The 56718-nt window shown below is 68.9% G+C and carries 53 protein-coding genes, 1 tRNA gene and 2 pseudogenes (1 of these 56 only partly in view); 33 read left to right on the top strand and 23 right to left on the bottom strand.

What is annotated here, in order from left to right:
* On the bottom strand, nt 1-158 hold the 5' portion of the coding sequence (locus A5694_RS12870; protein ID WP_064922217.1) for a TIGR03617 family F420-dependent LLM class oxidoreductase. The gene continues 841 nt to the left of window position 1, outside the view; only the first 158 of its 999 coding nucleotides appear in the window; it begins with the start codon at nt 156-158; the stop codon falls past the left edge of the window.
* A 4-nt stretch (nt 159-162) separates the two neighbouring features.
* Nucleotides 163-1149: an alpha/beta fold hydrolase gene (locus tag A5694_RS12865; RefSeq protein WP_064922216.1), complete on the bottom strand. Its 987-nt coding sequence runs from the start codon at nt 1147-1149 to the stop codon at nt 163-165.
* Between the two features lie 105 nt (nt 1150-1254).
* On the opposite strand from A5694_RS12865, the gene A5694_RS12860 reads away from it, so the two are divergent.
* Nucleotides 1255-2229: an NADPH:quinone oxidoreductase family protein gene (locus A5694_RS12860; protein WP_064922215.1), complete on the top strand. Its 975-nt coding sequence runs from the start codon at nt 1255-1257 to the stop codon at nt 2227-2229.
* Nucleotides 2230-2327: 98 nt separating this feature from the next.
* Nucleotides 2328-3149 carry a nuclear transport factor 2 family protein gene (locus A5694_RS12855; RefSeq protein WP_064922214.1) on the top strand — a complete coding sequence of 274 codons (822 nt, stop codon included), beginning with the start codon at nt 2328-2330 and terminating at the stop codon, nt 3147-3149.
* A gap of 11 nt (nt 3150-3160) precedes the next feature.
* Here A5694_RS12855 and A5694_RS12850 read toward each other — a convergent pair whose 3' ends face one another.
* From A5694_RS12850 to A5694_RS12840, 3 genes are all read right to left on the bottom strand, one after another.
* A complete protein-coding gene (locus tag A5694_RS12850; protein ID WP_064922285.1) occupies nt 3161-3916 on the bottom strand; it encodes a DUF1295 domain-containing protein in 756 nt (251 codons plus the stop codon).
* 84 nt (nt 3917-4000) lie between these two features.
* Entirely contained in the window at nt 4001-4504 is a 504-nt protein-coding gene (locus A5694_RS12845; RefSeq protein WP_064922213.1) for an STM3941 family protein, read from the bottom strand.
* 33 nt (nt 4505-4537) lie between these two features.
* A complete protein-coding gene (locus A5694_RS12840) occupies nt 4538-4921 on the bottom strand; it encodes a MerR family transcriptional regulator (protein WP_064922212.1) in 384 nt (127 codons plus the stop codon).
* Between the two features lie 77 nt (nt 4922-4998).
* On the opposite strand from A5694_RS12840, the gene A5694_RS12835 reads away from it, so the two are divergent.
* The 3 genes from A5694_RS12835 (at nt 4999) to A5694_RS12825 (ending at nt 7834) form a co-directional block, all read left to right on the top strand.
* Nucleotides 4999-5934, top strand: coding sequence for an alpha/beta hydrolase (locus A5694_RS12835; RefSeq protein ID WP_064922211.1), 936 nt, complete (start codon nt 4999-5001; stop codon nt 5932-5934).
* A 119-nt stretch (nt 5935-6053) separates the two neighbouring features.
* Nucleotides 6054-7418: a TIGR00366 family protein gene (locus A5694_RS12830; protein ID WP_234787921.1), complete on the top strand. Its 1365-nt coding sequence runs from the start codon at nt 6054-6056 to the stop codon at nt 7416-7418.
* Nucleotides 7419-7630: 212 nt separating this feature from the next.
* Complete coding sequence (locus A5694_RS12825; RefSeq protein WP_064922209.1) at nt 7631-7834, top strand: cold-shock protein; 204 nt, start codon at nt 7631-7633, stop codon at nt 7832-7834.
* Between the two features lie 234 nt (nt 7835-8068).
* Here the strand turns inward: A5694_RS12825 and A5694_RS12820 are convergent, their stop codons facing one another.
* Nucleotides 8069-9346 carry an APC family permease gene (locus tag A5694_RS12820; protein WP_064922284.1) on the bottom strand — a complete coding sequence of 426 codons (1278 nt, stop codon included), beginning with the start codon at nt 9344-9346 and terminating at the stop codon, nt 8069-8071.
* A gap of 99 nt (nt 9347-9445) precedes the next feature.
* Nucleotides 9446-9519, bottom strand: a tRNA-Met gene (locus A5694_RS12815).
* A 414-nt stretch (nt 9520-9933) separates the two neighbouring features.
* On the opposite strand from A5694_RS12815, the gene A5694_RS12810 reads away from it, so the two are divergent.
* The 16 genes from A5694_RS12810 to A5694_RS12735 are packed head-to-tail and all read left to right on the top strand — an operon-like array spanning nt 9934 to nt 24065.
* Nucleotides 9934-10167, top strand: coding sequence for a hypothetical protein (locus A5694_RS12810; protein WP_419179741.1), 234 nt, complete (start codon nt 9934-9936; stop codon nt 10165-10167).
* Nucleotides 10167-11054 (top strand): MlaE family ABC transporter permease, encoded by an 888-nt coding sequence (locus A5694_RS12805; protein ID WP_082952647.1) that lies wholly within the window; start codon nt 10167-10169, stop codon nt 11052-11054. Before A5694_RS12810 ends, A5694_RS12805 begins: the two co-directional genes overlap by 1 nt.
* Nucleotides 11054-11917 (top strand): ABC transporter permease, encoded by an 864-nt coding sequence (locus A5694_RS12800; protein ID WP_064922208.1) that lies wholly within the window; start codon nt 11054-11056, stop codon nt 11915-11917. Before A5694_RS12805 ends, A5694_RS12800 begins: the two co-directional genes overlap by 1 nt.
* Nucleotides 11918-11920: 3 nt before the next feature.
* Entirely contained in the window at nt 11921-13357 is a 1437-nt protein-coding gene (locus A5694_RS12795; RefSeq protein ID WP_064922207.1) for an MlaD family protein, read from the top strand.
* Nucleotides 13354-14403, top strand: a complete 1050-nt coding sequence (locus tag A5694_RS12790) for an MlaD family protein (protein ID WP_064922206.1) — start codon at nt 13354-13356, stop codon at nt 14401-14403. Before A5694_RS12795 ends, A5694_RS12790 begins: the two co-directional genes overlap by 4 nt.
* Nucleotides 14400-15434 (top strand): MCE family protein, encoded by a 1035-nt coding sequence (locus A5694_RS12785; RefSeq protein ID WP_064922281.1) that lies wholly within the window; start codon nt 14400-14402, stop codon nt 15432-15434. Before A5694_RS12790 ends, A5694_RS12785 begins: the two co-directional genes overlap by 4 nt.
* On the top strand, nt 15431-16567 hold the full coding sequence (locus A5694_RS12780) for an MCE family protein (protein WP_064922205.1): 1137 nt from the start codon (nt 15431-15433) through the stop codon (nt 16565-16567). The genes A5694_RS12785 and A5694_RS12780 overlap by 4 nt, the downstream gene beginning before the upstream one ends.
* Nucleotides 16564-17679, top strand: a complete 1116-nt coding sequence (locus tag A5694_RS12775) for an MlaD family protein (RefSeq protein ID WP_064922204.1) — start codon at nt 16564-16566, stop codon at nt 17677-17679. Before A5694_RS12780 ends, A5694_RS12775 begins: the two co-directional genes overlap by 4 nt.
* Entirely contained in the window at nt 17676-18947 is a 1272-nt protein-coding gene (locus A5694_RS12770) for an MlaD family protein (RefSeq protein ID WP_064922203.1), read from the top strand. The genes A5694_RS12775 and A5694_RS12770 overlap by 4 nt, the downstream gene beginning before the upstream one ends.
* Before the next feature lie 17 nt (nt 18948-18964).
* A complete protein-coding gene (locus A5694_RS12765) occupies nt 18965-19561 on the top strand; it encodes a hypothetical protein (protein WP_064922202.1) in 597 nt (198 codons plus the stop codon).
* Between the two features lie 19 nt (nt 19562-19580).
* Entirely contained in the window at nt 19581-20159 is a 579-nt protein-coding gene (locus A5694_RS12760) for a hypothetical protein (protein WP_064922201.1), read from the top strand.
* A complete protein-coding gene (locus A5694_RS12755) occupies nt 20156-20956 on the top strand; it encodes a mannan-binding protein (protein WP_064922200.1) in 801 nt (266 codons plus the stop codon). The genes A5694_RS12760 and A5694_RS12755 overlap by 4 nt, the downstream gene beginning before the upstream one ends.
* Before the next feature lie 28 nt (nt 20957-20984).
* Complete coding sequence (locus tag A5694_RS12750) at nt 20985-21164, top strand: hypothetical protein (protein WP_064922199.1); 180 nt, start codon at nt 20985-20987, stop codon at nt 21162-21164.
* 23 nt (nt 21165-21187) lie between these two features.
* On the top strand, nt 21188-22069 hold the full coding sequence (locus A5694_RS12745; protein ID WP_064922198.1) for an oxygenase MpaB family protein: 882 nt from the start codon (nt 21188-21190) through the stop codon (nt 22067-22069).
* A 2-nt stretch (nt 22070-22071) separates the two neighbouring features.
* On the top strand, nt 22072-22848 hold the full coding sequence (locus A5694_RS12740; protein ID WP_234786354.1) for an oxygenase MpaB family protein: 777 nt from the start codon (nt 22072-22074) through the stop codon (nt 22846-22848).
* The gene (locus A5694_RS12735; RefSeq protein ID WP_165604296.1) at nt 22845-24065 is read left to right on the top strand and encodes a TetR/AcrR family transcriptional regulator; all 1221 of its coding nucleotides are present in this window, start codon (nt 22845-22847) and stop codon (nt 24063-24065) included. The genes A5694_RS12740 and A5694_RS12735 overlap by 4 nt, the downstream gene beginning before the upstream one ends.
* Nucleotides 24066-24079: 14 nt before the next feature.
* Here A5694_RS12735 and A5694_RS12730 read toward each other — a convergent pair whose 3' ends face one another.
* Together A5694_RS12730 and A5694_RS12725 are read right to left on the bottom strand one after the other, a co-directional pair.
* Nucleotides 24080-27040, bottom strand: coding sequence for a UPF0182 family protein (locus tag A5694_RS12730; protein WP_064922197.1), 2961 nt, complete (start codon nt 27038-27040; stop codon nt 24080-24082).
* Between the two features lie 56 nt (nt 27041-27096).
* A complete protein-coding gene (locus A5694_RS12725) occupies nt 27097-28116 on the bottom strand; it encodes a YlbL family protein (RefSeq protein ID WP_064922196.1) in 1020 nt (339 codons plus the stop codon).
* A 99-nt stretch (nt 28117-28215) separates the two neighbouring features.
* Between A5694_RS12725 and A5694_RS12720 the strand changes: the two genes are divergently transcribed.
* Nucleotides 28216-29583: a zinc-dependent metalloprotease gene (locus A5694_RS12720; RefSeq protein ID WP_064922195.1), complete on the top strand. Its 1368-nt coding sequence runs from the start codon at nt 28216-28218 to the stop codon at nt 29581-29583.
* Nucleotides 29584-29603: 20 nt separating this feature from the next.
* On the opposite strand, the gene A5694_RS12715 is transcribed toward A5694_RS12720, so the two are convergent.
* Complete coding sequence (locus A5694_RS12715; RefSeq protein ID WP_064922194.1) at nt 29604-30491, bottom strand: lysophospholipid acyltransferase family protein; 888 nt, start codon at nt 30489-30491, stop codon at nt 29604-29606.
* 46 nt (nt 30492-30537) lie between these two features.
* On the opposite strand from A5694_RS12715, the gene A5694_RS12710 reads away from it, so the two are divergent.
* The 3 genes from A5694_RS12710 to A5694_RS12700 are packed head-to-tail and all read left to right on the top strand — an operon-like array spanning nt 30538 to nt 33440.
* Nucleotides 30538-31113: a TetR/AcrR family transcriptional regulator gene (locus tag A5694_RS12710; RefSeq protein WP_064922193.1), complete on the top strand. Its 576-nt coding sequence runs from the start codon at nt 30538-30540 to the stop codon at nt 31111-31113.
* A gap of 40 nt (nt 31114-31153) precedes the next feature.
* Entirely contained in the window at nt 31154-32023 is an 870-nt protein-coding gene (locus A5694_RS12705; protein WP_064922192.1) for a TOMM precursor leader peptide-binding protein, read from the top strand.
* A gap of 55 nt (nt 32024-32078) precedes the next feature.
* Entirely contained in the window at nt 32079-33440 is a 1362-nt protein-coding gene (locus A5694_RS12700) for a macrolide-binding ATPase MABP-1 (protein ID WP_064922191.1), read from the top strand.
* A 13-nt stretch (nt 33441-33453) separates the two neighbouring features.
* On the opposite strand, the gene A5694_RS12695 is transcribed toward A5694_RS12700, so the two are convergent.
* Nucleotides 33454-33720, bottom strand: a complete 267-nt coding sequence (locus A5694_RS12695; RefSeq protein WP_064922278.1) for a WhiB family transcriptional regulator — start codon at nt 33718-33720, stop codon at nt 33454-33456.
* 251 nt (nt 33721-33971) lie between these two features.
* Nucleotides 33972-36068 (bottom strand): ATP-dependent DNA helicase UvrD2, encoded by a 2097-nt coding sequence (locus tag A5694_RS12690; RefSeq protein WP_064922190.1) that lies wholly within the window; start codon nt 36066-36068, stop codon nt 33972-33974.
* 66 nt (nt 36069-36134) lie between these two features.
* Between A5694_RS12690 and A5694_RS12685 the strand changes: the two genes are divergently transcribed.
* Nucleotides 36135-36395 carry a mycoredoxin gene (locus A5694_RS12685; RefSeq protein WP_064922189.1) on the top strand — a complete coding sequence of 87 codons (261 nt, stop codon included), beginning with the start codon at nt 36135-36137 and terminating at the stop codon, nt 36393-36395.
* Between the two features lie 14 nt (nt 36396-36409).
* Here the strand turns inward: A5694_RS12685 and nudC are convergent, their stop codons facing one another.
* Genes nudC through A5694_RS12665 form a run of 4 tightly spaced genes read right to left on the bottom strand, consistent with a single transcriptional unit; the run spans nt 36410 to nt 44849 of the window.
* On the bottom strand, nt 36410-37324 hold the full coding sequence (gene nudC / locus A5694_RS12680) for an NAD(+) diphosphatase (protein ID WP_234786355.1): 915 nt from the start codon (nt 37322-37324) through the stop codon (nt 36410-36412).
* 52 nt (nt 37325-37376) lie between these two features.
* On the bottom strand, nt 37377-38453 hold the full coding sequence (locus tag A5694_RS12675; RefSeq protein ID WP_064922187.1) for a potassium channel family protein: 1077 nt from the start codon (nt 38451-38453) through the stop codon (nt 37377-37379).
* A gap of 55 nt (nt 38454-38508) precedes the next feature.
* Nucleotides 38509-41742, bottom strand: a complete 3234-nt coding sequence (locus A5694_RS12670) for an ATP-dependent DNA helicase (protein WP_064922276.1) — start codon at nt 41740-41742, stop codon at nt 38509-38511.
* A complete protein-coding gene (locus tag A5694_RS12665; protein ID WP_064922277.1) occupies nt 41739-44849 on the bottom strand; it encodes an ATP-dependent helicase in 3111 nt (1036 codons plus the stop codon). The genes A5694_RS12670 and A5694_RS12665 overlap by 4 nt, the downstream gene beginning before the upstream one ends.
* Nucleotides 44850-44907: 58 nt before the next feature.
* Between A5694_RS12665 and A5694_RS12660 the strand changes: the two genes are divergently transcribed.
* Together A5694_RS12660 and A5694_RS12655 are read left to right on the top strand one after the other, a co-directional pair.
* Complete coding sequence (locus A5694_RS12660; RefSeq protein ID WP_064922186.1) at nt 44908-45702, top strand: alpha/beta fold hydrolase; 795 nt, start codon at nt 44908-44910, stop codon at nt 45700-45702.
* A complete protein-coding gene (locus tag A5694_RS12655; protein WP_064922185.1) occupies nt 45702-45998 on the top strand; it encodes an MGMT family protein in 297 nt (98 codons plus the stop codon). The genes A5694_RS12660 and A5694_RS12655 overlap by 1 nt, the downstream gene beginning before the upstream one ends.
* Before the next feature lie 2 nt (nt 45999-46000).
* Here the strand turns inward: A5694_RS12655 and A5694_RS12650 are convergent, their stop codons facing one another.
* The 3 genes from A5694_RS12650 to A5694_RS12640 all read right to left on the bottom strand — a co-directional run bounded on the left by A5694_RS12650 (nt 46001) and on the right by A5694_RS12640 (nt 49242).
* On the bottom strand, nt 46001-46855 hold the full coding sequence (locus A5694_RS12650; RefSeq protein ID WP_064922184.1) for a TIGR02569 family protein: 855 nt from the start codon (nt 46853-46855) through the stop codon (nt 46001-46003).
* Nucleotides 46856-46906: 51 nt separating this feature from the next.
* The gene (gene moeZ / locus A5694_RS12645) at nt 46907-48085 is read right to left on the bottom strand and encodes an adenylyltransferase/sulfurtransferase MoeZ (protein ID WP_064922183.1); all 1179 of its coding nucleotides are present in this window, start codon (nt 48083-48085) and stop codon (nt 46907-46909) included.
* A gap of 122 nt (nt 48086-48207) precedes the next feature.
* On the bottom strand, nt 48208-49242 hold the full coding sequence (locus A5694_RS12640) for a DUF3152 domain-containing protein (RefSeq protein WP_082952644.1): 1035 nt from the start codon (nt 49240-49242) through the stop codon (nt 48208-48210).
* A gap of 202 nt (nt 49243-49444) precedes the next feature.
* Here A5694_RS12640 and A5694_RS12635 point away from each other — a divergent pair, with 202 nt between their 5' ends.
* Entirely contained in the window at nt 49445-50131 is a 687-nt protein-coding gene (locus A5694_RS12635; protein WP_064922181.1) for a TetR/AcrR family transcriptional regulator, read from the top strand.
* Here A5694_RS12635 and A5694_RS12630 read toward each other — a convergent pair.
* Together A5694_RS12630 and A5694_RS12625 are read right to left on the bottom strand one after the other, a co-directional pair.
* Entirely contained in the window at nt 50128-50388 is a 261-nt protein-coding gene (locus tag A5694_RS12630) for a DUF3107 domain-containing protein (protein WP_064922180.1), read from the bottom strand. The two genes, A5694_RS12635 and A5694_RS12630, sit on opposite strands and share 4 nt — an antisense overlap.
* 101 nt (nt 50389-50489) lie before the next feature.
* Nucleotides 50490-51185 carry a ferritin-like fold-containing protein gene (locus A5694_RS12625; protein ID WP_064922275.1) on the bottom strand — a complete coding sequence of 232 codons (696 nt, stop codon included), beginning with the start codon at nt 51183-51185 and terminating at the stop codon, nt 50490-50492.
* Nucleotides 51186-51426: 241 nt separating this feature from the next.
* On the opposite strand from A5694_RS12625, the gene A5694_RS12620 reads away from it, so the two are divergent.
* Together A5694_RS12620 and A5694_RS12615 are read left to right on the top strand one after the other, a co-directional pair.
* Nucleotides 51427-52944 (top strand): DEAD/DEAH box helicase, encoded by a 1518-nt coding sequence (locus A5694_RS12620; RefSeq protein WP_064922179.1) that lies wholly within the window; start codon nt 51427-51429, stop codon nt 52942-52944.
* A gap of 14 nt (nt 52945-52958) precedes the next feature.
* Nucleotides 52959-54194 (top strand): Rv3212 family protein, encoded by a 1236-nt coding sequence (locus A5694_RS12615; protein WP_064922178.1) that lies wholly within the window; start codon nt 52959-52961, stop codon nt 54192-54194.
* 81 nt (nt 54195-54275) lie between these two features.
* On the opposite strand, the gene A5694_RS12610 is transcribed toward A5694_RS12615, so the two are convergent.
* Nucleotides 54276-55076: a ParA family protein gene (locus A5694_RS12610; RefSeq protein WP_064922177.1), complete on the bottom strand. Its 801-nt coding sequence runs from the start codon at nt 55074-55076 to the stop codon at nt 54276-54278.
* Between the two features lie 131 nt (nt 55077-55207).
* Between A5694_RS12610 and A5694_RS12605 the strand changes: the two genes are divergently transcribed.
* Together A5694_RS12605 and A5694_RS12600 are read left to right on the top strand one after the other, a co-directional pair.
* A complete protein-coding gene (locus tag A5694_RS12605) occupies nt 55208-55804 on the top strand; it encodes an acid phosphatase (protein WP_064922176.1) in 597 nt (198 codons plus the stop codon).
* 46 nt (nt 55805-55850) lie between these two features.
* A pseudogene (locus tag A5694_RS12600) lies at nt 55851-56561 on the top strand (chorismate-binding protein); the annotation flags it as partial.
* On the opposite strand, the pseudogene A5694_RS25265 reads toward A5694_RS12600, so the two are convergent.
* Nucleotides 56549-56718 (bottom strand): annotated as a pseudogene (locus tag A5694_RS25265) (chorismate-binding protein); the annotation flags it as partial. The pseudogenes A5694_RS12600 and A5694_RS25265 sit on opposite strands and share 13 nt — an antisense overlap.

The following is a 56718-nucleotide window of genomic DNA, read 5'->3' as shown; positions in this document are numbered from 1 at the left end:
ATCAGATCCAGCCCGCCGACGCCGGCCGCCAGCGTCAGCGGCGCAAACACGTCGTGCGGGCCCTCGAAGGTGAACACTCCGTGCACGCCGGAGTCGCGCAGTTCGCGCGCCTGGTCGGCGACACCGGTCAACCCGCTCAGCGCGGTGAGGACTTTCACGGCGCTACGAGATGATTTCGCGAGCGGCCGTCAGGCCGTCGGCGGATCCGGTGGCCAGTTCCACGAGGTCGCGCAGCTCCCGGTTCACCGCGCCGGGGTGCTCAAGGATCGAGCAGTGTCCTCCACTCATTTCGACGAACCTCACGAGATTGGGTGCGGCCTTGGCGATCCGGCGCGAGGCGACGATCGGCAGCAGCCGGTCGCGGGTGCTGCCGATGACCAGGGTCGGTACCGTCAAGCCGTCGAGGCTGATGTGCGACGGGCCGAGCGAATCGACAAGCACGCGCACCCAGTGACCGCGACTGGCCGGCGGGGTCTTGGCGAACAGATCGCAGATCAACGGTGCCACCGAGGAATCGGCCTCACCGCCGACCGCGAGCATGTGCACGAACCGTCGTACCGCCACGTTCGCCGGCCCGACGATCGGAACCGTGCCGAACGTCAGCAGAATCCGGCGCGCCGCCTGCACCCGCGCCTGGTGCAGCGGCGGCGGCACCTGGAACAGGTCGACGTGCGCAAGCAGGTCACCGGTGGTGGTGTTGATCAGCGCAACCGCGTCAGCCCGCTGCTCGACCCGGTGCCGGTACCGATCCGACCAGGCGCTGATCGCGATGCCGCCCATCGAGTGTCCGGCGATCACGGCGCGCTCCCCCGGTTCCAGGGTGGCTTCGAGCACCGAGTCGAGGTCGGAAGCCAGGTGGGTCAGACTGTACCCGCCGCGCGGGGGCACCTCGCTGCGCCCGTGACCGCGGTGGTCGTAGGCGATCACCCGGTAGTCGCGGGTCAGGTCGGCGATCTGATGGCCCCAGACCCGGATGGCGCAGGTGATGCCGTGTGCCAGCACGATCGGGTAACCGTCGGGCGGGCCGAAGACCTCGGCGTGCAGGCGGGTTCCATCTGCTGCCCGGACCGCCACGGTGCGGCCGGGCGGCAACGCCGCCGGAAACCTGTCGGCGCGACTGCCCCGCCGACCGGGCCGTTGAGAACTCATTGCCACCCCATCGGAGATGCGGCAACGCTGCCGCACCGCGAGTGTACGCGCCGTGGTTTAGGTTTTCGGTAGGCCACTGCGCTCCAGCTGACGAAGGAGGCGCCCATGCGCGCGGTACAGATATCCCAGCTCGACGGACCGGCAGCCGCCCGTCTGGTCGACCTCGACGAGCCCGCCGGCGACGGGGCGGTCGTCGTCGACGTCCACGCCGCCGGAGTGGCGTTTCCCGATGTGCTGCAGTCCCGTGGGCTCTACCAGCACAAACCCGAACTGCCGTTCGTACCGGGCGGGGAGGCGGCCGGCGTGGTGCGCAGCGCCCCGCCCGGCGCGCATGTCCGCGCCGGTGACCGGGTGGCCGCACTGACCATGCTCAACGGCGCGATGGCGCAGGTGATCGCGCTGCCGGCCGCCCAGGTGTTCAAGCTGCCCGACACCGTGTCGTTCGAGGCCGGGGCGGGCCTGCTGTTCAACGACCTGACCGTGCTGTTCGCGCTGACCACCCGCGGCGGGTTGACGCAGGGCCAGACGGTGCTGGTGCACGGCGCGGCCGGCGGCATCGGTACCTCGACGCTGCGGCTGGCCGGTCCACTGGGAGCGTCGCGGGTGATCGCCGTGGTGTCCACCCCCGCCAAAGCCGAGGTGGCCCGGGCCGCCGGTGCCACCGACACGGTGCTGGCCGACGGCTTCCGTGACGCGGTCGCCGAACTGACCGGCGGCAAAGGGGTGGACCTGGTACTCGACCCGGTCGGCGGTGACCGGGTCACCGACTCGCTGCGGTCGCTGGCGCCCGGCGGCAAGCTGCTGGTGGTGGGGTTCACCGGCGGTGAGATTCCGACGGTGAAGGTGAACCGGCTGCTGCTCAACAACATCGACGTGGTCGGCGTCGGCTGGGGCGCCTGGGTGATGTCGCATCCGGGCGAGCTGGAACGGCAGTGGTCGGTGTTGGAGCAGCTGCTGGCCTCCGGAACCGTGACCGCGCCGCAACCACAGGTGTTCGCCCTGGAGCAGGCCGCAGATGCGTTGGCGGCGCTGGAAAGCCGCACCGCGGCCGGCAAGGTGGTGCTGCGGATGCGCGATTAGGGCGTCATCACCGCTGATGTCGCGTTCGCGGCCTTATGTCGTGGTGACCGTTCGCGGGCCGCCCGGCCAGTACCGTTTTCGAACTGAGAGGAATCCCGATGCCAGACCGACGTCGCCCGCACAGTGCCGGTGCACTGCTCGAAGCCGTCGAGCAATCGCCGAAAGCTGTCGCAGCGCACGATAAGTCGGCTTGGGTCGCCCTCTTCGCCGCAGACGGTCAGGTCAACGATCCGGTGGGCTCGACTCCCCATATCGGCACGGGCGCTATCGAGCGTTTCTTCGATACCTTCATCGCGCCCAACACCATCAAGTTCGACGTCGAACATGATGTGGTGTCAGGCATGTCGGTGCTGCGCGACCTCACGGTCTACACCACGATGTCGACGGGCGTCACCATGCAGATCCCGATGCATCTGCGTTATGACCTCGTTTCAGCCGGGCCGGAAGGCGCGCCGGAGATCCAGAAGTTGTTTGCGTACTGGGAACTGCCGACGATGATCTGGCAGCTGCTCAGCTCTGGTGGCCGTGGCCTTTTGGCGTCGTTGATTCTGGGCCCACAACTGGTTCGGCACCAGGGGTTGTCCGGCGCCGTCGGCTTCTTGCGCGGCCTTGCCGGAGTGCGGAAGCGGGGAAAGCGTTGCGTGACCGACCTTGTCGCGGCCTTGGCGCAGGCGGACGCGGCCGCCGTTTCGCCGCTGCTGACTCCGGGTGCCGCCTTGAGCCTGGACGGTGTTTCGGAGACCTCGGTTGCCGAGTTCGTCTCCGCAGCACGGCATCTACAGGTGGACAAGCTCCTTGCCGCGGGGCACACCATATCTGCGACTGTGCATCTGAACGGCAAACGCGGCGTGGGATTGTTTGAATTCTCTCACGAGGCCGCTTACCCCGGCATGATGTCCGCTGTCCGCCTCTATATCTGAGCCACACCCAGCTACAGCACGCCCGGAATGATCGCCTTGCGGTTAGGCGGGTAGTCGGGGAACTGCTGCAGATACCACTTGTGGGTGGCCATCGCCCGCGGTCCCAGATTGGCGATGGAGAAGAGCAGGAAGATCAGCCCCGGAACGGTCCAGGCCATGATCGCCCAGCCCGCCCACAGTATGAGCTCACCGAAGTAGTTGCCCGAAGACACCCAGCGATACACCCCGCCGTAGGGGATGCTGTACTCGCTGCTGCCATCGGCGCGCAGGCCGATCAGGATGCGGTCGGCCTGGAAGTTAATCCCCCAGCCGATCACTGCCACGGCGAGGCCCAGGATAAAGCGGGGGTCGGCAAACCAACGGTCCTGCTGCAAGTGCGGGGCCAGTGCCACCGCGTAGCCGTTGGCGAACCCGTTGACGGCGTTGAAGGTGAAGCCAAAGGCGATACCGGAGACCGGGAACCGTTTGTCATCGCCTTTGCGGCTCAGCGGATAGATCAACCCCCGGTAGAGGTAGTGGCACTGCCACAGTGCGTACAACACGATCGCCGGCGCCCCGTGCTGATGCGCGACGAGCCAGAATGTCACGGTAAAAGCCCACCACTGCGGGCATTCGAACATCAGCCAGCTGATTTTTCCGGGCAGCGTGAAGCGCTGGTCCGGGCTGGCGAAGCGGCCGTATGGGTTGGTGAACCAAAAGCTGCTGGCGAAGGTCACGGCCGTCAGGACGATCAGGAAGACGATAGCGGCGTGGTAGAGACCGGCCATGGCGGAACCTTTCATCCAGGACGAAAAGCAGTAGTAGCACATCGGGCCACCTTGAGGTCGGCAAGGTCAGGGCACGGATGCTGACTAAACCGCGGGGTCTTCCCGTTTGCCCGGTGCGAAGTAGTCGAACGCGGCGCGCATCTCGCTGAGCTTTCCGTCGGTGCCCTGCAGCGACAGCGTGACGTGGCCAAAGAATTTGCCCCCCAGCCGCTTCCGGTCGGCGAACGCGGACGCGTCGTCGAGGAACAAGTGGGCCAGCTGCACCCGGCCCGCGTCCACGGTCGCGATCCGCTCGATGGCGCTCCACGGGATCACCCGTCTACCGTTGCGACGCCCGTAGACCCCTTCGGCGTCGATGCGGACCTCGACGCCGGACTGAAAGAGCCGCGGCACGAGCACCGCCAGGCTGAGCCCGAAGAAGACGATTCCGATCCAGCCCCATCCGTGCGTAGCGCCTACTGACCAACGCCGAGGGGGGTCTACCGGCCCGAATCCGCCCACCATCCACACCCCGCCCAGAACGAATGCCAGAGCGATGGCGACCAGCAAGGCGATCCGCCGCCGGTCCAGATGGGCTTCGAATGGCATGAGCGTGTCCTCCAGTACGTCGACGCTATGACACTAGACGTCGGTATCGCTGATGCGCGCCTTGAACTCCGGGCACTCGACCAGTGGAGTATGGGTGCAGGTCACAGCGTGGGTGAGGCTGTCGCGCATTCGGGTAAGCCGGGCGATCTCCTCGTCGAGCTGGCGGGCTTTCTCGGCCATGCGTGACCGCAACTCGGTATCGCTGGGCGTGGCGCGCAGGAACCGCTCGATCTGGGCCAGCGTGAACCCGGCGGCCTTGGCGCAGCTGATCAGTGCGAGCCGATCGAGCACGTCTGGTTCGTAGGTGCGGCGAAGGCCGTTGCGTTCACCGGAGCTGATCAACCCGCGCCGCTCGTAGAACCGCAGCGCCGATGACGTCAGGCCGGATCGGGTGGCCACCTCGGCGATGTCCAGCATGGCCTTCTCCTTGACTTGAAGTGCGGTTCAAGTCAGAGACTAACGGTGAACCGCCCACAAGGAAAGGAATCCCAGTCATGCCGCTACATCCCCAGGTCCAGGCTCACCTCGAGCGACTGGCCGGCACCAACTTCGCCGATCTGCACGCTTTCGCCCCCGAACAGGTCCGTCAGGGCATGCGCCTGATGGCACACCGCGTGGGCGCCTGTGAAACCGTCGCCAGCGTGCGAGATCGCACCATTTCCACGAAAGTCGGCGAACTACCGGTCCGGATCTATCACCCGCAGCCGAACCAGCTGCGCCCGGTGATCGTGTTCTTCCACGGCGGTGGTTTCGTGCTCGGTGACCTCGACACCCACGATGGGCTGGCCCGGGCGCTGGCGAACCGCTGCGGCCGTGTCGTCGTCTCCGTCGACTATCCGCTGGCGCCGGAACACAAGTACCCGGCCGCGATCAACGCCGCCTTCGCTGCAACGACGTGGGTGGCCGAGCACGCCGCCGAGTTCGGCGGCAACGGCGCCGACCTCGCCGTCGCCGGTGACAGCGCCGGCGGCAACCTGGCCGCCGTCGTCGCGCTGATGGCCCGCGATGCCGGCGGGCCGGCGATCGCACACCAGGTACTGATCTACCCCGACGTGGATTTTCGGCGGTCGAACGTCTCGATCCGGGAGTTCGCCGGCAGGTACGGCAACATCAGCCGGGCGACCCAACAGTGGTTCATGGACCACTACCTGACCAGCGAGGACCAGAAGCTCGATCCCCACGTCTCGCCGCTACTGGCGCCCAGCCTCGAACATCTCCCGACGACTTTCATCGTCACCGCGGAGTTCGACGCCCTGCGTGATGAGGGCGAGCAATACGGGGCGCGCCTGCGGGCGGCGGGCGTTCGCACCATCGTCAATCGCTACGACGGCATGATCCACGAATTCATCCGCTGGCCGTTCGACGCCGCCGACCGGGCGCTCGACGACATCGCCGCCGCGCTCGCAAAGGCACAGGTGTCTTCGCCCTGACGCCTTGAAACGATGACAGGATGAGCTCCTGCTCGACGAGCCGCTCGCACGGGCGGTTCCAGGGAAGGGGCAACGCCATGACGACGAGCTCGGCGCACCGGGTCCAACGTCGAAGCGTCATGCAGTCACTCACCGGGCTCAGTGTTCGCTATGTCGAGCGTCTGATGCCCGACCCGTATCTGTTCGCGGTGATCCTCACGCTCATCGTCGCCGGCCTGGTCGCTGTGCTGGTACGCGGAGCATCGGCCCACGGCCTGGTGACCGCCTGGTACAGCGGGGTGTGGGGACCGCAGAACATCTTCACGTTCGCCTTCCAGATGGTGCTGATCCTGGTGACGGGCTACACGCTGGCCGAAGCGCCGGTGCTCAAGCGAGCCATTGTCCGAGTCGCGGGTATGCCGCGCAACCAGGCGCAGGGGGCGCTGCTGTGCTTTTCCGTCAGTGCCGTTCTGTCCCTGGTGAACTGGGGCCTAGGGCTGGTGGCCGGCGCGCTGGTGGCCCGGCAGGTGGCACGGCGTTTCCCCGACTCGCATTTCGGCTACCTGATCGCCGCGGCGTTCATGGGCTTCATCGTCTGGACGCAGGGGCTCTCGTCATCGATCGCACTGGCCAACACCGACGCCGGCAGCCCGATCAACGTGATCCACAAGATCGCCGGATTCACCGTGCCGTTGAGCCACACCATCTTCCAGCCCTACAGCTGGCTGTCGGTGATCGTCGTGCTAGCGGTGCTCGCGGTTGCGGTGTGGCGGATGGAGCCTTCGCTTACCCTCGCGCCGGATGCCGCGGTGTTCGAGGACGACGATCCGCTCGTCGAGCCCCAGCGCAGCACGACGTTCGCCGAACGGCTGGAGAACCAGTGGGTGCTCAACGTGTTGGTGTTCGTCGCCGGCATGGCGTATTTCGTGATGAGTGGTTTCGCGCTGAACATCTCCTCGATGATCATGCTGTTCACCATCACCGGTGCGCTGCTGCACCGCACGCCGATCCGCTTCATCCGGGCGTTCACCGGTGCCGCGAAGGTGTCCGGTCCCCTGCTGCTGCAGTACCCGCTCTACGGCGGCCTGGTGGGGCTGCTGGCCTATCAAGGCGCCGAGGACTCCCAGCCGTTGCAGACGTTGTTGGCCCAGACGCTGGTCAACGGCGCGACGCAGTACACGCTGCCGTTCCTGACGTTCATCGGCTCGGTGCTCATCAGCCTGTTCGTGCCGTCCGGCGGTGGGCACTGGGCGGTACAGGGCCCGATCGCGGTCGACTCGGCGCTGGCGATCGGCCAGCACTCGCCCGCCTATCTCGGGTTGATCTCCATGGCCGTCGCCGTCGGTGAGGGCGTGGCGAACATGATCCAGCCGTTCTGGCTACTGCCGCTGCTGGCGATCGCCAAGCTCAATGTCCGCCAGGTGATGGGCTTTACGGTCGTCGCGTTCGTCATCGGGCTGGCGGTGATGGGGGCGATGACGTTGATTGCGCCGTGGGTGATTTGAGCGCAGTCGCCATTCCTTGATATCTGCCCTTGCTTGTCGGATCCTCGATCCGTCGCGGATGTGTGGGCTGGGGTGACGCCTATCATCACAGCCTGACTCCATCGTTCTCTGCTCGCTGCACAGCAGTGGACCGCGACCAGGCAATCCACCGTGCTACCGTCAATGACGCGCATCTTGCTTGATGCGCTTGGAAAAATGAGAGAAGTTAAGTAATGGCACAGGGCACTGTGAAATGGTTCAATGGCGAAAAGGGCTTCGGCTTCATCGCCCCCGATGGCGGAGCGCCTGACGTCTTCGTTCACTACTCCGAGATCAGTGGCGGCGGATTCCGCACGCTCGAAGAGAACGCTCGGGTTCAGTTCGAGGTAGAACAGGGCTCGAAAGGTCCACAGGCTGTGGGCGTTTCGGTAATCTGATCGAACACACAGACTTCAAAAGGCTGTCGCAGCGCACGCTGCGACAGCCTTTTTTGTGACCCGTGTGCCGGCCTTGCCGACCGGGTCGCCGATGTGGGCCTGTTGGTGGTCGGAGCCATCAGCGATAGCGGCTGCTCACCGCCGCGGGGTCGGTAAGACCGACGGGTTGGACGCGGTGCGTATCGCGCGCTCGGTACTGGGATTCGAGACATCATGGTTGCGGTTTCCCGCTCGCTATCGGTCCCTGCCGCCAACCGCGCCGAGCTGCCGTGCACCGTAGGCGGCGATTCCGACGGTGAACACGGCGATTCCAGCAAGGATTGCAGAGAGCGGCAACGCGAATGCCACGACCACGCACCCGGCCAGCCCGACGATCGGGATCAGCCGCGGTGGACGGCCTTCCCCGGCCGACAGTGTCCAGGCCGAGGCGTTCGCCACCGCGTAGTAGACCAGGACAGCGAACGAGGAGAACCCGATCGCGCCCCGGATATCGGTAGTGGCAGCCACGGTGGCGACCACGGCCCCCACGGCCAGCTCGGCCCGATGGGGCACCCCGAACCGGGGATGCACCGCTGCCAGCACCGGCGGCAGATACCGGTCGCGGGCCATGGCCAGCGTCGTGCGTGACACCCCCAAGATCAGCGCCAGCAGCGATCCCATGGCCGCCGCTACTGCCCCCACCCGTACCACCGGGGCCAGCCACTGCACACCGGCGTCGGTGACGACCTGGGCCAACGGCGCGGACGACTCGGCAAGCCCTTGTGGGCCAAGAACATTCAACGCCGCGACCGCTACCAGTGCATAAACCACCAGTATGATCCCCAGGGCGATCGGGATCGCCCGGGGAATGGTGCGGGCTGGGTCACGTACTTCTTCGCCCAAGGTGGCGATGCGCGCATAGCCGGCGAACGCAAAGAACAGCAGTCCCGCCGCTTGGAGCACTCCGCCGGCCGACACCCAGGAGACGCTGGGGGCCTCGAGCGGGGCCCGGGGGGCGCCGAGCGCGGCCACGGTCACCGCAGCCAGCACCGCCAGCACCACAGCCACGATCACCCGGGTCAGCCATGCCGACTTCTCCACACCCACCACGTTCACGGCAGTCAACGCCACCACCGCGGACACCGCGACCGCGTGCGGATGCGCCGGCCACGCATAGAACCCGACCGTCAACGCCATCGCCGCACACGACGCGGTCTTGCCGACCACGAACCCCCAACCGGCCAGGTAACCCCAGAAGGGGCCCAGGCGCTCGCGCCCGTACACATACGTGCCGCCAGAAGTCGGATACACCGCGGCAAAGCGTGCCGAAGACGTGGCATTGCAGTATGCGATCACCGCGGCGATCGCCAACCCCGCCAACAGGGCACCGCCCGCTGCCCGCGCCGCCGGGGCCAAGGCCACGAAGATCCCCGCCCCGAGCATCGACCCCAGGCCGATCATCACGGCGTCGAACACACCCAACTGGCGCCGCAGCGGCACGGGCGCAGCCGGTTTGGCCGCGGGCACCGACATCTCCGGCTCATCCGGCATTAGTGAATGGTCCCAAACGTGCTGCGCATCGGGAAGACGACAACGGCCCCCGGAGCGTTCTCCGGGGGCCGTTGCCACTAGTAGCGGGGACAGGATTCGAACCTGCGACCTCTGGGTTATGAGCCCAGCGAGCTACCGAGCTGCTCCACCCCGCGTCGGTGTCTACGAGGCTACCGAACGGAGGCCCGAGGCGCCAAATCGTCCGCGTCACCACCCCGACCGCCCCGCAACGCAGGCGTAATCGAGATTAACAATTCCGGGCGGGCGGTCGACAGCCCGCGCCCCGCCGACACCGCCCCGCCGGCTGACGTCAACGCCGTCCACTGGCATCGCACACGGCGGCCAGAGACGCTCAGATGACGGATAACTTCCCGTGTCATTCGCGGCTATTTCCGGTGCATTACGGGCGTTAACCACTCGTTCTGCGCCTGCACGACAGCAGATCGCAGTTAACTTTTCTCTTGCAGCGCTACGTCCGCTGTGTCATGCTGCATCCGCAGCGTCTGCTGCGCCCTGCGTCACACTCCCCTCGGTGGGGCGCAGGGCCAAAGCAGTGGGAGAAACGACGGATGCCCGGAATTGTAGATAACATCGGCCGACTGCTCAGCTATCGGATGAGCGTCGGAGAACTCATCGGCCTGGGCCTGATCGTGGGCACGCCCTACCTGATCATCGGCCTGATCTGGTCGTTGACGCACACCGCTCACCTGCACGAGATGCAAGGGGTGGACCTGGTGGTGTCCTTCCTAGGATCGATCGTGTCGTGGCCGGTGCTGCTGTTCGCAGACGTCTGCATGCAGTGATGGCCGCACCGAATTCCGCCCGTCGCCTGATCGAACTCGCCGACCAACAATTGGCCGGCCGGCCCGGCCTGCAGGCGGTGGTCGATTGGCTCCTGCACTACCTGAAAAGCCACCCGATCCAGTCGCTGGGCACCGGCGGAAGCCAAGTGGTGCTGGGTGTTCGAGCGATCCAGTACCTGTTCGTCGACCTGTTCTCCGGGCGCTTCCTCGTCGGGGAGTTCATCGACCAGACGGCATTCGTGGCCGGCGCCGCCTTCCTGCCAACCGTTTTCGTCACCATCCCGGTCGGGGTGACGCTGTCGATCCAGTTCAGCGTGCTGGCCGGACAGGTCGGTGCCTCCTCCCTGGCCGGCGCGGCCACCGGGCTGGTCATCATCCGCCAGGCCGCCCCTCTGGTCGCCGCGATGCTGCTGGCGGTGGCGGTCGGCTCGGCGGTCTGCGCCGACCTGGGATCACGGACCATGCGCGAAGAAATCCAGGCCATGGAGGTAATGGGCGTCTCGCCGGTGCGGCGGCTGGTGGTCCCCCGCCTGGCGGCGCTGATGACGATCGGCGTATTGCTTACCGGCATCACGTTTTTCGTCGGGTATGTAGCCGGCTACATCTTCAACGTGTTCCTGCAGAACGGGACCGCCGGCTCGTTCATCGCGACCTTCTCGTCCTTCTCCGACGTCGGCGACATGTGGCTGGCGTTCGCCAAGGCGATCGTCTTCGGGATGATCGTCGCGATCGTGAGCTGCCAGAAGGGCCTCGACAGCCACGGCGGGCCGGCCGGGGTGGCCAACTCGGTCAACGCCGCGGTCGTCGAATCCATCCTGCTGCTGATGTTCGTCAACGTCTTGATGAGCCAGCTCTACGTCATTCTGTTCCCGAGGCAGGCGCTGTAATGACGGCCATTCCCAGTGCTTTTCGGCTCCCCGGTCTCCGTGCGGTCGCCGGCCTCTTCGGCGGGGGCTTTTTGGCCGTGGCCCGCGCCGGACACCTGGTGCACTTCTTCGGGCGCACGCTCGTTTCGGTACCGGTCATGATCCGGCATTACCGGCGCGAGATGCTGCGGCTGCTATCCGACATCGCCTGGGGCAACGGCTCGGTGGTCGTCGGCGGCGGCACCATCGCCGTGGCACTGGCGCTGGGTGCGATCGCCGGCGCCCTGGTCGCCGTCGAGGGCTACAACGTGTTGGACCTGCTGGGCCTGGGGCCCGCCACCGGGCTGATCTCCTCGTTCGCCACCACCCGTGAACTCGCCCCGATCATGGTGGGAATGGCGTTCATCGCCCAGGCCGGCTGCCGCTTCACCGCCCAACTCGGCGCGATGCGCATCAACGAGGAGATCGACTCGCTCGAAGCGATGGCGATCAACCCCATCCCATTCCTGGTCACCACCCGGGCGGTCGCCTCGGTCATCGCCGTCGTCCCGCTGTTCCTGGTGGCGCTGGGCATCGCCTACCTGTCCTGCCAGTTCTCGGTCATCTTGATCTCCGGCCAATCCAACGGGTCCTACCTGCACTACTTCTCGCTGTTCGTCAACGGCCGCGATGTGCTGTACGCGACGTTGAAGGCCACCGTGTTCGTCTTCGTGTCGTCGACCATCCAGAGCTACTACGGGTTCATCGCCTCGGGCGGTCCGGCCGGCGTCGGCGTCGCCGCCGGACGCGCGATGCGCACCAGTGTCACCGCGGTGGTCGTGGTGAACATGTTCATGACCATGGCGCTGTGGGGCGTCGAGTCCGGCGCCAGGTTCGGGGGCTAGACGATGCCGAACTCGTTCGACACCGATCCGCGCGGACCCTCCAACCTCCGGGTGTTCGTGCTGGGCGTCGTGTTCATCGTCGTCGCCGTCGCCACCGCGACGCTGATGGTCGCCAAATCCCAGGGCAAGCTTGACAACCTGGTCCGGATCGACATCGAGCTCACCAACATCGGCGACGGCCTGCCGCCGCGCTCGGATGTGAAATACCATGAACTGCTGGTCGGTTCGGTCGCCGACATCACCCCGTCCACCCACGGGCTGCCCAACACGGTCCACGTGGTGCTCAAACCCGAACATGCGGCCAAGATCCCCAACACCGTCACCGCCCGGGTGGTGCCGGCCAACCTGTTCGCGGTCTCGGCGGTCCAGTTGGTCGACAACGGTGCCGCCGGTGACCATTTGCGCTCGGGCGCGGTGGTCTTCGAAGACCGGTCACTGCCCACCGTGCTGTTCCAGAACGTGCTGAACAAGCTCCGCCAGTTGATCAACCCGCTGGGCCGCAAACCCGACGACACCACCGTCGGCGTGATCGCCGCCCTGGGCACCGCCACCCACGGACGCGGCCGGGAACTGACCGACACCGGCCACAACCTCAACGAGATTCTGGCGCAACTGAACTCCGTCGTCGCCGCCGACGACGCCGACCCGACCACCCTGTCGGCCCTGACCGCGGCGGCCCAAGGCCTGCAACGGGTCTCCCCCGAACTCTTCGGCGCGCTGGACCGATCGATTCGGCCGATGGCCACCATCGCCGAAAAGGGACCGCAACTGTCCAGCCTGCTCACCGGCGGAACCGACACCGCGACCACGCTGGCGAACGCCCTGGAGAATCAGGCCGAGCGGATGATCACCATCACCACCCAGCTCACCCCTGCCCTCGGGGTGATCGCCGATCACGCCGACGAATTCCACGGCGTGTCAACCAAGTTACAGACCCTGGCCGACCGGGTCTACGACGTCATCTGGGACCCGAACGAGAAGCTTCTCCAGGTCAAGGCAGCGCTAGCGCTCACGCCGAGCCGCACCTATGTCCGCGCCGACTGCCCGCGTTACGGCGAGCTGGCCGGACTGAGCTGCGCCACCGCACCAGAGGTGCCCACCGCACCCGACCTGTTTCCGGCGCTGGAATCTCAGGGTGTCTCCCCCACCCCGGGCATGACCGAGAATCGCCCGAATCTCACCCCGCCCCGGCACTCGATGCCTGGTGACCCGCAGGGCCCACCGATCCCCGCACCGCCGAAACCCCCGCCGGCCGGCACCCCCGCCGTCGAACCGCAGGGCGCGGTCATCGGCGGCAATGTCGGACCGGTCGGCAGCCCGCCGGAAAAACAGCAGATCAGCGGAATCACCGGCAGCGCCGATACCCCCACGATGTTGCTGCTGGCGCCGTTGCTGCGCGGCAGCACGGTGCACCTGACCGTGAAGGAAGGCGGCCGATGAGCAGTCGTCGCAAATCGGTGATCGGCATGGCCATTTTCACCACCTTCGCCTTGACCGTCACCTGGATGGTCTACAACACCTTGCGCCGCGACATCGCCGGCCCTACCTACAGCTACTCGGCGATCTTCAGTGACGCCTCCGGGATGGCCCCGGGCGACGACGTCCGCGTCGCCGGCGTGCGGGTGGGCCGCGTCGACCGGGTGACGCTGGCCGGCACCGCCGCCAAAGTGCAGTTCCGCGTGCAACGCAGCCAAAAGCTCTACCAGAACACGATCGCCTCGGTGACTTATCAGAGCATCATCGGGCAGCGCTATCTCGGCCTGGCCCAGGGCCCCGGCGACAACCCGGCCATCTTGCCCAACCACGGCCAGATCCCGATCGAACGCACCAACCCGTCGCTGGACGTCTCCTACATGCTCAACGGATTCGAGCCGTTGTTCTCCGAGCTGGACCCCGAACAGGTCGACAACATCAGCACTGCGACAGTCCTGGCGCTGCAGGGCAATCACGCATCGATTCTGATGCTGATCACTCAGGCCTCCCAGCTGGCCGAGACCTTTGCCGGACCCGACGAAGTGCTCAGCGCGCTGATCACCAACCTCGACCGGTTGATGACCGACCTGGCCAACCAGAGCGCCAACATGGAGAACATGATCCGCCAGTCGCGTGACACCATGGTCACGCTGGCCAACCAGCGGCAACCGCTGGTCGACTCGGTGGGCTCGATCAATGCCACCATGGCGCGGCTGTCGACGATCGTCGACAACATCGCCCCGGACCTCGAAGAATTCATCGGGCGCCAGCCCGGCCTGCTCAACTACGGCATCAACGACGGCCGCGAGCGATTCGCCTACATGGCGGCGAACCTGCCCTACGTTCTCCAGGGTCTGGCCCGGGTCACCCAGAGCGGCACCTACAGCGACGTCTACGCCTGCGAGCTGGACTTCGGCTTGTGGCGCGGCCTGTTTCACTGGTTCCGGGCGTTCGTCGGGGCGGCCACCGCCAGCGAAGGCCTCGCCCACCAGCACTCGGCGGCGTGCCGATGAGCCGGATCCCCGCCGCCCTCAAACGGCCCCTTGAGTCCTTCAGCACACCGTGGCTGGGCGTGAGCGCGATCGTCATCATCGCCGCCGTGCTGATGGCTACCGTCGTCTACTCCGGCCTGGGCGTCGGAAAGACCCGCTACCACGCCGAATTCGCACAGGCCGCCCAGATCCGCTCCGGCGCCATGGTTACCATCGCCGGCGTCAAGGTCGGCGCGGTCGAACGCGTGAAGCTCGCCGGCGAGCACGTGGTGGTCGGATTCAACGTCGAGCGCGGCATCGCTCTGGGCGCCGACACCCGCGCCGCGATCAAGTTGACCACCATCCTGGGTTCGCGCTACCTCGAGCTCTCGCCGGCCGGCCCCGGACAGCTCGAGAACCGCACGATCACCTTGGCGCGCACCGAGGTTCCCTACGATCTGCAGCGGACCTTGGCCGGGGCGACCCGCACCTTGGGGCCGGTGGACGCCAACCGGTTCGTCGAATCGCTGACCCTGCTCAACGCCAACCTCGGCGGGGTCGCCGAACAGCTGCCCCAGGCGCTGACCAACCTGCAGGCGATGGCCGATATCATCGCCGAACGCCGCGAGCAACTGGGCACACTGCTGACCAACACCGAAACCCTCACCACCATGCTGCGCGATCAGCGGGCCAACCTCGGCGCCCTGGTGCTGCAGGGCCGCGATGTGCTGCGGGAGATCGCCACCCGCCGCGCCGCCGTGCAACAACTGTTCGCCAGCGCCACGCTGCTGGTCGACCGGGCCGACGGGATCCTCCACGACGAGGCGGCCGTCAACCAGATGATCGCCGACTTCCACGAATTCATGAAGATGACCGCCGATCACGACGCCTTGCTGCGCAGCTTCCTGCAATCCACCCCGGTGGCGTTACGCAACTTCGCCAACGCCACCGGCAGCGGCAACGCGGCCGACGTCTTCTTGCCGGCCGGGATCTTCGTGGACTCCTGGATGTGCGCGCTGAGCGGACGCGCCCGCCAATTCAACCTGGTCGAGTACTTCAAGGACTGCGAATGAGCCGCGCCCTCAAGCTCTACCTGCTCGCCGGTGCGGCCGCTCTGGTCCTGGCCGTCACCGGCGCCGCGGTCGCACCGCAACTGATCCCCGACCTACCGCGGATCGCGGTGCACAAGATCCGGGTGACCGCCCAATTCCAGGACGCCGTAGGCCTTTACACCGGCAACGGGGTATCGGTGCTGGGCATGGACGTCGGCAAGGTCACCAGCATCAACCCCAAGGGTGGCTATGTCGAGGTGAAGCTGGCGATCGACGCCGACGTTGACATCCCCGCCGACGTCGAAGCGGTGACCGTGTCCAACTCCGTGCTCACCGACCGCCACGTCGAGCTCACCCCGGCCTATCGGGGTGGACCCAAGCTCAAAAACGGCGACGTGCTGAGCCTGGACCGCACCCGCACACCGGTGGAGTTCGAGCGAACCCTGGCGATGATGGACAAGCTGGGCAGCGCGTTGCGCGGCGACGACCACAACCAGGGCCCGCTGGGCGAATTCGTGGCGCTGGGATCACAGATCACGGTCGGGAACGGACCCGACCTCAAGGCGACACTGGGCCGGCTCTCCGAAGCCCTGCAGGTGGGGTCGGACAAGGGCGCGCACAGCAAGAAGACCATCCAGACGATCATCACAGGCGTGGCCGAACTCAGCGAAGCCGCGTCCCGGAACGATGCCGCCCTACGCGAATTCGGTTCCTACATTCACCAGCTCAGCGACATCCTCGCCGCGGAGAACCTCGGCACCGGCAACACCGGGGCCAAGATCAACCGGCTGCTCGCCGAGACCTCGCGGCTGCTGGAAGGCAACCAGGACCGGCTGCGCGACGCGTTCTCCGGTGTTCGCACCGTGGCCACGACACTCACCGACAACGAACGCGACCTGCGCGAAATCCTCGACGTGGCACCGCTGTTCATCGACAATTTCTACAACGTCATCGATGAGAACGCGGGCAGTCTGCGAGCACACCTGCTGCTCGGAAAAACCTTGTTCAACAGCCAGTTCGGCAAGGAGATCTGCAACCTGATGGGTCTACGCCAGCTCGCATGCGCGACCGGAACGCTGCGGGACTACGGACCGGACTTCGGGCTGGGCAGCATGCTCGATCTGATGCAGGACGGGATCGGTGAGCGGCCATGAGGCAGCCGACCAGATGGGTGCGCGGGGCTCGAGCGGCGCTGGCGGTCACGACCGCACTGCTGACGGTCGGATGCGGCCTGGATTTGGAGAGCGTGGCCCTGCCCGCACCCGGCGGCGGTGGCCCCTACTACACCATCACCGCGGTGTTCTCCGACGCCCTGAACCTGCCGGAGAAGGCCAAGGTGCGGTTGTACGGGGCGCAGATCGGTGAGGTCGAATCGATTCGGGCCCAAGACTTCAACGCCTACATCACCATGCGGATCAAATCCGATGTGCCGCTGTATGCGGGCAGCACCGCCGAACTGCGCTCGGCTACCCCGCTCGGCGACATCTTCGTGCAGATCTGGCCCGATAGCAACCGGCCCGACGACGCGCCGCTGCTGAGCAACGGCTCGGTGCTGCCGCTGGAATCGACCGCCAACGCTCCGACCATCGAGGAACTGATCGCCTCGATGGCGATGCTGGTCAACGGCGGCACGGTGCGCCACCTGGTGTCCATGCTCAACGGCGCCGGCAAGGCGGTCGGCGGGCGCGGCGAAAAGCTGGGTCTGCTGCTGGATCAGACCGCGACGCTGCTCTCCCGGATGAGCGCCCGCTCGCAGCAACTGGACCTGACCCTGCGCACGTCGTCGGAGCTGGCCGCGACCATGTCGGCGCGTCAGACCACCCTCGATGACTCGCTGACCCACCTGGCGCCGGCCCTCAACGTCATCTCCGACAACACCTCCGACCTGATCGAGCTGGTCGATACCGGGGCGCGGATCACCCGTCAGCTGTCCCGGTTCCCGTCCCTGCAAGGCACCGACACCCGCAGCGTGAGTGCCGATCTCAACAAGCTGGCGCGGGTATTCAACGAGATCGCCATCGACCCCGAACTTTCGCTGATGCCGTTCAACCGGTTCCTGGGCATCTTGATGAAGACCTTGAACGGCCCCGCCGCCCACGTCAAAGGAGAGATCGACAAGATCACGCTGGTTCCCTGGCCCGACAAGAACTACCCGGGTGATCCGGAATTCCACTGGACCGACGGCACCGACTGGCATCTGATGATCGGTGACCTGCGCTACGAGTGGAACATGCTGCTGTCCCGGATCTACGGACCGCAGCGATGAGACCTTTCCTCGACCTCCTCGACCTGTTCGCCCGGCTCGGCGTCTGGCTGGTCCAGGTCGGCTACCGGCGACGTATCCTGTTGTCCGGCCTCGGGTTAGCGCTGACCACGGTGGTGGCGGCGGCCTACGTGACGATCTTCGGCGTCGGGATCAATCCGGCGCAGAAGACGATCGCGGTGCGGGTGCTGCTGCCGCAATCCGGCGGCCTGCTGGTCAACCAGGACGTCACCCTGCGCGGCATCCCGATCGGGCGGGTCACCGACGTGCACCTGACCGCGGCGGGAGCCGAGGCCGTCGTCGCGGTGCGCGCCGACCGGCCCATCCCGCGCGACACCCGGGTGCGGGTGTCCGGGCTGTCGGTCGCCGGTGAGCAATACCTCGACTTCCGCCCCGAGCACGACCGCGGCCCCTACCTGACCGACGGATCGCTGATCGGTCAGGAGCAGACCACCGTGCCGGTATCGCTGCCCCAGATCATCGATGACAGCCGCGGCGCCCTGGGGCAGGTCGACGCCGAGCAGCTGACCGCGGTCTTCAACGAGCTTCGGGTCAGCCCCGACGGCGGCAAGAAACTGTCTGCGCTGTTGGACGGCATCGTGCTGTTGGCTTCGACGCTCGATGGCGTACTGCCCGAGACCGTCAGCATGCTGCGCAACACCCGGATCTCGTTCACCACCCTCGCCGATGTCACCCCCGGCTTGAGCGCAACCAGCACTGGCCTGCAACAGGTCCTGGGCGGCGTCAACACCATGGACGGCGGCTTCCGCACCCTGGTCGATCTCGGCGGCACCGAACTCGGCCAGGTCGACAGTTTCATCGGTGACAACCGGGAGAACGTCTACGCCCTGTTGGGCAACCTGACCACCCTGTCGCAGATCTTCTATCTGCGGGTGCCCGCCCTGCAAAACCTGTGGCGCCCCGATCACGGCTCCCTGGTGGATCGGCTGGCCGGCACCGTGCACGACGGCGGCATCTGGGTGATCGCCGACATCTACCCGCGGCACCGCTGCGACTACAACCTGCCCCGAAAGCCGCCGTCGGCGGTGAACTTCCCCGCGCCCTACCGCTACACCTACTGCCCCGACGACGACCCGTCGCTGCTGGTTCGCGGCGCCCGCAACGCGCCACGTCCCCTGGGTGACGACACCGCCGGGCCGCCGGCGGGCCACGACCCACTGGCCACCCTGGAGCCGCCACCGGTCTACCCGCCCTACACCTTGCCCACTCCCGATGGCGGCCCGCAGCTGCCCGCCTGGGTTCCGAATTGATGAGAAAGCCGAGCCCCATGGGAAAAGCAGCCGACCCGGACGTCTTCGAGCAACTCGACGACCAACTCGACACGGACACGCCGCGCGACGACGAGACCGCCGCCACCGAAATCGTTGAGCCCGTCGAGCCCCCATCGCGGCGACACCGTACGGCGGCGGCGCTGATCGCCGCCCTGCTGATCGGCGCCCTGGCGTATGCGGGATATGCGGGATGGCGGCTGCATCAAGTCGACGCGCGTGCCGCCGCCGGGCAGGCCGCCCTGGCGGCCGCCAAGGACTACGCCCTCGTGTTGACCACCCTCGACACCGCCGACATCGACGGCAACTACGCCCGTGCACTTGACGGTGCGACCGGACAGTTCAAGGACGCCTACAGCCTGGGGGCCAAGCAGTTACGTCAGATCCTGATCGACAACAAGGCTTCCGGCAAAGGCATCGTCCTGGACGCGGCGGTCAAATCCGCGACCACCAGCCGGGTTGAGGTGTTGCTGTTCGTGGACCAGTCCATCACCAATTCGGTCCGCTCCGACCCACGCCTTGACCGCAACCGGATCCAGATGACCATGGAACTCGTCGACGGCCGGTGGCTGGCCAGCCAGGTCGACCTGATCTGAGCAGCGGGAAGAAGTCGATATGACCATCGTTGAGACGCCCAGTGCCCAGGCGGCACAGGAGATTCCCGCGGCTCCGCCACGCCGCACCCGGTGGCGGCGCGCCGCCCGGGCCACCGCGGTGTTCGGCGCGGCCGCCGTGCTCGCGGGCAGCGGATACCAGAGCTGGCTGCTGTACCAGCAGCATCTGTCCGGCGTTGCCGCCCGCGAAGCACTGGACGCCGCAACGCAATACGCGGTGACCCTCACGACCGCGAATCCGGCCACCGTCGACCGGCAGATCAGCGAGCTGCTGGACCGCTCAACCGGCACCTTCCACGACCGCTACGCCAAGCAGAGCTCCGAGCTTCGCGCGATGCTGGTCGCCAACCAGGTGACCACCAGCGGCACCGTCGTCGACTCGGCTGTCAAATCGGCCGATGCCACCAACGCCACCGTGCTGCTGTTCGTCGAGCAGACCTTCACCAGCGCGGCACTCAAGCAAGCCCCCGCGGGCCGCCCCGAGGCGCCGCCCGACATCACCGCCATGGCGTTCAGCCTGCGCAAAGTAGCCGGACGGTGGCTGGTCAACGATGTCGCGGCAGGACAACAACAGCGATGAGTGCCCACAAAGCGGTCTGCGTCCTGGCGGCCCTGCTCACCGCCGTCAACACGGTGGCGGCCCCACCCGCCATCGGCTCCGCGCCGGATTTCTGCAGTGAACTGCAGGCGAGCTGGGACGGCCAACGGTGCACCACCCTGGTCGTGTCATCACGAAAGCCCGAGCGCTACATTGCTTTTGACCTACCCGAGCCACTACTCGACCACCCGGCGACCGGGCCGGTCGTGCGCGACTTCTACCACCGGCTGATGGCCGGGTGGCGTGCTTCGGGCGCCGAGGCGGCCCGCGACAGCAGCGCAATCGCCTACGTCGACAGCTTTCCCGGCCCCGGCGCAGTGCAGTCACTCGTTATCCATGAATGCCTGGAACCGTTCGGGATGCAGGCCAACAACGCCTACCGCACCTTCGTCTTCGACATGGATCAGGGCCGCCGGCTGGCCCTCGGCGACCTGTTCAAAACGGGTGTCGACCCGATGCGCGTCATCCCTCCCGCCGCTGCGCCGGTGCTATCGGCCGCGTTGAACGCCGCAGCGCCCCCGCACGCCCCGAACACCTATCCCTTCACCGTCGAGGAGTTCCAGCCCGATCCGGCCGGAACCGGCTACACCGGCGGCTATCGGGCCTTCGCGCTGTCGGCCGACGAGCTGATCCTGTATCTGCCCGACGCGCCGATGCTTCGCGAGAACCCGCGGCCGGCGGACCGGCTGGTGTGGTCGATGGATGGCGGCGCCGTCATCGCCCGGGTACCACTCACCGCACTGTCGGCGTCGCTTCGGCCCGAATACGGTGGAACATGAGGCCAGCACTGATAGGAGGACCCAGAAGATGATGCTTCTGGTGCGGCTCATCGATCTGGTCGTCAGCATGCTGCGCATCCTGGCCTCCCCTGAGGCGCGGCTGCTGCGCACCGGCGTGCTGGTGGTGCTGTTCTTCGGCGCACTGGTCGGGGCGGCCGGTCTCATCTGGGGGCTCGCCCAGCTGCCACAGTTCTTCGCCAGTCCGTAGCCCAGATCGAAAGGATCGCTGACATGTCGACCTGCCATGAATTGACCACCGCCGAGACCCGCATCCACGTCGGCCAGTACACCCCGCGCTGGGACGACGAAACCGTCGATCTGACCGAGGCACTGGACTTCTGGTCGGCTGCCGCGTCCGCCGCCAACGTCGTCATGCAGTTGAGCATGCCCGGCGTCGGCTACGGGGTGGTGGAGAGCCGCGTCGAATCCGGTGCGCTGATGGAACATCCGTGGAAACGGTTGCGCACCACCGCCCAATATATGGCCGTCGCAGTGCTCGGTAGCGACGAGGAACGCGCCGCCTACCGGGATGCGGTCAATGTCGCGCACCGTCAGGTTCGCTCGACCGACAGCAGCCCGGTCAAGTACAACGCCTTCGATCGCGACCTGCAACTGTGGGTGGCGGCGTGCCTGTTCGTCTTCTACGAGGACACCTATCAGTTGCTGCGCGGCAAGATGACCGAGGAGCAGGCCGAGAATTTCTACCAGCATGCCCGGCCACTCGGCACCACCCTGCAGGTCAGCGATGACCAATGGCCGGTCACCCGTGCCGAATTCGACACCTACTGGAACACGACATGCCAGAGCCTGGAGATGGATGACACCGTCCGCGACTTCCTGATGCGGCTGATCAACCTCAAGATGATCAACCCGGTGCTGCGGGTGATCTTCGCGCCACTGCTGCGGTTCCTGACGATCGGTTTCCTGGCCCCGCGTTTTCGTGAGCTGCTCGGGGTGCAATGGTCGAAGGCCGAACAACGCCAGTTTGAGAATCTGTTCCTGTTCGTGTCGTTTGTGAACCGCTTCATCCCCCCGTTCATCCGCACGTTCAACTACAGCGTGCTGATGGCCGACCTTCGCTACCGGATCCGGCGACGCAAGGCGCTGATCTGATCATGACGTCACCCGCGGTGCAGGGCCTGGACTCCGACAGCATGCTCTGGCATGTGCTGGCCGACCGGCGTTACCTGTTCGTGTTGCCCAGGGCGGTGTGTCTGCTGATGCTGCACCCGGGCATCGCCGCCGGCATCACCGAGCACGCGCTGATGCGCGATCGCATCTGGCTGCACAAGAAGCGGACTGTCACCCAGGCGGTCAACTACGCCTACACCGGCGTCGACCTGAGCCCCCAGATGCGGTTCTCCCACGAGCATGTCAAGGGTGTCGACAGGTTCGGCCAGAAATATCATGCGCTGAGCCCCGATACCTTTCATTTTCAGCACGCCGCTTACGTAGAGTCCCTCTTCGTCATGGTCAACACGTTCATCCGGCCGCTCGACGGATCCGAACACGAGCAGCTGTACCAGGAATGCTGCACCTGGTACCGCAGGTATGGCATCTCGAGCCGGTCGATGCCGCCGAGCTGGCCGGAGTTCGTCGATTACTTCGAGAACTACTGCCAGACAAAGCTGTTCGCCGGCCCGCACTTCGAGCCGTTCCGAGAACAGATCTTCGCTCCCACCGACTGGTGGATGCGTGTCGTCCCGCACCGGGCCATCCGCGCGCTACAGCATCCGCGTGCCCGAGAACTCACCGGAATCACCGTCACGGCCGCCGACCGGCGCTCCCTGCGACAGTTCGCCCGGCTGGCCCGCCTGTCCACCCTCGCGCCCCGGCACCATTGGAATGCCCGGGCGCGCGCCGCACTTGGCGTCAGGCAAGATTCCCCGTGACTCAACACCTGTCTGAGACAGCACCCCCGGTCCGGCGGCGTCCCAAGGACCGCAAGGATCAGATCGCCCGCGTGGCCGCCGAGGCTTTCAGCGCGCTCGGCTATCACTCCGTCCGGCTGGACTCCATCGCCAGCGAGGTCGGAATCTCCGCTCCTGCCCTGTACCGGCACTACGCCAGCAAGTACGACCTGTTCCGCGACGCGGTGCTGGCGCTGAGCCAGCAACTGCTCGACGCGACCGATCTGCCGGCCGGACCCGCCGACGAACCGGTGCTCGATCGGCTGGTACGGGCCGTTATCGACGTCGCACTGCGCAATCGGGAATCCGGTGGCCTGTACCGCTGGCAGGCGCGCTACCTACGGGAAGCCGACGAGGCCCGCCTGGTCGACCAACTGCGGCTGGTCAACCGCCGCCTGCAGGAGCCGCTGGCCGAACTGCGCCCCACCTCGACTCCGCTGCAGCGGCGGATCCTTTCGGCCGGATTGCTCAGTGTCGCCGGCGGTATCGCCGATCATCGGGTGCGGGCCCCGGCCGAGGACATCAGGAACATACTGACCGGGGCGTCGTCGGCGTTGCTGAACGCCGAGTTGCCCCCGCCGGATGATTTCGCGCCCGGGGCGCCCGCCTGGCGCATCTTCACCCCGGACGCCGGGGTCTACGAAGCGCTGCTGCACGCCTCGATGATGTTGTTCCACCGCCACGGCTACGCAGAGACCAGCATGGCCCAGATCGCCAAGGCGGCCGGCGTGCGGGTCGCGGGGATCTACCGCTACTTCCCCGGCAAGGCCGACATCCTCAGCACCGCACTACGGCGCTCCTCCGATCGGCTCTCAGCGGAACTGTCCCGGGTCAACAGCAGCCGACCGCAACCGCGAGAAGCGCTGGCCCAACTCGTCGATGCCTTTGTCGCCACCTCGTTCGCCAACCCCGAGCTGGCCTCGGTCTACTACAGCGAACGGATCAATCTCACACCGGCCGATCAGAAGGTGCTGCGCAACGTGCAGCGCTCCACGATCGACTCCTGGGTGGCGTTGCTCGTTGCGGTGCGCCCCGAGCTCACCGCAACCCACGCGCGGTTTTTGGTGCACGCGGCGATGGGCCTGGTCGTCGACGTCGGCCGGCTGGTGCACTACGACCGGCCCGGCACGAATGCGGACAACGCCTACCCGCAGGCATGCGTACGTGCACTGATGCGCGCCGTGCTGTTCGGCGCCTGATCAATCGGCAGCCGCTACTTGGTGCTGTTGAACTTCGCCATCGCATCGTCGAGGCGCTGCAGCGCCGCCCCGTAGGCCGCGAAGTCGCCCCGGCGCTGGGTATCGCGCACCGCGGTGATCGCCGCCTCGATCTCGTGCAGCGCGGCGGCTTTCGCCGCAGACAGCCCGGCGTTGCCCGCGGGCGGAGGCGGCACCGCCGCGGCGGGCGGAGCGGCCGGCGGCGGTTGCTGCTGGGCTGCGGTGCCGCCGTCGGTGGGCGCGATGTCGGTTGCCGCCGCGCCGGCTCCCGGACCGAACAAGCCGGTCAGCGCATCAGAAACCGTCGGGCCGTAACCGATCTTGTCGTTGTACATCATCGCCACCCGGATCAGCCGCGGGTACGACGACGCCGCGTCGCTGGAACCCGGTGACGCGTAGACCGGTTCGACGTAGAGCAGCCCGCCCTGGGCCACCGGCAGCGTGAGCAGGTTGCCCCACCGGATGCGGTTCTGGTTGTCGCGCCCGATCACACCGAGGTCCTGGCTGACGGCGGTGTCGGTGGTAATCGCGTTGTTGGCCAGTTTGGGACCGTTGACCTGGCCCGGGATGGTCAGCACCGTGATCTTGCCGTAGGTGTCCGGGTCGGAGCTGGCGCTGATGTAGGCGGCAAGGTAGTCACGCTTGAACCGGTTCATCGCGCTGGTCAACTGATAGGACGCCGAACCGTCCTCTTTGACAAGGTTTTTCGCGACGATGTAGTACGGCGGCTGGAAGCTGCTGGCGGTTGGGTTAGGGTCCAACGGCACATCCCAGAAGTCCGACGTGGAGAAGAACGTCACCGGGTCGTTGACGTGGTACTTGGCCAGCAGCATGCGCTGCACCTTGAACAGGTCTTCGGGGTAGCGCAGGTGCTCGGCGAGCTCGGGGGTGATCTCCGCCTTGGGTTTGACCGTCCCGGGGAACACCTTCATCCAGGCCTTCAGGACCGGGTCCTGCTCGTCCTGGGCGTACAGGCTCACCGTGCCGTCGTAGGCGTCGACGGTGGCCTTGACCGAGTTGCGGATGTAGGACACCCGCCGGTCGGGCAGCAGCCGGTTGAACTCCACCTCCTTGGAGTCCGCGGTCGCCGACGACAGTGAGGTCAGCTGCGAGTAGGGGTAGTTGTCCAATGTGGTGTAGCCGTCGATGATCCACACCAGCCGCTTGTTGACGATCGCGGGGTACACCGTCGAATCGGTGGTCAGCCACGGCGCCACCGCCTGCACCCGGCGAGCCGGGTCGCGGTTGAACAAGATCTTGCTGTCCGAGCCGATCACCGACGAGAACAAGAAGTTGCGTTCGGCGAATTTCGCGGCGAATACGCTGCGGGCCAGCCAGTTTCCGATGCTGACACCGCCGGCACCGGTGTAGGTGTAGTTCTTCGTCTCGACGTTGGTCTCGTAGTCGTATTCGCGGTCGGGGCCATTGCGTCCGACGATCGCGTAATCCGCGACCGTGTCGGCGATCACCGGGCCGTAGTAGATGCGCGGCTGGTCCAGCCGGGCGGGGCCGTCGGAGATCACCGTGCCGTTGGCGCCCACGACGTTCGCCAGAAACTCCGGGTAGCCGCCGTTCTGGTTGGGGTCGTTGGCGATCCCGCGCACGGTGTTGGCCGGCGAGGCGATGAACCCGTTGCCGTGGGTATAGACGGTGTGCCGGTTGATCCAGTCGCGCTGGTTGTCGATCAGCCGATCGGGGTTGAGCTCGCGGGCGGCGACCACGTAGTCGCGCAGCTGGCCGTCGTCGTCGCGATAGCGGTCGATGGTGAGCTGGTCGGGGAAGAAGTAGAAGTTCTTACCCTGCTGGAACTGGGTGAACGCCGGGCTGACGATGGTCGGGTCCAGCAGCCGGATGTTGGACGTGGTGGCGACATCGGCGCCCACCTGCGCGGCGGTGGCCCGCGCGTCACCGCTGTAGTCGCGGTAGGTGACCACGTCCTCGGTCAGCCCGTAGGCCTGCCTGGTCGCGGCGATCGACCGCGAGATGTATTCGCTCTCCTTCTGCGCCGCGTTGGGCTTGACGCTGAACTGTTCCACGATCAGCGGCCAGCCGGCGCCGACGACCACCGACGACAGCAGCAACAACACCAGGCCGATCGCCGGAATCTGCAAGTCGCGCAGCACGATCGCTGAGAACACCGCTACCGCGCAGATCAGCGCGATCGCCAGCAGGATCATCTTGGCGGGCAGCACCGCGTTGATGTCGGTGTAGCCGGCCCCGGTGAACGGCTTGCCGGTGCGGGTGTGGCTGAGCAGCTCGTAGCGGTCCAGCCAGTAGGCGGCGGCCTTGAGCAGCACCAGGGTGCCGATCAGGCTGACCACCTGGATGCGCGCCGGCCGGCTCAAGGCGCCGGCACGCCCGGAGAGCCGGATCCCGCCGAAGATGTAGTGGGTGGTCAGGTTCGCAACCGTGGCCAGGAAGAACGTCACCAGCAGCAGCCCCACCACCAGCCGGTAGAACGGCAAGTCGAAGGCGTAGAACCCGAGGTCCTTGCCGAACTGCGGATCGGCGATGCCGAAGTCGCCGCCACGCAGGAACAGCTGGATGCGCACCCAGTAGCTCTGGGCGACGATTCCGGCCAGCAGGCCGATCGCCGCCGGAATCCCGAATCCGACCAACCGCAGCCGCGTCAACACCGCGGTGCGATAGCGCGCCACAGGATCGTTGGCGCCGCCCGAGGGCACGAACACCGGCCGGACCCGGAAGGCCATTGCCAGCCCGGCGAACACGATCCCGCCGACGAGCAGCCCCACCACCACGAAGGCGATCAGGCGGGTCAGCAACGTTGTGACGAACACCGAGCGGTAGCCGAGCTCCCCGAACCACAACCAGTCGACGTAACCGTCGATCAGCCGCGGCCCCACCAGCAGCAACAGGATCACGACGAGCGCGCTGCCGATCATGATCCGGCTGCGCGGGGTCAACTTCGGCATTCTCGCGGTGGGCCGCATACCCACGTGCCACGCTCCCTAGCTCGGTTGTCCTGACGGCCCCACTGTAGCCAACCCGGGCTTCAGCAAGAGGGTGGCTGACCTCCGCCGGTGAGGGTGTGCAACGCATCCACCGCCTGAGCGAGGCTGTCGACCTTGATCAGTTGCAACCCGTTGTTGTCCGACCGGGCCTCATAGCAGTTCTCTGCCGGTACCAGAAACACCGTCGCACCCGCCTCGCGGGCGGCGATCATTTTGTGCGTGATGCCGCCGATCGCGTCGACCTGGCCGTTGGCTTTGATGACCCCAGTGCCGGCGATGAAGTTCTCGCCGGCCAACCCGCCCGTGCTGAGTTTGTCGACGACGGCCAGGGAGAACATCAGCCCGGCGGAGGGACCGCCGATATTGGCGAGGTTGAAGTCGATGGTGAACGGCGCCCACGGCGCGTCTAGCACCGACACGCCCAGGAAACCGTTGGGACGATCCTTGTTCTCTCCTAGCGTAATCCGCGCTGTGCCGGGCGGGGCGTTCTTACGCCGGTAGTCGATGGCCACCGTCTCGCCCGGCTTGGTGCCGGCCAGCTTCGCGGTGAACTGTTCGACGGTGTATACGGGTTCGCCGTTGACGGCGTCCACGGCATCACCGGCCTGCAACGCGCCGGCCGACGGCCCGGGATCGTGGACGTCGGCGACGGTGACCGCCCGCGGGTAGCGCAGGTAACCCAGCGCGGCGTATTCGGCGCTTTGCTCGGACGCCCGGAAATCGGCGTCGTTGTCCTCGTCGACTTCCTCGCGGGACTTGCCGGGCGGATAGACCAGGTCACGGGGCACGAGCTGTTCGCGTGCCGACAGCCACAGCGCCAGCGCCTCTCCCAGCGTCAGCCCGTCACGCTGGGACACCGTGGTCATGTTCAGGTGACCGGTCGTGGGATGGGTCGTGGTGCCCTGGATGTCGACGACCTGCTTGCCGTCGACCATCCCCAGGGTGTCGAAGGTGGGGCCGGGCCCCAGCGACACGAAGGGCACGGTGACCGCCGCCAGCAGTACGCCGAACACGGCCACCGGCAGCAGTGCCGCCAGCAGCGTCAGAATCCGCCTGTTCACCCCGGGTATGGTAAACGGCCACGGCCCGGGCAGCTCCGGGCCGGACCGTCGGCGGTTGCGTGTCGCAGTCGGCGGGCGCCGGTGGGTACGGTTGTGTCTATGGCTGATCTGCCCTTCGGTTTCTCTTCGGGGGACGACCCCGACCGCGAGCGGCCCGGGGGGCGCGATCCTGGTTCGGGCCCCGGACCGACCGATCCGTTCGGGATGGGCGCCGGTTTCAACATCGCCGATCTGGGCCAGCTCTTCACCCAGCTCGGCCAGATGTTCAGCGGTGCCGGCACGGTGGCCGCCGGCGGCCGACCGTCGTCCGGGCCGGTGAATTACGACCTGGCCCGCCAGGTCGCGGCCCGCTCGATCGGTTCTGTCGCGCCGGTCACGGCGTCGACCGCCAGCGCCATCGGCGATGCCGTGCATCTGGCCGAGACGTGGCTCAACGGGGTGACCTCATTGCCGGCCGGCACCACCGGTTCGGCCGCGTGGACCCCGGTGGACTGGGTGGAGCACACCATGGCCACCTGGCAGCGACTGTGCGACCCGATGGCCGAGCAGGTGTCGTCGGTGTGGGCCTCGGCGCTGCCAGAGGAGGCCAAGAGCATGGCCGGTCCCCTGCTGTCGGTGATGTCGCAGATGGGCGGGCTGGCCTTCGGATCGCAGCTGGGCCAGGCACTGGGCCGGCTTTCCGGGGAGATACTGACCTCGACCGACATCGGATTACCGTTGGGACCCAAGGGAATTGCGGCCCTGATGCCCGGCGCGATCGAGGAGCTGGCGAGCGGCCTGGAGCAGCCGCGCAGCGAGATCGTCACCTTTTTGGCCGCCCGCGAGGCCGCCCACCACCGGCTGTTCAGCCACGTGCCGTGGCTGGCCAACCAGCTACTCAGCGCCGTGGAGGCCTACGCCCGCGGGATGAAGATCGACATCCGGGGAATCGAAGAGCTCGCGCAGGGATTCGACCCGGCTTCGATGGCCGACCCCTCGGCGATGGAGGAGTTGCTGAACCAGGGGGTGTTCGAGCCGCAGTCGACCCCGGAGCAGCTGGCTGCCCTGGAGCGGCTGGAGACCCTGCTGGCCCTGATCGAGGGCTGGGTGCGCACGGTGGTGACCGCGGCGCTGGGCGATCGCATCCCGGGCACCGCTGCGCTGTCGGAGACGCTGCGGCGCCGCCGCGCCACCGGCGGCCCGGCCGAGCAGACCTTCGCCACCCTGGTCGGCCTGGAACTGCGCCCGCGCAAGTTGCGCGAAGCCGCGGTGCTGTGGGAGCGGCTGACCACCGCCGTCGGTATCGACGCCCGCGACCGGGTGTGGCAGCACCCCGACCTGCTGCCGGCGGCCGCCGACCTCGACGACCCGGCTGCGTTCATCGACCGGATCCTGGGCGGCGACACCAGCGGCATCGACTCCGCGATCGACCAGGCGATCGCCGAGTTCCAGCGGGATGCCGACGGCAGCGGCGACACCGACGACTGACGGGCAGTCCGGCCGAAGGCTCAGTTGCGTCCTGCCACGGGCCCAGTCGCCTCGGCCGGTGAGATCGCGTGCCGCCAGGCCAAGGGATTGAGATGGCGATAGGGGTCGCCGGCGCGGATCTCACGCAGTTCGGCCAAGATCCGCTCGAGCGATTGTTGAGTCTTCTCCCGCACGGTGGCAACCCATTTCTCGGTCGCGACGCGGGCGGGCTTGGTGGTGTCGATCGGGGCACCGAAACGTAAGTACATCCGCTGCGGTCGCGGGATGAGGGTCGGCCCGATGCCGTGCTGCAGCGGTAGCGCCATGTCCGGAGGCCCTGACAGCCGTCGAGCCAGCGCAGAGCTGAAGCGCTCCCAGCTGCCTCCGCGACGACTCACGCTTCGATAGACGTCGTCACCACCAACTAGTCCGACAGGCACGATCGGATACTGGTATTCGACTGCGAGACGGGCGAATCCGGCGCGGCCCTGCCAACGCAGGGTGTACTCCTCCCCTTTGAACTTGGGAATCTCACGGCCGCCGCCGGGAAACACCAGAATGGGTTCGTTGTGGCGCATCAGTTCGCGGACGGGCTCGGGCGCGCCCACCAGCGCCCCCGCTGCGGCGAGCAGATCGCGAGCGGGCCCTCGCATGCGCCCGAACTGCCGGTCCGTCAGCGGCCGTACCCGTTTGCCGATCCCGCGCCGAACGTGGAAAGGGATCAACAGGGCTTCGATGCTGACCTGGGTGTGGTTGCCCACCAAGAGAAATCGGCCATCGCCAGGAAGGTTCTCGAGCCCCTCGACATAGGGACGGTATGCCTCGACGAGGGGCGTGACCGCGTCGGCGACGGCCTCCACAGCCCGCCGCATCGCCTCGACTCGCGGCGGGTGGTTCAAGATCGCGTCGGTGTCTTGGAGGACATGCATGTGCTCACAGTACAGAACGAACTAGTTCGTATGGTTAGATCTTGCTGTGCGAAGAAGCGCGACTGAGCTGCGGGGCCAGATACTTGACGCTGCCCGTGCGGAGTTTGCTCGTCATGGCCTCGCCGGCTCACGCATCGATCGCATTGCCCGGACGTCGCACGCCAGCAAGGAACGCCTCTACGCCCACTTCGGTGACAAGGAAGCACTGTTTCGGGACGTGGTGGCGACCGATGTGGCGGCGTTCTATCGGTCGGTCACCCTGCGCCCCGACGCGGTGCCCGAATTCGCAGGCGACGTCTACGATTTGGGCAGAAACAGCCCCGAGCACCTGCGCATGATCAGCTGGGCGCGCCTGGAAGGCCTGGCCCTCGACCAGCCGCACGCCGACGGACAGGCGATCTTTGAGCACGCGGTGGCCGCCATCGAAACCGCCCAGAACGGCGGTTATGTCGACCGCTGCTGGCAACCGCTCGATCTGCTGGCCCTGCTGTTCGGTATCGGCCTGGCCTGGGCCCACGCACCCGATCCGTACGAGACCATCACCGACCCCGCCGTCATCGCACGCCAACGGAGCGCCGCCGTGGAGGCCGCGCGGCGCATCGTGGCGCACCCCTGTGGATGACGGGAGGATTCTCGCCGCCGGCCATGGCAGGGTCGCGTCCGTGACAAGGGTTGGTTCCCAGACCTCCAGCTACACCCTCGATCCGGCGCTGCCGGTGTTGCTGCGCCCCGACGGTGCCGTCCAGGTCGGCTGGGATCCGCGCCGGGCGGTACTCGTGCATCCGCCACGCGGGCTGAGCGCGGCCGCGCTGGCCAGCGTCCTGCGCTGCATGCAGATCCCGACCACCGTCGCCGCGCTGCGCCAGCAAGCCGCCCAGCACGGCCCGGTGGACATTGAGGAGCTGGACGACCTGCTTGCCGCGCTGGTGGCGGCGCGCGTCGTCGTGCGCGGCGCCGACGGCCGCCGTCAATGCCGCACGGTCTCGCTGCGGGTGCATGGCCGCGGCCCGCTGTCGGATCTGCTGATCGAATCGCTGCGCTGCTCGAGCGCCGTGGTCCGGCACAGTAGTCATCCGCACGCCGCAGTCAGCACCGCCGGGACCGATCTGGTGGTGCTCTCGGACTACCTGATCACCGACCCGCGGCTGGTACGCGAGCTGCATGCCGAGCGGGTGCCGCACCTGCCGGTGCGGGTGCGCGACGGCACCGGGTTGGTCGGCCCGCTGGTCCTGCCGGGGGTCACCAGCTGTCTGGGCTGCGCCGATCTGCACCGCCGGGACCGGGACGCCTCCTGGCCGGCGGTGGCCGCCCAACTGCGCCACACCGTCGCGCACACCGACCGCGCGACGGCCCTGGCGACGGCAGCGCTGGCACTGAGTCAGATCGACCGGGTGATCGCCGCGGTGCGTGGCGCGGCGGTCGATCGGGAGCTGGCCGCACCTCCGACGCTGAACGCCACTCTGGAGCTGGATCTGGCCACCGGGTCGATCATGAGAAGGCGGTGGACGCGGCACCCGCTGTGCGATTGCTGACCTCGCGCCCGCCCCCGGCGATTTCCCACGCGGTGACCGGCGCCACAAGCACATCATGGATGATGGACACGTGTCAGAAATCAAGCGCGGGAGCGCGGCGCGCAATGCGAAGCTGGCCAGTCTGCCCGTCGGCTTCGCCGGCCGGGCCGCCCTCGGTCTCGGGAAGCGGCTGACCGGCAAGTCCAAGGACGCGGTCACCGCCGAGCTCATGGAGAAGGCGGCCAACCAGTTGTTCACCGTCTTGGGTGAACTCAAGGGCGGCGCCATGAAGGTCGGTCAAGCGCTGTCGGTGATGGAGGCGGCCATCCCCGAGGAGTTCGGCGAGCCCTACCGGGAGGCCCTGACCAAGCTGCAGAAGGACGCGCCGCCGTTGCCCGCGGACAAGGTGCACCGGGTGCTCGACGCCCAGCTGGGCACCAAGTGGCGGGAACGGTTCTTCGAGTTCGACGACACCCCGATCGCCTCGGCCAGCATCGGCCAGGTGCACAAGGCGGTGTGGGGCGACGGCCGTCCCGTCGCGGTCAAGATCCAGTACCCCGGAGCCGACGAGGCGCTGCGCGCCGACCTCAAGACGATCCGGCGGTTGACCGGCGTCTTCAAGCAGCTGGCACCCGGTGTGGACGTCAAGGGCGTCATCGACGAGCTGATCGAGCGCACCGAGATGGAGCTGGACTACCGGCTCGAAGCCGACAACCAGCGGATCTTCGCCAAGGCCTACGCGGGCCACCCGCACTTTCTCATCCCGAACGTGGTGGCCAGCGCGCCCAAGACGGTGATCCAGGAGTGGATCGACGGCGTCGGCATGGCCGAGATCATCCGTAACGGCACAGTCGAGCAGCGTGACCTGATGGGCACCCGGCTGGCCGAGTTCACCTGGGACGCGGCGCGCCGGCTGGAGCTGATCCACGGCGACGCCCACCCGGGCAACTTCATGCTGCTACCGGACGGCCGGATGGGCGTGATCGACTTCGGGGCGGTGGCGCCGATGCCCGGCGGCTTCCCGCCGGAGCTGGGCGCCGCCGTGCGCTTCGCCCGGGACAAGGACTACGAACAGGTCATTGCGACGATGCGCCGGGGCGGCTTCATCCAGAAAGGTCAGGACGTCTCGGTGCGCGAGATCGACGAGATGCTGCGCCAGTACGTCGAGCCGGTCGAGGTCGAGACGTTCCACTACAGCCGCAAGTGGCTGATGAGAATGGCCGGCAAACAGCTGGAACGCCCCGTCGAGCAACTCAAGACCGCCCGTCAGCTCGACCTGCCGCCCAAACTGGCGATGCCGATGCGGGTGTTGGCCTCGACCACGGCGATCATGTGTCAGCTGGATGCGCACGTGCCGATCAAACGGCTCTCCGAGGAATTGGTGCCGGGTTTCGTCCCCGACCCCGACAGCGACGCCATGGTCGGGCCCTCCGCCTGAGCCGGCACGCCACTCACGCGGCCACCGGCTCCTTGCGCGGCCGGCCGCGGGGTCGCTTGCGGCTGATGACCGCGCCGCGGTCGAGGATCTCGCCGCCCCACACTCCCCAGGGTTCGGCACGCTGCAACGCCAGCGCCAGGCACTGCCGGCGGATCGGGCAGCCGCCGCACAGCGTCTTGGCCCGCTCCAGGTCGGCGGGGTCGTCGGCGAACCACAGGTCGGGTTCGCGATTGCACGGCAGTTCCCGACGTCTTCGGTTGCATGCTGTGGTGCTGGACATGGTGGTCACCTGCTTTCGGGGGTCTGATCAGGGAGCCGCGCAAAAAATATGGCCACGGATCCTGGTGGAGGTCCGTGGCCATCGGGCGGGTTGAGCTGATGCGTTAGACAAAACCCCGATGCACGGACACGCCGGCAGCGGCATGCGCCGCCGCGGCAGCCGCACGTACGCCGATCGTGTTCGGGGTGTTCATGGTTAGGCAGGTTAACCGTTGCCGCGTGCGATGCACAACTGATTTTTAACCTGCGCGTTCAGCCCCGGTTGCGCACCAGCTCGAGCACATCGGAGCCGAACTGTTCCAGCTTGCGCGCACCGATGCCCGGGATGGCGACCAGGGCGGCCTCGTCGGTGGGCAGCATCTCGGCGATCGCGGTCAGCGTGTTGTCGGAAAAGACGATGTAGGCGGGCACTTTCAGCTCGGTGGCGGTGCGCAGCCGCCAGTCCTTGAGCGCCACCAGCAGCTCGGTGTCGACCTCGGCCGCGCAGGTTTCGCAGCGGCTCAACATGATGGCCGCCGGGGTGGCCAGCGCCTTGCTGCAGACCCGGCAGTGCTTCGGGGCACCGCGGGCCCGGCGCCGGGTGGGCGACGACGCCGCGGCATCGGCTTGCGGGGCGATCCCGCTGAGGAACCGCGACGGCTTGCGGGAGGCCCGGCCGCCCGGGGCGCGGGCCAGCGCCCAGCTCAACGCCAGGTGCACCCGGGCGCGGGTGACGCCGACGTAGAGCAGCCGGCGTTCTTCTTCGACGGCCTCGCTGTCGGGGCCGTGCGCCAGGGCATGCGAGATCGGCAGGGTCCCGTCGGCCAGGCCCACCAGGAACACCGCATCCCACTCCAGGCCTTTGGCGGCGTGCAGCGAGGCGAGCGTGACGCCCTGCACCGTCGGCGGGTGGCGGGCATCAGCGCGCATCCGCAGCTCGGCCAGCAGTCCGGGCAAATCCAGGTCCGGGCGCTGCGCGACTTCGTCGTCGACAAGTTCGGCCAGCGCGCCGAGCGCCTCCCAGCGTTCCCGCGCCTTGGCCCCGCTCGGCGGTTCGGCCGTCAGCCCCAGGGGTTCGAGCACGCCGCGCACCGTGTCGGGCAGCGGCCCGTCGGCTCCGCGCTCTGCGGCGCGCCGCAACGCCACCAGCGCCTGACGGATCTCCTGGCGGGTGAAGAACCCCTCGCCCCCGCGGACCTGGTAGGCGATGCCGGCCTCGGTGAGCGCCTCCTCGTACACCTCCGACTGGGCGTTGATCCGGTACAACACGGCGATCTCGGCCGGCGCCGTGCCGCCCTCGATCAGCCGGGCGATCGAGGTGGCCACCGCAGCGGCCTCGGCGACCTCATCGGGATACTCGCGAAAAGTCGGCACCGGCCCGGGGTCCCGCTGACCGATCAGCTTGAGCTTGCTGCCCGCCACCCGGCCGCGGGCCGCGGCGATCACCCGGTTGGCCAGCGACACCACCTCCGGGGTGGAGCGGTAGTCGCGTTCCAGACGCACCAGGGCGGCGTCGGGGAACCGGCGGGTGAAGTCGAGCAGGTAGCGCGGCGAGGCGCCGGTGAACGAGTAGATGGTCTGGTTGGCGTCGCCGACCACGGTCAGGTCGTCGCGTGGGCCCAGCCACGCCGACAACACCCGCTGCTGCAGCGGGGTGACGTCCTGGTATTCGTCGACGACGAAGCAGCGGTAGCGGTCCCGGAATTCGGCGGCCACCGCCGCGTCGTTCTCGATCGCGGCGGCGGTGTGCAGCAGGAGATCATCGAAGTCGAGCATCGCCACGTCGCCGCGGGCCTTGAGCGCCTCGTAGCCGGCGTAGATCTCGGCGAGCTTGCCGGCGTCCACCGGGGTGTCCCGGCCGGCGGCCGCCACCGCCTCGGGGTACTGCTCCGGCCCGATCAGCGAGGCCTTGGCCCACTCGATCTCGCCGGCCACGTCGCGCACGTCGTCGTTGGAGAGGCGCAGCCCGGCATGGCCGGCGGCCCGAGCGACCACGCCGAACTTGCGGTCCAGCAGTTCCCAGGCGGTGTCACCGACCACCCGCGGCCAGAAGTAGCGCAGCTGCCGGCGCGCGGCGGCGTGGAAGGTCAGCGCCTGCACCGCGCCGACGCCGGCCCCGTTGCCGGCGGCGTTGCCCAGGGCGCGCAGCCGAGAGCGCATCTCACCGGCGGCGCGCTGGGTGAACGTCACCGCCAGCACCTGTCCGGGTCCGACATGGCCGGCTGCGACCAGGTGGGCGATCCGGTGGGTGATGGTGCGGGTCTTGCCGGTCCCGGCACCGGCCAGCACACACACCGGCCCCCGCGGCGCCAGCACGGCGGCGCGCTGCTCGTCGTCCAAGCCGGCGATCAACCCGTCCACGGCGTCCATCTTGACAGGGACCTCCGACGCCCGGCCGCGAGCGGCCCGGGATCTCAGCGGCTAGCGTTGACAGCTATGACCGTTAGCGATCCGCCGCTCATCATGTACACCACGCAATGGTGCGGGTACTGCCGCCAGCTCAAGAAGGCCCTGGAGAAGTTCGAGATCGGCTACGACGAGATCGATATCGAGTCCGATCCCACCGCCGCCAAGTTCGTCGAGGAGGCCAACGGCGGCAACCGCACCGTGCCGACGCTGCGGTTCGCCGACGGCTCGACGCTGACCAACCCGACCGGTCGCGAGGTCAAGGCGAAGCTGGACCGGCTCAGCGGCTGATTTATTGCCCGGGATCAGCCGGCCCAGGACTCGATGATGGTCCGGGCGATCGAGATCGATCCGGGCAGCAGCAGTTTCGCCTCCGCCGACCCGCCGCTCCAGGCCCCGGCGTCCAGCGCGGCGCGCACCTCGTCGCGGGTGAACCAGTTCGCCTCGGTGATCTCACCGTCGCTGAACACGAACTCCTGCCCCGGGTCGGCGACGGCGTGGAAGCCGACCATCAGCGAGCGCGGGAACGGCCAGGGCTGGCTGCCCAGGTAGCTCACGTCGCGCACGGTGAGCCCGACCTCCTCGTGGACCTCGCGGACCACGCAGGCCTCGAACGACTCGCCGGCTTCGACGAACCCGGCCAGCAGCGAGAACATCCGCACCGGCCAGTTGTGCTGGCGGGCCAGCACGACGCGGTCGGCGCCGTCGTGCACCAGGCAGATCACCGCCGGGTCGATCCGCGGGAACTCCTCGGCTCCGGTGACGGGGTTGACCCGCGCCCACCCGCCGCGCACCGGCTTGGTCGGTGTGCCGTCGACGGCGGAGAACCGTGCGTTCTCATGCCAATTCAGCAGGGCGATGGCCGAGGACACCAGCTGGGCGCTGGTGTCATCGAAGACGTCTCCGATGGCCCGCAGGTCCAGCACGGAGACGTCGGCGCCGGGCGGTGCCTGCAGCGCACCACGGACCGCCCAGACGTGCCGGCCGTCTTCGAGGCGGCCCAGGAACACCGCATCCGGCGGCGGCACATCACCGAGTTCAGCGGCGTCGTGCAGCACCACCCGGCCGTCGGCGACCAGCACCTGGTTGCGGGGGTCGACCCGCAGCAGCGCCGCGGCCGGCCAGCCGGCGACCGCGGCGTCGGTGTCGGTGCGCAACTGGTCGGCCCGGTCGGCCCCGATCCGCGACAGCAGCGGTACCTGGCGCAGCTGGAAACTCAACATTCCTCCTCGTGCCGACCCGCTTCGCCCGGCTTCGCCGCGCTCGCGATCGTCACGGGTTGCCCACCGTGCGCACGTAGAGCAGCCGGTCGCCGGCCTCGATCGCATCCACGTCCGGGGCGTCCAGGCGCAGCAGCTGTCCGTCGCGCACCACGGCAAGCACGATCTCGTTGAGGTGCTTGGCCGACGCGCCGACCTCTTGCTGCTCCACCTCCCGCTCGGCGATGGCGTACCCGGCATCCGGGGTGAGCAGATCCTCGATGATCTCGACCACGTTGGGTGTGGTGGTGGCGACGCCGAGCAGCCGCCCGGCGGTCTCCGAGGACACCACCACCGAGTTGGCGCCGGACTGCTCCAGCAGATGCTGGTTCTCGGCTTCCCGGATGGCGGCCACGATGGTGGCGTTAGGGGCGATCTCGCGGGCGGTCAAGGTCACCAGCGCCGCGGTGGCATCCGACCCGGTGGCCACCACAATCGCCGCCGCGCGCTGCGCGCTGGCCAGCCGCAGCACGTCAGATCTGGTCGCATCGCCGTCCACCGTCACCAGCCCGGCGCTCTTGGCGCGTTCGAGCACGGCCCGGTCGTTGTCGACCACGACGATGTCACTCGGGGTGGTGTCTTCGTCGCCGAGCATTGCGGCGATCGCGGTCTTTCCCTTGGTGCCGTACCCGATGACGATGGTGTGGTCTCGCACTCTTCTCCTCCAACGCTGAATACGGAAGGCCTGTTGGGAAGTCTCGGTGAACGCCTCCACGGTCGTTCCGACCAACAGAATCAGGAACGCGATCCGCAGCGGGGTGATGATCAAAACGTTGATCATCCGGGAGAACTCGGTGATGGGCGTGATGTCGCCGTACCCGGTGGTGGACAGCGTCACCGCCGAGTAATAAAGGCAGTCCAGAAACGTCAGCCGGTCGCCCTGCACGTCGGCGTAGCCGTCCCGGTCGACGTAGACGAAGACCGTCGACACCAACAGGGCCGCCAGCGCGATGAGGCTTCGCCGGTAGACGGTGCGGCCGGGACTGGACTGCCCCTGCGGGATGCGCAGGACGCCGACGAGCGCATGACTGGGTTGGGCGGTCAGCGTCTCGTCGAGACGACGCAGCCGTCGCCAGCTAGCTCCTGCCACGACGGACGGTCACCGGTCAGCCTGACGCACGGACCCACTGTAACCACACCCACGGTCAATGGTTCAGCAGCGCGGCCAGCTCGGCGAAATCGGGCAGTTCATCAGGGACGACGGTGGTGCGGCTGCGGACGTAGTGGAACGCGGCCCGGACCGTGGATTCCGGGCAGCCGGTCAGTGCTGCCCACGCCAGCCGGTACACGCCGAGCTGCACGGTGGCGTGGCGTTGTGCCTCCAGCCCGGCCGGCGCGGCACCGGTCTTCCAGTCCACCACGGTGACGCCGCCGCCCGGCTCGGCGAATACCGCGTCGATGCGGCCACGCACCAGCGTCTGCCCGAAGGCCATCTCGAAGGGCACCTCAACGGCCACCGGTGAGCGGGCCGCCCACGGCGAAGCCAGGAATGCCTCCTGCAGCTCTGCCAGTTCCTGCGCATCGGCCCGGGCCGTGTCGGCATCGGCCGCCCCGGGCAGATCGTCGAGCTCGAAGAGCCGCTCGGCACCGTAGAGCCGCTGCACCCAGTCGTGAAATGCGGTGCCCAGCACCGCATGCGGATCCGGGCGGGTCGGCAGCCGGCGGCTCAGCCGCTGCGCCGCGCCGACCGGGTCGCGGCTCAACTCCACCAGGTTGCTCACCGAGACCTGGCTGGGCAGCGCCGGGGTCCGCGGGACGGCGGCCAGGGCCCGCTCGGCCAGCAGCGCATCGACGTCCGCGGCCCACGGGCTGTTCGGTGCCGTAGCCGGCTCCCCGGCCATCGCGGCGGTGACCAGCGCGGCCCCGGCGGCCACCGCCTCGCGTCGCGCGCCCAGCGGGTCTGCCGGCCATACCGCTTCTGCGGCGTTGTTGCCCAGCGGGTTCGGCTCGCCGTCGGCCGGCGCCGGCGCCCAGTGTTCGACGACACCGGCGCCGGAGTCCTCGATCACCGCTTTGAGTTCGGTCAGGAACTCCGAGGGGCCGCGCGGCTTGCGCTCCCCGATGCCCCAGTGGTGACCGGAGACCAGCAGGGTGTCCTCGGCGCGGGTGACCGCGACGTAGAGCAGCCGGCGCTCTTCATCGACCCGGCGCTGATCCAGCCGGCGCTGATGCTCGGAGATGGTGTCGCTCAGCTGTTTTCGATCGTTGACCGCGGCGGTGTCGAGCACCGGGACACCGTGAGAACCCAGGTCGGCGCGGTCGCCGCGCAGCAGCGGCGGCAGCTCGGCGGCATCGGATAGCCAGCTGCGCCGCGACGCGGTCGACGGAAACACCCGCGCCACCAGGTGCGGTACCGCCACCACCTGCCATTCCAGTCCCTTGGCGGCGTGCACCGTGAGGATCTGGACGCGGTCGGCGGCGACCACCGGTGCGGCCGGCGCCAACCCGTTCTCCACCACGGCGGCCGCATCCAGGTACGCCAGCAGGCCCGGCAGTGACCCCGGGCCGCCGGACCCGTCCACGTAGCCGGCGACCAGGTCGGCGAACGCCTCGAGCTGCTCGGTGCCGGACGCCGGCGCCGCCACCGGCTGCGCGGCGAGCACCTCACAGTCCAGGCCGAGCACCCGGCGCACCTCGGCCACCAGGTCGGGCAGCGGCTGCCACAGGTGGCCGCGCAGCGCGGTCAGCTCCGCGCCCAGTGCGACGATGCGCCGGTAGCCGGTGGCCGAGTAGCGCTCGGCCGGTCCGGGATCGGCGAGCGCGTCCGCCAGGCATGCGGTGTCGGCATCGGGCCCGGCCGCCGCCGCGATCTCGGCGGCCGAGACCTGCCCGACCGCCTCGTCCAGCCGGGCCAACTCGGCGGCACGCCGCCACAGCGCGGCCAGGTCAGCGGCGCCGAGCCGCCACCGCGCGCCGGTCAGCACTCGGATCGCCGCCGCGCCAGCCGTCGGCTCGGAAACCAGCCGCAACATCGCCACCAGGTCAGCGACCTCGGGCACCGACAGCAGCCCGGCCAGGCCGACCACTTCCACCGGAACGCCCCGGGCCCGGATCGCCTCGGCGAACGGCGCGGCATCGGCGTTGCGCCGCACCAGCACCGCCGCGGTGGGCGGCGCGACACCCTCGGCGTCGGCTTGCCGGTAGCGACGCTGCAGCGCCTCGGCGACCCACTCGTGTTCGGCCGTCACGTCGGGCAGTAGCGCCAGCCGCACGTCGCCTGCTGACGCGTCCGGGCGCGGCCGCAGCGTGTGCACCGTGACGGAGCGCCGCCGCGCTTCCGCGGAGACCTCGTTGGCGAGGTGCAGCACCTCCGGCGGATTGCGCCAGCTGGTCCGCAACTCCAGCGTGGGTGCCGGGGTGCCGTCGGAGAGCGGGAAGTCGGTGGCAAAGCGCGGCAAGTTGGTGGCCGAGGCGCCCCGCCAGCCATAGATCGACTGGATCGGGTCGCCGACGGCGGTCAGCGCCAGGCCGTCGTCGACGCCGCCGCCGAACAATGCCGACAACGCGACGCGCTGGGCGTGCCCGGTGTCCTGGTATTCGTCGAGCAGCACCACCCGGTAGCTGGCGCGCAGCCGGGCGCCGACGGAGGCGTCGGCCTGCGCCAGCCGCGCGGCGGTGGCCATCTGGGCACCGAAATCCATCACCCGTTCGGCCCGCATCCGCTGGTGCACGGCATCGATCAGCGGTACCAGCTGGGCGCGTTCGGTCTGGGTGTCGAGCATCTTGAGCAGCGACTGGTTGGGTTCGGCGCGCTGGCGGGGCCCCGGGGGCAGGGTGTGCACCAGCCGCTCGAGCTCCAGGTGGGTGTCTCGCAGCGCGTCGGTGTCCACCAGGTGTTCGGCCAGCTGCCCAGCCAGGCGCAGCACCATGGAGGTGATCGCGGACGGATCCCGGTCGGTGCGCAATTCGCCGGGATAGTTGCTGACCACCTCGAACGCCAGCTGCCATAGCCCGGTCTCGGTGAGCAGCCGGGTGTCGGGTTCGATTCCCAGCAGCAACCCGTGCTCGCGCAGCAGTGCGCCGGCGAACGCGTGGTAGGTGCTGACCGTAGGCGCGGCCGGGCCGGCGCCGCCAGCCGCGGGTTCGGGGACCATCAGGCCGGCGCCGGCCAGCCGGGCCAGCCGGGAACGGACCCGGCGCAGCAGCTGGCCGGCGGCCTTGCGGGTGAACGTCAGCCCCAGCACCTGGCCCGGATCGGCGTAGCCGTTGGCGACCAGCCACACCACCCGGGCGGCCATCGTTTCGGTTTTGCCGGCTCCGGCTCCGGCGATCACCACCAGCGGGCCCGGCGGTGCGGCGATGACCGCGGCCTGCTCTGCGGTGGGCTCATGCAAGCCGAGCGCGGCGGCCAGCTCGCCCGGGTCATAGCGATTCGTCATGCGCCGCTCCCGGTGTGGGCCGGGCAGCTCGGCCGGATCGGGCAGTGCCGGCAACCGTCGTTGGCCCGGGCGGTGAACTCCGGCCCGGCGGTGGCCGCGGCCGCCTGGGCGATCCGGTCCCGCCACTGGCCGGCGGTTTCGCCGGTGAGCGGGTCTTGTTCCCGCTCGGTGGCGCCGCCGGCGCCGGGCTTGGCCGGGTAGACCAGCCGGGCACCGCCGGGCTGCTCGCCGGATCCGACGAGACCGGATTGCACCGCCAGCTGGTAGACGGCCAGCTGCGCGTGCTGTTGCGCGTCGTCTTTGCTGACCGGGGTCTTCGCGGTTTTGACGTCGACAACCACCAGCCGCCCGGCGGCGTCACGCTCGATCCGGTCGATCCGGCCACGTATGCGCACCCCGGCGTCGACCAGCCCATCGAAGGCGACTTCGGTGCCGACCTCGGTGAACTGGTCGCGGGTCTGCGCCCGCCACTCCAGGAACGTCTCGATCATGGCGCGATGCCGCGCGTGCTCGTTGGCCGAATACCACGGCGATTCGACCGGCAGGTGCTGCCAGGCCCGGTCCAACTCCGCCAGCAACTCTGTTGCGCTGCCGGCCGATTCGGCGACAAGCGCATGCATCACCGATCCGATCGTGGAGCGCAGGTCACGACCGTCGGTTCCGCCGTGCCGTTCGCCCAGCCAGCGCAGCGGGCAGTCCAGCAGGCTCTGCAGCGCCGAGGGTGACAGCGTGACGGCGTGCCCGTCATCGGCGCGCCACAGCGGCTCCTGGGTGCTCACCGGCGCCGCGCCGTGCCAGTCGGCCGGGTCGGCGCCGGGCACCCCGGCATGTGCCAGGCGAGCCAGTTGTGTTGCGGCGTCGGCTCGTTCGGAGTCGGTGACGGCTCCGTCCGGGGCGCAGACCACCGCCCGCAGGCGCCCGACGAGCCCGGCCGCCGACAGTACCAGCGGCGCCGCCACCGGTGGCGCCGGCAGCGGGGCGCCGTCGGAGGTGGCGCAGGCCGCGAGTTCGGCGACGAACTCCGACGGGATCTGCTCCTGTGCGCCGCCGGTGTCCCCCTCCCCGTCGACGGCGGTGACGAGCAACCGGCGACGCGCCCGGCCCATCGCCGCCACCAGCAGGCGCCGCTCCTCGGCCAGCAGCGGTGCCCGGGCCGAGACATCGTCACCGAGGCCGTGCAGCGTGTCCAGCAGCCGCTGGGTTCCCAACACGCCGCCGCGCGGAACGGTGTTGGGCCACAGTCCTTCCTGGACACCGGCGATGACGACCAGATCCCACTCCCGCCCGAGCGCGGCATGCGCGCTGAGCACAGTGACCGCTTCGCCACCCGCTGCCGGCTCGGCGCGGGGCATCACCAGTTGCATGGCGGCGACATGGTCAGCAAGCCCCGCCAAGGTGGCACCGGCGGTGCGTGCGGTGTACTGCTCGGCCAGCTCGAACAGTGCGGTCACCGCGTCTAGATCCCGCCCGGCTTGCGCACCGGCCGGCCCGCCGCGCGCGGCCGCCGCCAGCCAGCGTTGCTGCAGCCCGGACCGATTCCAGGCCTGCCACAGCGTATGGTGCGGGTCCCGGCCGGCAGCGTGACTGCGGGCCGCGGCCTGCAGCACCGCGCGTACCCGGCGCAGCGGGCGGGAATACGCGGCCGGCAACTGGCCGGGCTCACCGGACAGCACCGCCGCCAGCCGGTCACCGGGATCGGTTTCCGGGCGGGCCGTGCCGCCACGGCGCAGGAGGCGCTGGACCTGCCGCAGCGAGATCGGATCCATGCGCCCGATCGGGCCGGTGAGCAGATCCAGCGCCCGGCGGCCGTCAACGCCGTCGGCGGCGCACGCCAGCACGGTCAACAGGGCGGCCACCGCCGGCTGCTCGGCCAGCAGGCCCCCGGCGGCCGGGACGGCCACCGGAATGCCGGCGGCGGCCAGGGTGCGCGGCAGGCGGGCCGCCGCGCGCGGCACCGAGCGGACGATCACGGCCATCTGCGACCAGGGCACCTGAGAGATCAGGTGGGCGCGCCGCAGCGTGTCGGCGATCAAGGCGGCCTCGGCCTGCCCGGTGGCCGCGGTGCGCACCGTGACTGAACCGTCCTCGGGCCCGCTGCCCTCGAGGCGGCGGGTCGTGCTCGGCCCGGGCAGCCGCGCGGCGACGGCGTTGATGGCGCGGGCGACCGCCGGGGCGCACCGGTGCGACACCGACAGCTGCACGGTGGGTGCCTCATCGGCCAGCAGGGCGGCGGGTTCGGCACCGCGGAATCCGAACACCGCCTGATCGGGGTCGCCGGCGATGATGGTGCGCTGCACACCGGCGGCGAGCACCCGCACCAGCCGGGCCGCCTGCGGGTCGAGTTGCTGGACGTCGTCGACCAGCAGCAACCGGATCCGGCTGCGTTCCTCGGCAAGCAGGTCCGGGTCGGCCGCGAAGGCCTCCAAGGCGGCTCCCACCAATTCCGCGGCGCCCAGCGCCGGCGTGGTCGCCTGTGGTGCCGCGGTGCCGACCGCAGCGCGAAGCAGCATTACCTGTTCGTACTGCCGGGCGAAACGCCCGGCGGCGGCCCACTCCGGGCGGCGGCACCGCTTGCCCAGCCGGACCAACGCCCCCGGGTCGACGCCACGTTCGGCGCAGCGCGCCATCAAGTCCCGCAGTTCGGTGGCGAACCCGTCGGTGGCCAGCGCCGCGTGCAAGGACGGCGGCCAGGCCCCGGCGCCGTCACCGGCGAGCAGTTCCCGGATAACACTGTCCTGTTCGGCCCCGGTGACCAGCCGCGGCGGTGCGGCCTCGGCCCGCCGCGCCGCGCGCTGCAGCACCGCGAAGGCATAGCCGTGCACGGTACGAACCAGCGGTTCCCTGACCGCCCGGGCGGATCCGGGACTGCCCGCCGCCAGCACCTTGGCGGTCAGCGCACCACGGACCGCCGCCGGTAGCCGCCCCGATCCCGTCAGCAGCAGCACCGAGTTCGCATCCGTCCCGGCGGCGACGTGTGCCGCGGCGACCTCGACCAGCAGGCTGGTCTTGCCGGTCCCCGGGCCGCCGCGCACCCGCAGCACGCCACGCGCGCACGGGTCCAGCGCCGCGGCGGCCTCGGCGGCAAGCGACCCCCAGTGCTGTGTCATACCGCCCATGACAGCACCGCCCTCCGACAATCCCGGCCGCGGCTGGCACCATCGACGGGTGAATTCCGATCATCGACTGCATGTGCACCGCTACGGCCCGGCGGGACCGGTGCGCATTCTGGCGATCCACGGCCTGACCGGGCACGGTCAACGCTGGCAGCAGCTGGCCGACGAGCACCTGGCTGAATTCAGCGTCGCCGCACCGGATCTGATCGGGCACGGCCGCTCGTCGTGGGCGGCCCCGTGGACCATCGACGCCAATGTCAAAGAGCTGACCGCGCTGCTCGAGCGCTCCGCCGATGGCCCGGTGCTGGTCGTCGCGCATTCGTTCGGCGGTGCCGTCGCCTTGCATCTGGCCGCAGCCCGTCCGGATCTGGTGGCCGCCCTGGTCCTGCTCGACCCGGCGATCGGCCTGGACGGCCAATGGATGGCCGAGATCGCCGACGCGATGCTGGCCTCACCGGACTATCCCGACCCCGCCGAAGCCCGGGCCGAAAAGGAGCACGGCTCCTGGTCGGACGTCGACGCCGCCGTCCTGGACGCCGAACTCGACGAACACCTGATCGCATTGCCCAGCGGGCGCTACGCCTGGCGGATCAGCGTGCCCGCGATGATGTCGTACTGGAGCGAACTGGCCCGCGACATCGTGCTACCGGAGCCGGGCACACCGACCACGCTGGTGCGGGCACGCCGCACGTCGCCGCCGTATGTGCGCGAGGATCTCATCGCGGCGCTGCGTGACCGACTCGGTCCTGACCTCCGGCTGGTGGACATCGATTGCCAGCACATGGTGCCCCACGCCAGACCCGCGGAGGTCGCCGCGCTGATCCGTGACCTCCTGCCGGTGACATGATGGCAGCGGTCACCGACGAGCAGGTCGAGCGGGTGCGCGCGCTGGTCGCCGCGATCCCTGCCGGCCGGGTCGCCACCTATGGCGACATCGCTTCCGCGGCAGGGCTTTCCAATCCCCGTATCGTCGGATGGATCATGCGCACCGATTCTTTTGACCTGCCCTGGCATCGGGTGATCCGGGCGTCCGGGCGACCGGCGGCGCACCTGAGCACCGAACAACTCGAACGGCTTCGCGCCGAAGGGGTTCTGGCCGTCGACGGCCGGGTGGACCTGCGCACCGCGCGGCACCGGTTCTGACGCTACAGCGCCAAGCGCACCAGCGCCGCCGTGCGCGCCAGGCCGGGGAACGCCTCGGCCGTCGACCGCGGGTGCAGAGCGTGCACGGCGAGCCGGAACATCAACGCGCGCAACAGCATCTGCGGCCATTCCGGCAGCGACTCCCAGCGCTCGATGAGCCCGTCGTCGGCGTCACCCCACGACAGGGCGTCCACCACCACCACACCGGCGGCCCAGGACGGCGGACGCCAGTACGGCGTGATGTCGGTGACGCCGGGCGCCGCCGCGCCGGAGAACAGCACCGTGCCGTACAGATCGCCGTGCACCAACTGGCTCGCACTCTTGGTGGGCTTGCGCAACGTGGCGAGTTGGTTGATCAGGTCGATCGACCGCTGACCGTCCACCGAGCCCGGGGCCAGCCGGGCGCCGGTCTGCAGCGAGGCGAACGGCCGGTCCTCCCACGCGGCCCGGTCGGCGGCGATGAACACGTCGACGTCGGCCCACGGCGCCACCGGCGCCTGGGTGAGGAAACGGGGCCGCTCCAGCTTCGCGGTGGCCTCATGCAGCCGAACCGCCGCCGAGACCACCTCGTCGTGCCGGGGCTCGGGGCTGCCGGCGACGAAGGTGTCCGCGCGCCAGCCCGACACCACATAGCGGCCGTCGGTGGAGCGCACCGGCCGGGCCAGCCGGATGCCGTCGGCGAACAGCGTCTCGCGGACCTTCGCCGACCACGCGGCCCGGGCGTGGTCGGCGACCATCGACACCACCACTTCCCCGCACTTCCAGCCGTCCTCCCAGCCGGCGCCCAGGGGCACCGGGTCCACGCTGCGAAGGCCGAACGTCGCCAGCACGTGTTCAGGCGGCGGCTCGACAGTCACGCGACAAGCCTATGCGGTCCGGGCCGGGGCGTCGGGGAGCCTCGCCGGGCGTCAGTACATCACCATGTCGGGCTGCATCTGCTTGGCCCACGCCACAATTCCCCCCTGCAGATGCACGGCATTGGCGAAACCGGCCTTCTTCAGCGTCGCCAACGCCTCCGCCGAGCGGACACCGGTCTTGCAGTACAGCACCGACATCCGGTCCTGCGGCAGGGCCGCCAACCCCTCGCCGGTGTTGATCGTCGACTGCGGAACCAGCCGGGCCCCCTCGATCCGGTTGATCTCCCATTCCGCCGGTTCGCGCACGTCGATCAGCGCCAGCTTCCGCCCGGAGTCCAGCAGCGCACGCAGCTCGGCCGGGGTGATGGTGGACCCGGCCGCCGCGTCGGCCGCCTCGTCGGAGACCGCCCCGCAGAACGCCTCGTAGTCGATCAGCTCGGTGATCTTGGGCGTGGAGGGATCCTTGCGGATCGCGATGGTGCGGTAGCTCATCTCCAGGGCGTCGTAGATCATCAGCCGGCCCAGCAGCGGGTCCCCGATTCCGGTGATCAGCTTGATCGCTTCGGTGCCCATCACCGACCCGACCGATGCGCACAAAATCCCCAGTACCCCGCCCTCGGCGCACGACGGCACCATCCCGGGCGGCGGGGGCTCGGGGTACAGGTCGCGGTAATTGAGACCCCGTCCGTCCGGTGCGTCCTCCCAGAACACCGAGATCTGGCCCGCGAAGCGGAAGATCGACCCCCACACGTAGGGCTTGTGCGCCAGCACCGCGGCATCGTTGACCAGATAGCGAGTGGCGAAGTTGTCGGTGCCGTCCAGGATCAGGTCATATTGCTCGAACAGTTCGACGGCGTTGTCCGGCTGAAGCCGGACCTGGTGCAGCTGCACGTTGACCAGCGGGTTGACCTCGTTGATCGAGTCGCGGGCACTTTCGGCCTTCGACCGGCCGATATCGGAGACACCGTGGATGACCTGGCGGTGCAGATTGGATTCCTCGACGACGTCGAAGTCGACGATTCCGATGGTGCCGACACCGGCGGCCGCCAGGTACAGCAGCGTCGGCGCGCCGAGCCCACCCGCGCCGATCACCAGCACCCGGGCGTTCTTGAGCCGCTTCTGCCCCTGCACGCCGACGTCCGGGATGATCAGGTGGCGGCTGTAGCGCGCCACCTCTTCCTTGGTCAGTTCACCGGCCGGTTCCACCAGCGGCGGCAGTGAATTCGACACCGAGAGTCTCCTCAAGATCGCTTCCACTCACCATCACAGCAGCTGCTGGGGTCAACGACAAACGGCTCGCGACGCTTCCCCCACCACCGCGCCTCCCCAGCGCCGGGAAGACCGGTGCCGGTTCAGGGGATCGGAGCGGGCCACGGGTTGAACCGGCAGGTCTTGCCGTCGGGCTTGACCCAGTCCGGGTCGAACTTCGCCGCATCGTCATTGGAGGTGCCGAACGTCTGCTGCATCATCACGGGCGCCAGGGCATCCTGCTTTTCGCACGGCTCGTGGTGCTGGTAGCCGATGGCGTGACCGACCTCGTGGTTGATCAGGTACTGCCGGTAGGAGCCGATATCCCCCTGGAAGGGCACCGCCCCGCGCACCCAGCGGGCCTCGTTGATGAACACCCGCGGTTCCGACCTCGCCCCGTAGGACGGGTTGTAGCAGGACGCTTCCAGCGGGATCTCGTAGCCGCAGCCCTCCCGGACCGTCATCGGTGAGGTCAGCGAGATCCGGAAATCAGGGTCGACCCCGCTGGTCGCGTCGACTCGGACGAACCCGATCTGCGGTGTGTGCGTCCACCCCTTGGGGTTGCGCAAGGTCTGGTCGACCATCCGGGCGAACGCCTCGTCGCCGCCGAAGGCGGTCGTGTCGATGCCGTTCTCCACCTCGATGGTGTAGGCGAACACCTTCTCGGTGCCCCGGCCGAACACCGGCACGGTGCCCGGAATGATGTGCCAGGCCATGTCACCGGCTTCGGTGAACGGCCCACCATCGGGCAGCACGCCGGTCGGCAGGTTGACGTCGAATTCGGTGAGGCCGCGTGGTGGCGCGCCGATGATCGAGGTGCCGGCCGAGCCGATTGTCGGCGGGCCCTGGACCGGCTCGTCGATCTCCGAGGCCCGCACGCCGGTGCCGGTCACGGTCTGATACACCACCACGACGGTGAGCACCATCAGCACCGGCAGGGCGTAGGCGCGCCAGCCGTAGGTGGACACGAACCTGCCCAGCCAGCTCTGCTTGCGCCACTGCCGGTGCACGTCGCGGTCGGACCGCAACCGGCCGGCGCCGGCGGCCAGCGGGTCACGTTGCGCGCGCAGGGGTTCGCGGAAACGATCCCGAAGCACCGGGGCTCGACCGCCGCCACGTTGCCCCGGGTCGTAGGTCACCGTCCCAGAATGACACAAGCACTGCGAGCTGGGACTCTCCGCCGCGCCCTGCAGCGCCGGTCCGGGCCGTCGCGCGACGATCGACGCCGCGTTGATGGATGTCGCTGATGGAAGTGAAGGGTGCAGCGCGTAGTCTCGCTGTCACGCACCGGCCGTCGGATGCCCATTCCCTCGGCCGCGGAGAACCCGGATTGAGGAGTCGATGAGCAAACCGATCGACACGGCCGAGCGGGGTGGCGCCAAGCCGGCCGGCCGCGGCCCGGCCACCGCCAAGGCGCCGGCGGCCGCCGGCCGTCGGGGCAGCCGACTGCCCCGCGACGAGCGGCGCGGCCAGCTGCTGATCGCCGCCAGTGAGGTGTTCGTCGACCGTGGCTACCACGCCGCCGGCATGGACGAGATCGCCGACCGTGCCGGTGTCAGCAAACCGATTCTGTACCAGCACTTCGCGTCGAAGCTGGAGCTGTATCTGGCCGTGCTGGCCCGGCACGTGGAGAACCTGGTCTCCGGTGTGCGCCAGGCGTTGCGGACCACCACCGACAACCGCCAGCGGCTGCGCTCGGCGGTGCAGGCGTTCTTCGACTTCATCGAGCACGACGGCCAGGGTTACCGGCTGATCTTCGAGAACGACAACGTCGCCGAACCGCAGGTGGCGGTCCAGGTGCGGGTCGCGACCGAGTCATGCATCGACGCGATCTTCGACCTGGTCAGCCATGACTCCGGCCTGGACCCGCACCGTGCCCGGATGGTGGCCGTGGGGCTGGTCGCGATCAGCGTCGACTGCGCCCGCTACTGGCTCGACAGCGACCGCCCGATCTCCAAGGAAGACGCCGTCGAGGGCACGGTGGCGTTCGCCTGGGGCGGACTGTCACACGTGCCCCTCACCCGCTAGCTGGCTCCGGTAGCGGCGTCAGAACCGATACCGAAGCCGACCCGCCGGCTGTCGGCGATGCCGATCTCGACGTAGGCGATCTTGGCGGTCTGCACCAGGAACCGCCGGCCCTTCTCGTCGGTGAGGGACAACAGCCCTGGCTGGTCCGATCCCTGGCTGAGCGCGGTGGTGACCAGTTTCTCGACTTCATCTGGCGTCTGCGCGCTGCTGATGACCAGTTCGCGCGAACTGTCAGTGACCCCGATCTTGACCTCCACGCCGGCCCCTTTCGTGTCGCGGTGGGCGTTGTTAAGCAGGCTAGTGGACGGCCACGGGGTTGGAACGCACCGGCCGTTCGCCGTCGGCGATAACCGACCGGTTAGGCCAGCCCGAGTTCCCGCATGCGCTCGTCGTGGGTGTGCTGGACCCGTTCGAAGAACCCGGCCAGGTGGCTCAGCCCGGCGGCGCCGGAGATCACCAGATCGACGAGTTCGTCGTGGTCGGCCAGCACGTACTGCGCCTGGGTGATCGCCTCGCCGAGCAGCCGCCGTGACCACAGCGCCAGCCGGCTGCGTTGTTTGGCGCTGGAGGTGATCGCGCTGCGCACCTCGTCGACGACGAACTGGGAGTGCTTGGTCTCGGCGAGCACCGCCCGCACCACGTCGGCCGCCTCGTCGGGCAGGCCGTCGGCGATCTCCAGGTAGAAGTCGGCGGCCATCGCGTCACCGACGTAGGTCTTGACCAGAGCCTCCAGCCAGGTGCTGGGCATCGTCAGCCGGTGGTAGTTGTCCAGGGCGGTGGCATATTTCGACATCGCCGCCACCACGTCGACACCGCGGCTGGCCAGGGCTTCGCGCAACAACTCGAAGTGACCCATCTCGGCGGCGGCCATGGCCGCCATCGAGATCCGCCCACGCAGGTCGGGTGCCATGCGGGCCTCGTCGGTGAGCCGATAGAACGCCGCTACCTCGCCGTAGGCGAGCAGGGCGAAAAGCTCAGTGACACCGGGATGATCGGCGGACAGCCGCGGCTGCGAAGCCTGCTCCACCGGATCGGCTGAGGGAACCGAATTCATCACCACACTGTAGGCGTTCCGCCGCATTGGACCGATGCCCGGCCCGACCAGGTAGTATGGCTACCAGGCAGTGCCGGTTCGGCGCTGCCGCGCAATGTGCGTACACGCGGTTGGCCCGCCTGCTCGGCGAGTGCAGGGCCCCGAATCGGCAAGTAAGTATCGACCGTCACAGCGTGTGCGCCCCGACCACACCGCGATCGACCTACCTACCGCGCCGACTTCGAAAGGCACCTGCCAGCGCATGACCCCGCTTATCGCCACCACCCGTCCCACTACTCCCCCGAGCTTCACCGAACTGGGCGTCCGCGACGAAATCGTCCGCGCACTCGCCGAGGACGGCATCGAGCACGCCTTCGCGATCCAAGAGCTGACCCTGCCGCTGGCCCTGGCCGGCGACGATCTGATCGGCCAGGCCCGCACCGGCATGGGCAAGACCTACGGCTTCGGCATCCCGCTGCTGCAGCGGATCACCACCAGCCCGGACCGGCCGCTGACCGGGGCGCCCCGCGCGTTGGTGGTGGTGCCCACCCGCGAGCTGTGCATCCAGGTCTCCGGCGACCTGGCCGACGCGGCCAAATACCTGACCGCCGGGGACCGTCCGCTCTCGGTGCAGGCCATCTACGGCGGCCGGCCCTACGAGCCGCAGATCGAGGCGCTGCAGGCCGGCGCCGACGTGGTGGTCGGCACCCCGGGCCGGCTGCTGGACCTGGCCCAGCAGGGCCACCTGCAGCTGGGTGGGCTGTCGGTGCTGGTGCTCGACGAGGCCGATGAAATGCTGGACCTGGGCTTTCTGCCCGACATCGAGCGCATCCTGGCCCGCATCCCCGACGACCGGCAGTCGATGCTGTTCTCGGCGACCATGCCCGGCCCGATCATCACGTTGGCCCGCAGCTTCATGAACCAGCCCACCCACATCCGCGCCGAGGCGCCGCACTCCTCGGCGGTGCACGACGCGACCGAGCAGTTCGTCTACCGGGCCCACGCACTGGACAAGGCGGAGTTGGTCGCCCGGGTGCTGCAGGCCCGCGGGCGCGGCGCCACGATGATCTTCACCCGCACCAAGCGGACCGCGCAGAAGGTGGCCGACGACCTGGGCGAGCGCGGCTTCAAAGTGGGCGCGGTGCACGGCGATTTGGGGCAGGTGGCCCGGGAGAAAGCGCTGAAGTCCTTCCGGTCCGGTGACATCGATGTGCTGGTGGCCACCGACGTGGCTGCCCGTGGCATCGACATCGACGACGTCACGCACGTCATCAACTACCAATGCCCCGACGACGAGAAGACCTATGTGCACCGCATCGGCCGCACCGGCCGGGCCGGGCGCACCGGGGTCGCGGTCACCTTGGTCGACTGGGACGAGCTGGCCCGCTGGACGCTGATCGACAAGGCCCTGAACCTGTGCTGCCCGGACCCGGCGGAGACCTATTCCAGCTCGCCGCACCTCTACACCGAGCTGAACATCCCCGCCGAAGCCAGCGGCACCGTCGGCAAACCGACCCGGTCGCCGGCCAAGCGGGCCGATAGCGAAGACCGCGAGCGCCGCGAGAGCTCGGCCGATCGGCAGCGGGCGCCGCGTAACCCCACCCGCAAGCGGCGGCGTACCCGCGGTGGGCAGGCGAACGGCACCGCCAGCGCCGGGCAGGCCGTCGAGACGGCTGAGACCGCCAGCACCGCCCCCTCCGACGCTAACGGGCCCAGTGCGCCGCGCCGCCGCCGTCGCCGGCGGCCAAGCAAGCCCGCGGCCGCGGTGAACGGCAGCTGAGCCGGGCCGCCGAGATGGTGCGACCGGAGCGCCGCACCGCCGGCGATCTGGTGGCCGCAGCGGTGATCGCGGTCGCCGTCGTCGTCGCCGGCGTGATCGTCTGGTGGACCAGTGACGCCCGCGCCACCGTCAGCCGGCCGGCGACGGACTCATCGACCAATCCCCCATCGGCCGCTATGGTGCCGGCGTCGCTGACCCAGCTCTGGACGGCCGCCAGCCCGGTCACCACGGCGCCGGTGATGGTGTCCGGCACGGTGATCACCGGCGACGGGCCGCAGCTGACCGGCCGCGACCCGGTCACCGGCGAGGAACGCTGGAGCTATGCCCGCGGGGTCGATCTGTGCGCCGTGTCCTGGATCTACCGCTATGCCGTCGCGGTGTATCCCGATGCCCGCGGCTGCGGTCAGGTCAGCACGGTCGTCGCCGCCACCGGCTGGCGCGGTCCGGCTCGAACCAGTTACGCCGATAAGAAGGTGACCGTCACCTCCGAGGGCAGTGCGGTGCTCTCGGCCGGACCCACCCGCCTGGAACTGTGGCGCTCGGACCTGGTCCGGGTGCTGTCCTACGGGGAGATCGACGCCCGGGTCAAACCGTCAGCTCGCGGCCGCGGCCAGGGCTGCACCCTGGTGTCGGCGGCCGCGGCCTCGTCGGCGGTCTCGGTGCTCGAATCCTGTCCCGGGCAAGACGATCTGCAACTGACGCTGCTGCGCCCCGGGAAGGAAGAAGACGAGCCGGAGCGCCAGCATGTCCCCCAGCCGGGGGTGGCCGCCGACTCCGGTGCCCGGGTGCTGGCGGTGACCGACTCCGATACCGGCGCCAACACCGCGGTCTATCTGCCCACACCGCGGCCGCGGGTGGAAGTAGTCGACCAGACCGGCACCAGGATCGCCACGACGCTGCTGCCGGGCAAGGCCAGCCCCGACAGCGCGGCCCTGCAGGTGTCCCGGCCCACCGGGTTGGTGTGCTGGTGGACCGGTGACGCGGTGATGGTGTTCGACGCCGGCACCCTGACTTACCGCTACACCGTCCCGGCGGCCGGGGCCGCGGCGCCGTTGGGGCCGGCAGCACTGATGGCCAATCGGCTGCTGATACCGGTGACCGGCGGGGTCGGTGTCTTCGACCAGCGCACCGGCGCACCCGAACGCGTCATCCCGGTCAGTCGCCCGCCCGGGACGCGGGCGGTGTTTCCGGCAGTCTCGGGTCCCACGGTGCTGGAGCAGCGCGGCGACACCGTGGTCGCGCTGGGTTGAGCTACCGCGCGAGCGTGCACGGCGGTACAGCCCAACCCGGCGTGTCGCCAAACAGACACGCATGCTCTCCGCCGGGAACGGCTAGACCTCGGGGGTGAAGGTCGGTAGCGCCGTGCCCTTCTGCCAGTGCTTGAGCAGCGCTTCGGCCAGCTCCCGATACGCCTGGGCCCCTTTGTTCTTGCGTCCCGCGATCACCGACGCACCCGATGCGCTGGCCTCGGCGAACCGCACGGTGCGCGGGATCGGCGGGCCCAGCACCGCCAGGCCGTACCGGTCGGCGATGTCGAGCAGCACATCGCGGGTGTGGGTGGTGCGCGAGTCGTACAGCGTCGGCAACGCACCCAGCAGGCGCAGCTTCGGATTGGTGATCTGCTGGACGTCGGCCACCGTGCGCAGGAACTGACCGACGCCGCGATGGGCCAGGGTCTCGCACTGCAGCGGCACGATCACCTCGCCGGCCGCGGTGAGCCCGTTGAGGGTGAGCACCCCCAGCGACGGCGGGCAGTCGATGACCGCCACGTCGAACTCGCCGTCCAGCTTGGCCAGCGCGCGCTGCAGGGCATACTCGCGGCCGGCCCGCATCAGCAGCATCGCCTCGGCGCCGGCCAGATCGATGTTGGCCGGCAGCAGCGTCATGCCTTCGTCGGTCGACACCAGCGCGGCATTGGGCTCGACCTCGCCGAGCAGCACCTCGTGCACCGACACCGGCAGCTTGTCGGGGTCGTGCCCCAGGGAGAAGGTCAGGCAGCCCTGCGGATCGAGGTCGACCAGCAACACCCGCTGGCCCAGTTCGGCCATCGCCGCCCCCAGGGACGCCACCGTCGTGGTCTTGGCCACGCCCCCTTTCTGATTGGCAACCGCCAATATCCGCAGCTGACTCATGTGGCGCCGCCCCTCTCCGGTGGTACCCCCACATCGGTTCCTCCCTTTGCACCACCGCCATACTGGCACGGCTTGCGGCCCGGCAGCACCAAACGCGGCTCGGTGTCCGCCGTCGGGCAGAATCGACGGGCGTGGGCATCGAGGAGCACCGACTGCTGCTGTTGCGCCACGGTGAAACCGAGTGGTCAAAAGGCGGGCAGCACACCGGGCGCAGCGATTTGGCGCTGACCGACACCGGCCGGCGCCAAGCAGTCGCCGCCCGCGCAACGCTGGCCAAACTGCGGCTGGACAACCCGCTGGTGGTCTCCAGCCCGCGCCGGCGCGCCCAGGTCACCGCCGAGCTCGCCGGGCTGCACGTCGACGAAGTCTCCGACGACCTCGCCGAATGGGACTACGGCCGCTACGAGGGTCTGACCACCGCGCAGATCAGGGAATCCGAATCCGACTGGTTGATCTGGACGCACGGCAGCGCGGGCGGTGAAACCGTGGCACAGGTCAGCGATCGCGCCGACCGGGCGGTGGCGTTGGCGCTGCGGCAGCTGGTCGCGCGTGACGTGGTCTTCGTCGGGCACGGTCACTTCTCCCGGGCGGTGATCACCCGTTGGCTCGAGCTGCCGTTGGCCGACGGTGCGCGTTTCGGCATGCCCGCAGCGTCGATCGCGGTCTGCGGATTCGAGCACGGGGTACGCCAGCTCACCGCACTCGGGCTGACCGGGCCGGGAGCCTGAGCTGACGACGCCGACGACCCCGACGACGCCGACGGCACCGGCGTTCGTGCTGTCCGGACCGGCCGGGACACTGGTGGCCGACGAAGCCGTGACCGGATTCTGCGATGTCGCCGACGCGCAGGCCGCGCTGGCGTCCGGTGAGGCACCAATTGTGGTGGGCGCGTTGCCTTTCCGCCCGGATGGCGCTGCCGCCCTGTTCGCCCCGGCCCGGGTGCGTCACGATGACGCGCTGCGAGCCCCCGCTGCGGCACTGCCCACGGTGCGCATCGTGGCGCAGCTGCCGGAGCCCGACGAGCACCGGGCCCGGATCCGCCGGGCTCTGCACGAACTGACCGCGACGCAGGGGGCGCTGCGCAAAGTGGTGCTGGCCCGCGGCCTGCGACTGGCCGCCGACGCGCCGTTGGACACCGGTACCGTGCTGCGCCGGTTGATCGCCGCCGATCCGAGCGGCTACGGCTATCTGGTCGACCTGAGCGCTGCCGGGGACGCCTACGCCGGGGCGGTCCTGGTGGGCGCCAGCCCCGAGTTGCTGGTCGCCCGCGACGGCGACCGGGTGACCTGCCGCCCGTTCGCCGGCTCGGCACCCCGCTCGCCCGACCCGGCCGTCGATGCCGCCAACGGGGCCGCGCTGGCCGAATCCGGCAAGAACCGCCACGAGCATCAGTTGGTCGTCGACCAGTTGCGCACCGCGCTCGAACCGCTGTGCACCGAACTCGACATCGCACCGGCGCCGCGGCTGACCGGCACCGCCGCGGTCGGGTGCAGCGCCAGTGCCAAATCCAGTGCGGTGGTGGCGGTGTCGCGGAGCCGGCCGGTGATCGGGCTGCTCAGGTGCCAGACCGCGGCGGTGCCGGTCAGCCGCGGCGCCGGTGCGATGTCGAGTTCGGTGCACAGCGGTTCGAGCGCGGTGCGCA

Source organism: Mycolicibacter sinensis, from assembly GCF_001667945.1.
Classification (GTDB): Bacteria; Actinomycetota; Actinomycetes; order Mycobacteriales; family Mycobacteriaceae; genus Mycobacterium; species Mycobacterium sinense_B.
The sequence above is the reverse complement of the archived record's forward strand: the minus strand, read 5'-3'. Positions and strand labels throughout refer to the sequence as shown.

Excerpts from the sequence above, each read along its gene's own strand:
- A5694_RS12865 (WP_064922216.1), bottom strand. The coding sequence starts at position 1,149 with ATGAGTTCTCAACGGCCCGGTCGGCGGGGCAGTCGCGCCGACAGGTTT.
- A5694_RS12860 (WP_064922215.1), top strand. The coding sequence starts at position 1,255 with ATGCGCGCGGTACAGATATCCCAGCTCGACGGACCGGCAGCCGCCCGT.
- A5694_RS12855 (WP_064922214.1), top strand. The coding sequence starts at position 2,328 with ATGCCAGACCGACGTCGCCCGCACAGTGCCGGTGCACTGCTCGAAGCC.
- A5694_RS12850 (WP_064922285.1), bottom strand. The coding sequence starts at position 3,916 with ATGGCCGGTCTCTACCACGCCGCTATCGTCTTCCTGATCGTCCTGACG.
- A5694_RS12845 (WP_064922213.1), bottom strand. The coding sequence starts at position 4,504 with ATGCCATTCGAAGCCCATCTGGACCGGCGGCGGATCGCCTTGCTGGTC.
- A5694_RS12840 (WP_064922212.1), bottom strand. The coding sequence starts at position 4,921 with ATGCTGGACATCGCCGAGGTGGCCACCCGATCCGGCCTGACGTCATCG.
- A5694_RS12835 (WP_064922211.1), top strand. The coding sequence starts at position 4,999 with ATGCCGCTACATCCCCAGGTCCAGGCTCACCTCGAGCGACTGGCCGGC.
- A5694_RS12830 (WP_234787921.1), top strand. The coding sequence starts at position 6,054 with ATGCAGTCACTCACCGGGCTCAGTGTTCGCTATGTCGAGCGTCTGATG.
- A5694_RS12825 (WP_064922209.1), top strand. The coding sequence starts at position 7,631 with ATGGCACAGGGCACTGTGAAATGGTTCAATGGCGAAAAGGGCTTCGGC.
- A5694_RS12820 (WP_064922284.1), bottom strand. The coding sequence starts at position 9,346 with ATGTCGGTGCCCGCGGCCAAACCGGCTGCGCCCGTGCCGCTGCGGCGC.
- A5694_RS12810 (WP_419179741.1), top strand. The coding sequence starts at position 9,934 with ATGCCCGGAATTGTAGATAACATCGGCCGACTGCTCAGCTATCGGATG.
- A5694_RS12805 (WP_082952647.1), top strand. The coding sequence starts at position 10,167 with ATGGCCGCACCGAATTCCGCCCGTCGCCTGATCGAACTCGCCGACCAA.
- A5694_RS12800 (WP_064922208.1), top strand. The coding sequence starts at position 11,054 with ATGACGGCCATTCCCAGTGCTTTTCGGCTCCCCGGTCTCCGTGCGGTC.
- A5694_RS12795 (WP_064922207.1), top strand. The coding sequence starts at position 11,921 with ATGCCGAACTCGTTCGACACCGATCCGCGCGGACCCTCCAACCTCCGG.
- A5694_RS12790 (WP_064922206.1), top strand. The coding sequence starts at position 13,354 with ATGAGCAGTCGTCGCAAATCGGTGATCGGCATGGCCATTTTCACCACC.
- A5694_RS12785 (WP_064922281.1), top strand. The coding sequence starts at position 14,400 with ATGAGCCGGATCCCCGCCGCCCTCAAACGGCCCCTTGAGTCCTTCAGC.
- A5694_RS12780 (WP_064922205.1), top strand. The coding sequence starts at position 15,431 with ATGAGCCGCGCCCTCAAGCTCTACCTGCTCGCCGGTGCGGCCGCTCTG.
- A5694_RS12775 (WP_064922204.1), top strand. The coding sequence starts at position 16,564 with ATGAGGCAGCCGACCAGATGGGTGCGCGGGGCTCGAGCGGCGCTGGCG.
- A5694_RS12770 (WP_064922203.1), top strand. The coding sequence starts at position 17,676 with ATGAGACCTTTCCTCGACCTCCTCGACCTGTTCGCCCGGCTCGGCGTC.
- A5694_RS12765 (WP_064922202.1), top strand. The coding sequence starts at position 18,965 with ATGGGAAAAGCAGCCGACCCGGACGTCTTCGAGCAACTCGACGACCAA.
- A5694_RS12760 (WP_064922201.1), top strand. The coding sequence starts at position 19,581 with ATGACCATCGTTGAGACGCCCAGTGCCCAGGCGGCACAGGAGATTCCC.
- A5694_RS12755 (WP_064922200.1), top strand. The coding sequence starts at position 20,156 with ATGAGTGCCCACAAAGCGGTCTGCGTCCTGGCGGCCCTGCTCACCGCC.
- A5694_RS12750 (WP_064922199.1), top strand. The coding sequence starts at position 20,985 with ATGATGCTTCTGGTGCGGCTCATCGATCTGGTCGTCAGCATGCTGCGC.
- A5694_RS12745 (WP_064922198.1), top strand. The coding sequence starts at position 21,188 with ATGTCGACCTGCCATGAATTGACCACCGCCGAGACCCGCATCCACGTC.
- A5694_RS12740 (WP_234786354.1), top strand. The coding sequence starts at position 22,072 with ATGACGTCACCCGCGGTGCAGGGCCTGGACTCCGACAGCATGCTCTGG.
- A5694_RS12720 (WP_064922195.1), top strand. The coding sequence starts at position 28,216 with ATGGCTGATCTGCCCTTCGGTTTCTCTTCGGGGGACGACCCCGACCGC.
- A5694_RS12715 (WP_064922194.1), bottom strand. The coding sequence starts at position 30,491 with ATGCATGTCCTCCAAGACACCGACGCGATCTTGAACCACCCGCCGCGA.
- A5694_RS12700 (WP_064922191.1), top strand. The coding sequence starts at position 32,079 with ATGGATGATGGACACGTGTCAGAAATCAAGCGCGGGAGCGCGGCGCGC.
- A5694_RS12695 (WP_064922278.1), bottom strand. The coding sequence starts at position 33,720 with ATGTCCAGCACCACAGCATGCAACCGAAGACGTCGGGAACTGCCGTGC.
- A5694_RS12690 (WP_064922190.1), bottom strand. The coding sequence starts at position 36,068 with ATGGACGCCGTGGACGGGTTGATCGCCGGCTTGGACGACGAGCAGCGC.
- A5694_RS12685 (WP_064922189.1), top strand. The coding sequence starts at position 36,135 with ATGACCGTTAGCGATCCGCCGCTCATCATGTACACCACGCAATGGTGC.
- A5694_RS12670 (WP_064922276.1), bottom strand. The coding sequence starts at position 41,742 with ATGACGAATCGCTATGACCCGGGCGAGCTGGCCGCCGCGCTCGGCTTG.
- A5694_RS12665 (WP_064922277.1), bottom strand. The coding sequence starts at position 44,849 with ATGACACAGCACTGGGGGTCGCTTGCCGCCGAGGCCGCCGCGGCGCTG.
- A5694_RS12655 (WP_064922185.1), top strand. The coding sequence starts at position 45,702 with ATGGCAGCGGTCACCGACGAGCAGGTCGAGCGGGTGCGCGCGCTGGTC.
- A5694_RS12635 (WP_064922181.1), top strand. The coding sequence starts at position 49,445 with ATGAGCAAACCGATCGACACGGCCGAGCGGGGTGGCGCCAAGCCGGCC.
- A5694_RS12625 (WP_064922275.1), bottom strand. The coding sequence starts at position 51,185 with ATGAATTCGGTTCCCTCAGCCGATCCGGTGGAGCAGGCTTCGCAGCCG.
- A5694_RS12620 (WP_064922179.1), top strand. The coding sequence starts at position 51,427 with ATGACCCCGCTTATCGCCACCACCCGTCCCACTACTCCCCCGAGCTTC.
- A5694_RS12615 (WP_064922178.1), top strand. The coding sequence starts at position 52,959 with ATGGTGCGACCGGAGCGCCGCACCGCCGGCGATCTGGTGGCCGCAGCG.
- A5694_RS12610 (WP_064922177.1), bottom strand. The coding sequence starts at position 55,076 with ATGAGTCAGCTGCGGATATTGGCGGTTGCCAATCAGAAAGGGGGCGTG.